Here is a 41,868-nt window from a genome sequence, read left to right as displayed (position 1 = left end):
ACAAGACGATTTGCAGTTTGCAAGTTGAGATGAGGAAAACCTCATTTTAACGTGTACTAAATCTTGACATAGGACCACCCCCCTCACGTGGTCGAGGCCTGCGAGGGCCTTGTGGATTGAAATTCTCTTTGATGCAGCTTGCATCCGCCACGTGTGGTGTCGAGGCCTACAAGGGCTTTGTGGATTGAAATGGTTACTGCCTTGCGGAACTCCCCATCTTTAAAGTCGAGGCCTGCGAGGGCCTTGTGGATTGAACTTACAATAAATTTACCTTTGAACTTTATCTATATTAAGTGCAGCATGCAAAGAGATATCACGCATACCATACTTACCAGCCCATGATTTTATAATGGGATTAGTTCAACGCTCTGGAAGTTCTTTGCATTTTTAACTCTTTCTCCATCCATTTCTACTGAATAATTTAATTCTCTAATAAAATATGCACATTTCTATTGTTTCCATCCAACCCCCCTTCTCAAAATCGGTCAGTCATAGTAGTATAGAGAAAACAGACCGAAACGGTCAGTGTACCGGAAGAACTGCATTATTTACACGAGAAGGAGTCATATGAACAGTGGATTTTTTACGCTGCCTCAGGAGAAGCAGCAGGCAGTTATAAATGCAGGATTTAAGATTTTTGCGCTGTATCCTTATAATAAGGCGCCGATGTCTGAGATAGCGGGTGCGGCAGGAATATCCAAATCTCTTTTGTTCTATCATTTTAAAAATAAAAAGGAATTATATATTTTCCTCTGGCAGAAGTCAGTAGAATTGATAAGGTGTGCTCTGCAGGAACAGGGAGTTCTGGAGACTGATGATTATTTTGAGATGCTCAGGCGCTCTCTGCGGGGAAAGTGCCGGTTGATGAAGAGCTATCCCTATGCTTCAGAATTCTCTATGAGGGCCTATTTTGAGGGAGAAGGAGAATTTTCAGAGGATATACGGCATTCTTTCTTCAAACTTGAGGCGGACAGCTGGAACAAGGTATGGCAAAGAATTGATAAATCAAAGCTGCGCGATGACATAGATCCATTATTAATGTACCGGGAGATGGTATGGGCATCGGATGGATTTATGCACCAGATGGTAAACAGCCGGAATATGGAGTTTGACAGGATAGAGAAGGAATTTGAAAAGCTGATTGACATGTGGGAGAAGGTTTATCAGAAAGCTGGTGCATAAAATGATAAAGAAATATATTGATAATGAGCGCGGCAGGATATTTTACTGGGACAGCGGACAGATGAGAGAGTGTACCATTATTTTCTTTCATGGTCTGACTGCAGACCATACATTATTTGACTGCCAGCTGGCGTTTTGGACAGAAAAATATAGAGTGATAACCTGGGATATGCCTCTGCATGGAGAGTCAAGACCGTACAGAGATTTCTCATTTGCTAATGCAGCGGAGGATCTGAGACAGATTATGGAAAAGGAAGAAATTACCCATGCTGTGCTGGCAGGGCAGTCAGCAGGGGGATATGTAGCCCAGGCGTTTGTACAGTATTATCCGGAGATGGCGGATGCGTTTATCTCCATTGATTCCACGCCGTTTGGCATGAAATATTATAAAAAGTCAGAATTGTTCTGGACTGACCATTACAGTGCCATAGCCCGGATATATCCTTATAAACTCTACTGCAGGGCGGCAGCCTCCTCATCATCCAGGACAGAGAAGGCAAGACAATCCTTTTATGAATCTCTGTGCAGGCTTGGGAAAAAGGGTATGATGGAAGCGGCAGACGCATATTATAAGGAGCTGCCAAACTGCAGTGAGGTTATATTTCCATGCCCTGTTCTTCTTATTCTGGGGGAATATGACAGGACTGGGTATGTGAGTAAATACACCCGTGCATGGTCACGGGAAACAGGTTATCCACTGCTGGTAATCCCGGATGCGGCACATAATTCAAATTATGATAATCCGGAATTCTTTAATCAAAAGACAGAAGAATTTATTGCAGCGGCATGTGGATTCAGCTGATTTTCAGTTCTTTTCTGATCCGCGCCCGTGAATGAAGGGTTTTGTCAATAGGCCAATATCTCATAGCCATTTTCTGTGACAAGGACCTGGATCTCCCACTGGGCGGAAGGCAGCCCGTCTTCCGTGTAGATGGTCCAGCCGTCATTATCATCCATATAGATTTCATCTGTTCCAAGATTTATCATAGGCTCTATGGTAAACACAAGACCTGGAACTAAGAGCATTTCTGTCCCCCGTTTTGAGACATAGCTGACCCACGGATCTTCGTGAAACTCAAGTCCTATACCATGCCCTCCTATGTCCCTGACAACTGAACAGCCATTTGAGACGGCATATTCATGGACGGCCTGACCCATGTCGCCCAGGAATCCCCAGGGTTTAACCTCTTTTAATCCGGCATCAATACATTGTCTGGCGACATCAACAAGGCGCTTCTTTTCTTCTGAGACATTGCCTATACAGAACATTCTGGAAGAATCTGAAAAATATCCTTTATAAATTGTTGAGATGTCTACATTTATGATGTCTCCATCTTTCAGAATTACATCTGAAGAAGGGATGCCGTGGCAGACCTGGTTATTTACAGAAGTACATACGCTTTTTGGGAAACCTTCATAATTCAAAGGCGCAGGAAAGGCGCCGTATGATAGCGTCTGGCTGTACACCCATTTATCAATTTCTTCTGTGGTAATGCCTGGTCCTATATGTGATGCCACATAATCCAGTACAGCTACATTTATTTTGGCACTTTCACGGATACCTTCAATCTGAGCGGGTGTTTTAATAATGGAATGAGTTGGTACAACGGCCCCTTTATGGCGGTATATTTCAATTTTGTCATCTATAGCCCCATGGCATTTTTTATATTTTTGCCCGCTGCCGCACCAGCATGGATCATTTCTTCCTATATTGTAGTTCATTTGAACTGCTCCTTTCATAGTACAGGAAATTAAATTCTGCCTTTGGATATAATATTATATTTGGTCTGTGAATTCTGTATTCACAGGGAGTGCATCCATATTCTTTTCTAAATGCTCTGGAAAATGCCTCATGTGAGGAAAAACCATATTTCATGGCAATATCCAGTATTCTGTGATCTGTCCCGGACAAATCGATAGCAGACAGGGCAAGTTTCCGTTTGAGCAGGTAATTCTTATAAGTCATCCCGGTAAACTCATGAAATTTTGCAGAACAGTAGAATTCTGAATATCCTACATATTCTGACATTTCAGCAAGAGTAGGATTCGAGGCAATATTATCTTCAACCCAGTCGACCATTGATATCACAGTTTTTATAGACATATTTAACTCCTTTTAGGAAACAGTATAACCGTTCAGACGAAAGTCCGCTTGATTTAACTTGTACATTTTAATCTGTTTTTCATTGTACTACAATTCATCAGAACAGACAATGGAAAGGAAAGGTGAAGGATTAAGATAAATTTGTATGTATATTGTCAGTTAAACTTATTTGACATATACTGTAAAATATAGTAATATAAAGTATAGAGTTGGTTTAGAACATTATTCATTAGCAAAGTTAATGTCAGTTATATGGTAACTATTTAGCAGGTCTGTGCATTTACTGCACAGACCGTAAGAAAATGATTCAAGGGTGAAAAAATAAGTTAGGAGAAAACGAGAATTGGACAGTCGGAAATACTGTTCATATATGAATGCCGGATATACGATACAAATACAAAATACAAGAAAATATATATAAAATACATATACAAAGGAGGATTTGAGAATGTTTGAATCAAGATGCGGAGTCTGTTGTGACTCCTGTGAAAGAAAAGAGAGTGTGAACTGCAGTGGGTGCCTGAACATGGAGAAGCCTTTCTGGGGCGGTGAATGCAGTGTTAAGACATGCTGTGAGGGGAAAAAGCTGAACCATTGCGGGGAATGTCCTGAGTTTCCATGTGAGATGCTTGCCACAATGGGGGTGGCGGAAGGCTTCGACCCCACACCCAAGCTGGAAAAATGCAGAGAGTGGGCAGCGGAATAAGTATTTAAATTATTTTATATTTTGTTTAAAGATAGGGATACTGCTGGTGCAGTGTCCCTTTTTCGTGGCTTGTAGATTTTAAAATTACTTTCAGCGATGGGATTTCTGTGCTCTTCGAATTTCAACAAAAAGAAGTTTTTCTGAGATTATACTGGGATAAGGTTTCGATGATGTATTTGGCGCCCGGGAAGAGCAGAGATATTCGGCAAAAGACATTGACAGAGCTTATGGTAACAACATTGTTGAAGGAGCTGGGGTTGACATTCTATGGTGTGGGATTTAAACTGAAACTATATTTTGTCGGATTGGGGAGTGTTATCTATATGGATGGTACAGGAATTAAACAGCAGGTAATTAGAGAAATCCAGGACTTAGCTGAGAGGCATAATATCAGCCGGGTCATTTTATTTGGTTCTCGTGCACGGGGAGACTTTAGAAGAACCAGCGATATAGACTTAGCAGTGGAAGGGGGAGATTTTGAACATTTTTCTCTGGATGTAAATGAAGATACATCTACACTTTTGGAATATGACATTGTTGATTTAAGCAGAGATGTGCAGCAGGAACTGTATGATTCTATCAAAAAGGAAGGAAAGGTGATTTATGAAAAAGTATGAAAATTTCTGTGCGTCCTTATCAAACATGAAAGAGATTTATAACTATAAAGAACCATTTGACAATGTTGCATTAACGGGCCTGGTAGGATTATATAAGATATGCTTTGAGCAGGCCTGGAGGATGATGAAGAATATATTAGAAATTCATGGGTATGAAGAAGGAGCAACCGGCTCACCTAAAATTATTTTGAAAACGGCCTATAAGGCAGGGATGATAAAAGATGAAGAGAAGTGGCTATAATATTGCCGCTTTTTCGGAGCTGCAGCTCTCGGGATTTTCGTGTATTATGTACGAAAACACTTCGCGGGACGGTGACGTGTGAATAGTAACCTGTACTGTACCACCAACATCAGCAATATTATAACCGCTCTTGATAAAGTATCTGTCTATATGATAATATAAAGAAACAAAGATAAAAACACAGTCCCGGTAGGTAGTCCGGGCGCAGTATACAATATTCGTGAAAATACTGTCAGTAACCCTCCTCCTTGGTCGTCCGTTCTTTGTGCATGATAATGTATACACCTGCGTGTTTTGTACGATAGGGTATAATTAAGGAGGAATCATTTTGGACAAAGAGACGGTAACACTGAAGGTATTTTTTGAGGAGCCGTTCTGGATCGGCATTGTAGAATGTACAGCCGATGGACAGATGGAGGTATGCAAAGTTACATTCGGAGCAGAGCCAAAGGATTATGAGGTTCACGCATGGCTTCTAAAAAATTATTACAGGCTGCGTTTCAGTCCGGCCGTGAGTGCTGAAGAACAGAAAGAACATAATAATCCTAAACGCAGGCAGCGGGAAGCAAGAAGACAGACCGCAGGCATGTGCGTAGGGACAAAATCACAGCAGGCGCTGAGCCTGCTGCGTGAGCAGTTTAAGGAAGAACGGAAACTCCGGACCCGTGAGGAAAAGGAAGCGGAAAAAGAGGCCAGATTCGAATTAAAACAGCAGAAGCGGAAGGAGAAGCACAGGGGCAGGTAATTCTGCCTCCTGTGCTTCTTCTGATAAAAGAAATGGGAGAACGGTATGGCAGCGACAGATATGACAAAAGGAAATATTACAAGGCATTTGATTGGATACTCAGTGCCGCTGGTTTTGGGAAATCTTTTCCAGCTTACTTATAATGCTGTGGATTCTATCATAGCAGGACGCTTTATCGGAAAGGAAGCTCTGGCGGCGGAAGGTATGGCAGCTCCGGTAATCAATATAGTTATACTTGGAATCTCAGGGATCTGCATGGGAGCCGGAGTACTTATGAGTGAGTTTTTCGGTGCACGCAAATATGGCGAGCTTAAGAAGGAAATGGCGACAACAGTGCTCTTTGGACTGTTTTTTTCTATAGCAGTTGTACTGACAGGGCTGGTATTCACGCCGGCTCTTCTTGAAGCACTGCATGTTCCCGGGGAATTGATGGATATGACTGCTGTATATCTGAGGATTATCTTTCTGGGTGCACCGTTTACATATTTTTATAATGCATTGGCTTCCTCACTGAAAAGTGTGGGAGATTCTAAAACACCGCTAAAGTTTCTTATGTTTTCAGCCGTGCTGAATGGAGTTTTGGACCTGATATTTATAGGGGGGCTGGGTTTTGGAATCGTCTGTTCGGCAGTTACGACCGTAGCCGCTGAGGCAGTGTCGGCTCTCCTTTCGATCATATATATTTACAGGAGGATTCCTCTTCTGCAGCTTAGAAAATCCGAATTATCAATAGATGGTCCGCTCCTGCGAAAAACTTTGTCTTATGGTTCAGTAACAGCGCTGCAGCAGGCCTGCCAGCCTATTGGAAAGCTGCTGATACAGGGGACTGTAAACTCTCTTGGCGTAGATATGATAGCTGCATTTAATGCTGTAAACCGTGTAGATGATTTCGCATTTACGCCGGAACAGAGTATTTCTCATGGAATCACTACATTTGCTGCCCAGAACAGGGGCGGTGGGAAAAAGGATAGGATTGCAAAGGGCTTAAGGAGAGGCCTGTTACTGGAATTTTTCTACTGGATTTTTATATGTCTGCTGATTTTATTGATCCGTGAACCGGTCATGGGACTTTTTGTGACGGGGGAGGGAGCAGGAGAAATTGTGGCTATCGGATGCCAGTATCTTGGAACAATGGCCTTCTTCTATCTGCTGCCTGCCTTCACGAATGGAATGCAGGGATTTTTCAGGGGTATGGGGTATATGAGAATGACCCTGCTGGGGACATTTATACAGACCAGCCTGCGGGTCCTGTTTACCTGGATACTTGCTCCTATGACAGGAATTTACGGCGTGGCATTTGCCTGTGCCATTGGATGGAGCGCTATGCTTCTTGTAGAAATACCGTACTATTTCCACATAAAGAATAAAACTTCTGTGAATGATAAATGATGGAATCATTGCAGTAATTATTTTTCTTGACAAGCTAGTGAATACTAGCTATACTGAAAATGAATAAGCTAGTAATCACTAGCTAAATTTGCTTTGAAGGGTTTTACGCAGGACAGACACGGAATCTCTAAAAGCGGCGGTGTCAGAGACATGTCATTTTCAGAAGGGAGAAACAATATGGAAGGTTTCAGGCTGGAGGAGTATTTGAGCAGAGGTACACAGCGCATAGTAAATGAAATTTTAAAGGCATCTATAGACAATCCTAAGCAGAGTATATTTATGCTGCAGTATGCAGGTGCAGCCAGAGCTGCAGAAAAATTGCGGAGAAAGGCAGAAGAAGAAGGAGAGCATATTCCTCCGTTTCTGATCGCCAGTATAGCCAGGGAATGTAATCTGCATTGTAAGGGCTGCTATGCGAGGGCAAATGAGTCATGCCCGGGAGAATGCGGCCAGGGTACACAAGATTTGAAAGCAGTCCAGCTTTCCCGGGAGCAGTGGGGGGATATCTTCAGGCAGGCCAGGGAGCTGGGGATTGGTTTTATACTGCTGGCAGGAGGAGAGCCGTTTACCAGGAGAGATATCCTGGAAGAAGCCGGAAAGCACAGGCAGATTCTTTTTCCTGTATTCACGAACGGTACCATGCTGGATACATATTTCCTGAAATTGCTTACAGACTGCAGGAATCTGATCCCTATACTTAGTATAGAGGGAAATCAGGGAACGACAGATGAGAGAAGAGGGAGAGGGGTATATCAGAGAATCATGGATTCAATGGAAGAACTGATGAAGAGAAAGCTGATGTTCGGAGCGTCAGTTACGGTTACAAAAAAGAATCTGAAAGAGGTGACCTCAGACAGCTTTCTGGACGGTTTATGTCAAAGAGGCTGCAGGGCTGTGATCTTTGTGGAATATGTCCCGGCAGACGGAAATTCATATCATCTGGCCCCTGATGAAGAAGACAGAACATTTATGGAAAAGCGGCTTGAGAAACTCAGAGAAGAGAGAGATGGCATGATCTATATATCTTTTCCGGGAGATGAGAAGTCCTCAGGCGGCTGTCTGGCTGCCGGACGTGGCTTCTTCCACATCAATGCGGCAGGAGGGGCTGAACCGTGTCCGTTTTCCCCATATTCAGATACGAGCCTTTTAAATACTACACTGCGTGAGGCACTGAAGTCTCCTTTATTTATGAGACTGAAGGAGGAAGGTATCCTGGATGGGGAGCATACAGGAGGCTGTGTTCTTTTTGGGCAGGAAAATAAGGTGCAGGCGTTGTTATAGTGCAGACGGCTGCCGAATGGCAGACGGCTGAACTGTAACGCTGTTCGTTACTGTTCGCACGTCACCATCTGGCGGTGGGGGATATATATTGACATACCAGGCAATTAATTAGATAATATCAGCATCAGTATAAGCCCATGCAATTACCGTATGATGTGCGCAGAACCATAATAGAGCCGGAAACAGGAGAGCAGTAGTTATGGATATTGGAAAATATATAGCAGAAAGTAAAGGTTCATTTGACTTACTGGGGGAATCGTCTAATTCTGTTTACAGGATCATGCTTGGAAATGAAAGCTGTATTTTGAAGAAGAACAGAATTTCGGTCGACAATCTGTCGCCTTTCTGGTACTCCATCAAGGAAGTATTTGGCTCGGATTTTAATACCCAGAGAAAAAATATATACAGCCTGACTTCGTTTTTGAATACAAATCCCCATATAAAAGTGGCGGAGCTGGTGGGCGTAAGTGATGAGTACTGCTGTCAGATTTTCCGGGAAGCGGGAGGAGTTAAATATAAACCAGATGAATTTCCGGATAAAGAGGAGATTGAGTATCAGTTAGGGCTGTATATTGGCTTTCTGCACAGCATTAGATTTGATACATTTGGAACATTTCCTCCTGAAAAAAAGATGGAAAAGCAAATAAAAGACGCCATGATCTGCTGCATGGAACAGGTTATAGATTTGTACTGGCAGAAGAATGAGGATGTTCAGAACACATTCAGGATTATCCGTGAGATGAAGATCTCACCAGAATCATACAGCTTGATAATGCCGGATATATCAGGAAATCAGTTTGTGTACTCTGACGGGCTTGATGCAGTCACTGCTGTAGTGGATCTTGATGCCTATGTCATCGGGCCGCGTGAATGGGAACTGGCAGTGGTGGAACAATGTCTGAGAAACGGGAGTGCTTTTGTGAAGGGATATGAGAGTTATCAGGAATTTCCGGATATTACGGAAAGCAGGAGCTTTTACAGATTTTTTTCCTATCTGTGTGATCCGTGGACGGAGAAGGATTTAAATACATTCATGACTGAACATATTCTGTTCTGAAAATATATGGAACAGCCGGAATAAAAGGAGATGCGGCATGACAACAAAAGAGAAGATAATAGACGAAGCTCTTACGCTGTTTTCGACAAAAGGCTATCAGGGAACAAGCGTTAAAAATATTGCAGATGCGGTGGGTATCAAAGACAGCTCACTGTACAAGCATTACAAAAGTAAAAAAGAGATATTTGACACTATTGTTCTGGAGATGTCCATGAGAATGGAGGGTATGTCCAGGGGGCTTGGGCTTCCCGGGGAAGAAAATATGGAGAAAGCAGCCTTTGGGTATGGGCAGCTGACAGCTGAAGGCCTTTGGGAATTAAGCAAGAATATTTATCTTTATTATCTGAGGGATGAATTTGCCGCCAGATTCAGGAGGATGCTCACAATAGAACAATTCCGGGACAGAGAAATCTATGAGGTGTACAGAAAGATTTTTATGGAGGACAGTATCACTTATCAGACGCAGCTGTTTGGAGAGATGATAAGGCAGAGTATCTTTATAGAAGCCAATCCGGCAGCTATGGCAGTTAATTTCTACGCGCCTGTATATTTCCTCCTGAATAAATATGACCAGGAATGGGGGCGGGAGGATGAAGCCCTGGCAGAGCTGAAGCAGCATGTTGAGGAATTTGGAAGGATATATCTGAAAAGGGACAGGGATGCCTGATTAGTAAGGAGCACTGCATATGATGAATTTGGCTGAGACTATAATAGAGGCGGCGAAGACTAGCTTAATAAGTAAATATATAGAATCCGACGGAAGCTGCAGGCCTGCTTTGCTGTACAATAATGTGCGGGATGGCAGGACAGTTCTGGCGGATATTGAACAAGAGCTTGAAGGATGTGAAACCTTCTGGTTTTCAGTGGCTTTTGTTACAAAAAGCGGACTGATTGTCTTAAAAGATACTTTAAAAAAGCTTGAGGATAAGGGAATAAAGGGGAAAATACTGACCACTGATTATCTGGAATTCAATGAGCCTGATGCACTTAGGGAACTGCTGGATTTCAAAAATATTGAGGTGCGGATATTCACTGAGGAGCATTTCCACACAAAAGGCTATATGTTTCAAAAGAAGGATAAAAGGACATTTATCGTGGGCAGTTCTAACATGACCCAGACTGCATTAAAATCTAATAAAGAATGGAATTTGAAGATCACATCTCTGGAGCAGGGCCAGCTGATACAGGAATCAGAAGATGAATTTTATGCTATGTGGAGCAGGGCGGCTGTCCTGACACGGGAGTGGATCAGAGATGTCTACGAGCCGGTTTACCGGGAGAAGAAGAAGGCCAGGGCAAAAGAGAAAATTGAGCGTATCCGCACTTATACTCTTACTCCGAACAGTATGCAGGTACAGGCAGTCAGGTCACTTGCCAGACTTCGGGAGGAGCACCAGAAGAAGGCGCTTCTCATAAGTGCCACAGGGACAGGAAAGACTTATCTGAGTGCATTTGATGTGCGCAATTTCAGACCCGGGAAAATGCTCTTTCTGGTCCACAGAGAACAGATATTAAAACAGGCAGCGGAGAGCTTCAGGGATGTTCTGGGAAGCAATATAAATGCAGGTATTCTTTCCGGAAATTCACAGGATTATGATGCTGATTATCTGTTTTCTACTGTTCAGACAATGTCTAAAACTGAGACAATGCACCGTTACCGGCCTGATTATTTTGACTATATCATTATAGATGAGACACATAAAGCAGGCGCTCAGAGTTATCAGCGGATCATGGAATATTTTAAACCAGAGTTTATGCTGGGGATGACAGCAAGTCCTGAACGGACGGATGGATATGATATATTCCAGCTGTTCGACCATAATATTGCTTATGAGATCAGGCTTCAGCAGGCAATGGAGGAAGATCTGCTGTGTCCATTTCATTACTTTGGAGTGACAGAGCTGTCTGTAGACGGCAAAATAATTGATGACAATACAGAATTTTGCTGTCTGGCCTCGGAGGAGAGGGCTGAGCATGTTTTAAAAAAGGCAGAGTTTTACGGGCACAGCGGAGACCGTGTGAAAGGGCTGGTCTTCTGCAGCAGAAATTCAGAGGCAGTTGAGCTTTCGGATATTTTTAATAAGAAGGGCTACAGAACATGTGCACTTTCAGGAGCAGACAGCCAGGAGGAGCGGGAGGCAGCTATTGAGAGACTGGAGCAGGACGGCCGTGAGGGCGGGCTGGATTACATATTTACTGTGGATATTTTCAATGAGGGTGTGGATATCCCTGAGGTAAATCAGGTGATCATGCTCAGACCCACACAGTCTGCAATTGTTTTTGTACAGCAGCTGGGACGGGGGCTTAGAAAAGCTCCGGGCAAAGAGTATCTGGTGGTTATTGATTTTATAGGAAATTATCAGAAGAATTTTCTGATTCCAATAGCGCTGTCAGGTGACAGGACTTACAATAAAGATACTATACGCAAATATGTGGCAGAAGGAAACAGGGTTATTCCAGGATGTTCTACAGTACATTTTGACGAGATCACCAGGAAGCAGATATATGCATCTATTGACAGTGCTAATTTTAATGATGTAAGACTGATAAAAGAGAGTTATCAGCAGCTCAAAAATAAACTGGGAAGAATTCCGGGCATGCGTGAATTTGATGAATACGGTGAAATGGACATGATGAGGATTATCGATAATAATTCTCTGGGGTCTTATTACAAATTTCTGGTAAAGTATGAAAAGGAGTATACGATACGGCTTACCAGCCAACAGGAAAAGTTCGTGGAATATATTTCAAGAAAATTTGCGTCAGGGAAGCGTGTCCATGAATTAGAATTACTGAACCAGGTACTGCGGTACAAGACGGGGATTTTTGCCAGACTCCAAAAGAGACTGGAGGATAAATATAAGATCAGCGTATCAGAGAAAACCAGGGTCAATATCAAAAATATTATGACTAACGAATTTACCTCCGGTTCGGGAAAAGGAACGTATTCAGAATGTATATTTATTGAGAAGGATGGAGAAGATTACAGGATATCTGAGACATTTGAAAAAGCCCTTGGGGATAATAATTTTTATCTTATCGTGAAAGAAATCATTGACTTTGGGCTGGACAGATATAAAAAGAATTATTCAAAACGATACATGGATACGAATCTTCAGCTATATCAGAAATATACTTATGAAGATGTATGCAGGCTCCTGGAGTGGGAAAAGGGTGAGGTAGCTTTAAATATCGGAGGTTACCGTTATGATAAGCGGACTAAAACGTACCCTGTCTTTATTAATTACCATAAAGACCAGGAAATACAGGATTCTATCCGTTACGAAGACCGCTTTATCAGGCAGGATATGCTGATAGCCATATCTAAATCAGGCCGCAGTCTGGAATCTGAGGATGTTTATACGGCACTTCATGCCCGGGAGCTGGGGGTTGATATGGAATTGTTTGTGCGTAAGAATAAAGATGACAAAATATCAAAAGAGTTTTATTATCTGGGCAAGATCATGGCTACAGGAGATGCTAATGAATTTATTATGGAGAATACCAGTAAGAAAGCAGTAGAGATCGTATATAAGCTTGTGACTCCCGTCAGGGAAGATCTGTATGAATATATTATCAGCTAGTAATCACCAATTTAATGAGTTTCAGAAAGGATGCAGCATGAAAAAAATAGAAGTTGTAGCAGCCATAATACAGGCTGGAGATAAGATATTTGCTACTCAGCGTGGATATGGTGAATTTAAAGATGGCTGGGAATTTCCCGGGGGCAAGATGGAGCCCGGAGAAACCAGGGAGGAGGCTCTGTGCAGAGAGATCCGGGAGGAACTGGATACGGAGATTGAAGTGATAAAGTATATTGATACGGTAGAATATGACTATCCGGGATTCCACCTGACTATGCATTGCTTTTTGTGCAGGGTTTTAAAAGGCAGTCTGACTCTGCTGGAGCATGAGGCCTGCAGATGGCTGGCAAAGAATGAACTGGACATGCTGGAATGGCTTCCTGCTGACCTGGATCTGATAGAAGAGATAAAGGAGATCCTGTAAATGACAATCACATATAATGACGTGAAGCTTACATACGACACAGATACCTTTGGGTTTTCTGTAACTGCCGGAAATGAGGTCAGATGGGCTTTGGACAGAACATTCAGGCCTTATTTTCTCACAGAGCAGGGAAGGACATATTTTGATGAAGCGCTGAAAATAGAGCATAAAAGTTTTCACAGCGGCATTGCTTCAGGCTTTTACAGCCGTTTTGAGAAGTTCTGCATAGGCGGAAAGGAGACGGCTGTCTCCTTTGAACTGTGTGTATGGATGGAGGAAGCCACGGGAGACATTATCTGCGAATGGATCCCTATTGAAGAGAGTGAGGCGGCTGTCTTAAAGGTTTATTGGCCTGCACCCATGGAGTTCACTTCTGAGAGTGAGAGGTGGTATTCTCTGATAAATCTGCGGCAGGGTATTTTAATACCCAATAACTGGAATGAAAAATTCGGCAAAGTTATTTTTGAAGGACGTTTTGGCACAGCGGGCAGTTATATGCCATGGTTTGCCCAGGTCAGGGAGAGAAGGGGATGCCTGACTATCTGTGAGACGCCATGGAATGCAGGATATTATCTGGACCAGCCTGACGGAACGAGCTATACACAGATAGGCGTATGGAATGACAGCAGCCTGGGCAGGATGGATCACCGCAGAATCATCCGGTATAAGTTTTTAGAAGACTGTGACTATAATGATATCTGTAAAGTGTACAGGCGCTATGCAAGTGAATGCGGAATGGTGAGGACACTTGAAGAAAAGGCGGTCAGACTTCCCAAGATAAGGCAGCTGACAGAGTGTTCCTTTATACATCAGGGGATCAAGACGTATGTGAATCCCGAATCTGACTTCTATGATGAGAAAGAACCTGCAAAAAATAATAAACTTACAACATTTGGCAGCAGAACAGAGGAAATTGTAAAATGGCATGAACAGGGGGCCGGACCTGTGTACATGCATCTGGATGGCTGGGCTGAGCCGGGATATGATAATAATCATCCTGATTATTATCCCGTGTGCAGGGAAGCCGGGGGAGCGGAGGAGATGAGGCAGCTGGAAGAGACACTTCACGCCCATGGGGATCTGTTCGGCATCCATGACCAGTACAGGGATTATTACAGGGCGGCAGAGAGCTTTAACGAAGAGGAAGCCTGCCGGCTGACAGACGGGAATATCCCGGAGCAGAGCTGCTGGGCCGGGGGACCCCAGTCTTATCTGTGTACATCCAGGGCGCCCTATTATGTGAAGAGAAACTTCCAGCGTCTCTTTGAACAGGGAATCAGGCCGGACTGTGCATATCTGGACGTATTTACCTGCAATGAGGGAGACGAGTGCAGTAATCAGCGTCACAGAATGACAAGAAGAGACAGCTATGATTACAGGCTGCGGTGTTTTAATTATCTGGAGTCCCAGAAAATACTGGCAAGTTCAGAGGAGGTAAATGACTGGGCTGTGCCGGGGCTGGTATTCTGCCACTATGCACCCTATGATTTTATGATGGGGAAGGAGGGAATTGAAAAGCGGGGGATCCCCGTGCCTCTGTTTGGGCTGGTCTATCATGACTGCCTCATCATACCGTGGATGATGGATAAAGTAACAGAAAAGAATGACTATATGCTCTATGCCCTCTTAAATGGAGGGGCGCCTTACCTGAAAAGAGATGGCGCCTATGCAAATATTGACGGGGCATTTGAGAACGAATGCCACATAAGTGAGAAAGAGCAGATAGAGAGGTGCAAAGTTGTGACAGGCCTGTATCATAAAATTGCCTTTGCAGAAATGGTAAGTCATGAGTTTATAGGCGGGAAAAAAGAAATACAGCGGACTTTATTCAGTGATGGAACAGCTGTCACTGTTGATCTGGGAAGGCAGGAATATAAGATCGAAAAAGTAAATTAGACGGGAAAACACAGGCAGGAGAAAAGCCAGAGATACTGCAGACGCAGCTCTCTGGCTTTTATAAATACTTTATTGGGTACGTTTTTGTTCCATGGTCTGCTGAACAATGCTTTCCATGATATCGGCTGTCAGTGTGCCTGTCACATAACCGAATACATTTCCGTCTTTATCTATCATAAAGGTGGTAGGAAATGCGCTTATATAGTAGGAGGAAAATACATCTCCAGTGGTATCCATGGCCACAGGATAAGTGTAGCCGTTATCCTCCAGGAACTTCTTCACAGATTCCTGATCAACGTCACTGTTCTGGGGACGGTCGTCGGTTTTAGGATTTGCGACACCGAGAACCACCAGATCCTCCTCATTCATACCATACTTTTCATACAGGGCCTGGATATCAGGCATTTCTTTCTGGCAGGGGCCGCACCATGTAGCCCAGAAGTTAAGAAATACAGTTTTGCCTTTGTAATCTGATAATGTGTGGGTGTCCCCGTTTTGGTCTACAAGCGTAAAATCAGGGGCAGGTGTAAGTGCTGCAGAGCTTTCCGTCTCTTTAGATGTTTCAGAAGCTGCAGTACCGGCTTCAGTGGATGGTGCCTCCGTCAAGGCTTCAGTTATTTCTTCAGTCATATTTTCAGTCATACGGGAGGTCTCTGTCTGGGTCTCAACAGGAGCTGAAGATCCGCCGCCTCCAAAGGATGACAGATATCCTGTAAGTCCGTTCATCCAGCCTGTCAGTGTCATAATACCCATTATGATCAGAAGCACGCCGCCGATCTTAACAGTATACTTGATAACCTTTTGATGCTTTTTAAAGAAATCTAATACAGTGCTTGTAAACAATCCGACTGCAAGGAAGGGCAGTACAAAACCGAGAAGGTAGACTCCGATCAATAAAAAGCCTTTTGCAGCCGAGCTGGCTGATGAAGCCATCAAAAGCACGCTGGCAAGGACAGGGCCTACACAGGGTGTCCATGCGAAGCTGAAGATAAAGCCAAGGATAAGGGCAGCTACTGGTCCCATGGTTCTTTTGTCTATGCTGAAAGGAAGCCTGTGTTCCTGCTCTATTTTATTAGATTTGCCCAGGATGCCTAACTGGTAGATACCAAACAGTATCATGATGATACCGCCTATCCTGACAAACCATATTTTATTGCCGCTGAAGAACTGGCCCAGCGCTGTAAAGCCAAGGCCAAGCACAACGAATGCGAAGCCTATGCCTATAATGAAGAAAAGTGTGTGCAGCATTACCTTTTTTCTGGGGTAATGGATCGTCCCATCTTCTGAAACTGTCTGCATGCCGCCTGCCAGATAACCGATGTACAGCGGTACCAGCGGCAGGATGCATGGTGAGAAGAAACTAAGTAATCCCTGAATAAATACTGTCAGGACGGGGACTCCGGTCTCGATTGTTAAATTCATAAATACCTCCTGGCTTTCTAAAGTCTATTCCCGGCGGGGAATCTGTCTTGTTGTAAAGTAATATTGCGCTTTGCATATTTTGCACATTAAAGTGTCAGAGAAGGTCATTTAATGCTTCTGCCATCGTAGGATGTGTAAATATCCCGTCTCTTAAAACAGTATAGGGAAGTCCTGCATCTATGACTACTTTTATTATATTTATAATTTCATGGGATTCAGCTCCGAAGAGGTGTGCTCCCAATATCTTATCTGTTTTGGTGTCTATGATGGCCTTGAATAATCCGTCAGTCTTTTTCAGAACCTTCGCTTTCGGTACGGCAGCGGCGGCAAGTCTGGTGACCTTCACATCGTAACCGGCTTCTCTTGCCTCTTTTTCTGTCATGCCGACTCTTGAAAATGGGGGATCAATAAAAATACTGTATGGAACAGCCCCTCTGTTGCCTGTTGTCCTGCTTCCGTCTCCTAAAAGCTGTGATTTAACGATCCTGGAATCATCAAGTGAGATATAAGTAAATTGCAGTCCGCCTGTTACATCTCCCATAGCCCATATATTTTCTGCTGTCGTTTTTAAATGTTCATCCACCATTACAGCTCCCCGTGATGTCAGAGAGACTCCCGCAGCTTCGGGGTGGAGTCCTTCCAGATTTGGCCTGCGGCCTGTAGCTGCCAGAACAGCGTCAGCATCTATGACAAGATCCTTTCCTTCAACAGACAGAGAAAGGGAAGCTTTGCCGTTTTCCTGCCCGATACCTTTGATCTGTGTATTTTTGAGTATGGTTATTCCATGGTTTTCCATACTCTTCATAGCGGCAGCTGCGACTTCTTCATCCTCCCGGGGCAGAAACTTATCGGAAGTCTGTATTATAGTAACAGAAGAACCAAAATTTGCATAGTAGGAAGCAAATTCCACACCAATATATCCGCCTCCGATAATAGCCAGCTTTTTGGGAAGCTGGTCCAGGTCCATGAGAGTTTCACTGGTGTATACATATGGATTGCCATTTATCCCCGGAATATCAGGTATAAAGGGACGGGCTCCTGTATTGATAAAAAATCTCGTGCCTTCCAGTTCCTCTGAAGTGCCGTCAGCATAGGTGACACGGACATGCCGGGCATCTAAAAATTCTGCTGAACCTGTAAGTACATCCGCTCCTGCGTCAATGGCAACCTTATCATAATTTTTCTGGCGGAGTGCCTTAGTCAGTTCACGTTTTTCATGGATTATATTCTTATAATATTTAGCCCTCTCCTCAAAATTATTCCCCAGAAAAGCAGCCTTCTGTGCTGAATTCTCAAGGAATTTAGAGGGGATGCAGGCCACATTGATACAGGTGCCTCCATACATATCAGGTGATTTCTCAATCAAAGCCGTTTTCTGCCCATTTTTGGCAAGTGCACCAGCTATAGTTTTCCCGCCTTTGCCAAAGCCTATAATAATATTATCATATTTCTTCATTCGAAAATCCTCCTTTTTATTCCCGCGAGCAATGAGCCAAGTGAACATGCTTGCACGTGCATTTGGCGAATGCCGCGAGGGTCAGATACCAGGCAGTTTGCTGCCGTGTATTGATTTAGATTGCAGCAACTGTAACTTAAAACATTACATTTATTACTGTAACTATAGCAGATACAGTTGCGGGTGTCAAGCACTTTTAAAATAAATTTTTGAAATTAATCCGGAGGCGGCAGAAGAGAAAAACAAGTAACTGTTCATACAGTCTGCGCATCTGCTGCACAGACTGTATGAACATGATGCAAGAATGCAGAAATCCCATGGCGGCGCCATGCAGATGATTTGGATCAGGAGCGCATATGTCCAAAGGTACCAGCCATTCCGGCTACAAAACCCCATTGGCGCTCCATATAATTCTTCAGGTCCAGAGTCAGGCGCTGATAGCTGCTGAGGATTCTGGAAAGGTCAGCATTAGAGGAAAAACCGGACTCACAGACGGCACGTGCTGCGGCATGGCCGCTCTCAAGCCCGCCTGAGATTCCTTCTCCCATCGGATTCAGGAAACCTGCAGCCTCACCTGCGAACAGGACTCTTCCTGAACCATATTCTATGGGACAGCCCGGCTGAATATGGGGCATGATCCATTTTTCAGAATTAACCTGTGCCTCTATCCGGGCGTTATGCTCATGTTCCATATAGGATATAAATTCTTTATAATAATGTTCAGTCAGAGAAGTATCGCTGACTGCCACACCAAAGATCAGATAATCATCTTTCACATTAAACCAGGCGTCATACTGAGACAGCCGGGGCTGCAGGTAAGCGTAAAAATAGTGTGGATCTAATGAAATACTGCCCCTGTTAAATGTCTGATAAGTAGTAATATAATTTTTGGACGCATTCCTGTATTTTCGTTTTAAAGAGCTGACAGCTCCCTCGCATATTATTACTATTTTAGCAGATTCTGTATAAGTGGCACAGTCCTTGAATGTGCAGCCTCCCTCGGATGTGCTGCTTTTAAATGTTACTGTAACAGAATCCTCTGATTCACTGTAAGCGACGGCAGCGGTACAGTCACGCAATATGGCCCCGGCATCTGCAGCCTTTTGGGCCAGCCAGCAGTCAAAGCTGCTCCGCCAGATATTTGCACCCGGCTGCTCAAACAGAAATTCTCTGCCTGTATCATTTGTAAATACCATTCCCCTGTTGTCTGCCGGAGAGCACTTAACAGAGGACGGCACCTGTTCACCGAAATACTGTGAAATCAGGTCCAGCGATTTTTTGATCAGGATCCCGGAACATGATTTATTTCTGGGAAGCTTAAACTTCTCTGCCAGCAGTACTTTATACCCGTTTGAAGCCAGCTCTTTTGCAGCGCTGCTTCCAGCCGGGCCGGCACCTATAATTATGACATCATACATGAATATTCTCCTTCATTTGTTTTAAATATAAACTGTTGCAAGGCTCTCCCCAGACCTTAAGCACAGATTTTGACATATCCGGGTATTTCTGATCAGCCTGGCATTTTTCTGCTGTATGGAAAGAGCATTGATACGGCAGCTTTATGATATCATATACAAAGCTTTTTTTAAACATCATAGGACATGTCACTGTATATTTTCCAGCTGGTCATAGACATGAATGGCATCGAGAATATTGAATTGGGCAGTAGTATGGGAACCATCGGCTCCGGCTGTTATTAAAATGTATTCTCTGCCGTTTATATTGGCCAGACTGGCCAGGCATAATCCTGCTTCATCTGTATATCCGGTCTTACCTCCCAGAATCCTTCCGCGGGAGGCCTCTGATGAGTCCAGATTAGTGAACAGTGTGCTTGAAAATGTAAATCCATCAGGATGGAGCTCAGACGGCTGTGTATGATGGGCCTGGCTTGTAAAGGCTGTCCTGAAATCATTATTTTTCAAAGCATACTCAAGGAGCACGGACAGATCCCGGACAGTAGTATAGTGGTCAGTATCATGCAGACCGGTAGTGTTAGTGAAGTGTGTATGCTCCATTCCAAGTTCTGCAGCTTTGGAGTTCATCATATCTGTGAAAGCAGATTCAGACCCGGCTATGTCCTGGGCAAAGGTGAGGCAGCATTCCGCACCCGACGGGAGAAGTATCCCGTAGAGAAGATCCCGGTAAGTGGCTGTTTCATCCGGCAGAAACCCGGCCATAGAAGCATCTTCCGCATAGAGTCCGGAGAATATCTCATAGGGAAGTACAGTGCTCCTGTCCAGGTCCGGTGTGTTTTCAATTGCCAGTATGGCAGTCATGATTTTTGTCAGTGAGGCAGGATAGATCTTGTCATCTTCACCGTGAGCGGAGATGACTTCACCTGACTGAAGTTTAACAAGAATGGCATTCGGACTGTAAAGAGACGACAGATCAATATCTTTTTCTGTGATTTTAATGTCTGCATCAGCCGGGGTAAGGCCGGCGTTTTGGACATTCTGGTTTGAAAAGCTGCCTTCCATGCCCGGGGACTGTTTTTTCGAAGTGATAAGATACATAAAGGCAATTAATATGCATACAAGGGCGATACTGATCAGTGAGCTGCAGACGCGGATTCTGAGCCGGCGGCGGCGCCTCCTCCTTGCATTTCTGGATCTGAAATCAGGCTGGTTAGTGTACAATTGGATCCCTTCCCTTCTTTTTCAGGGAGTATTTATATTTTTCGGTTTCTCTCCCCTGTTTAAGAATAGTTTAGCAGGATGAAAACAATTGTACTTTAATATCTGATTTCTAAAGCAGTAATTAAAAGTTAAGGAATTGTTGATATTTTGCTAAGATGGGTACAGGCTAAATACGGTCGATCTTGTAGCCGCATCCCCAGACAGTTTTTATATATTTGGGGCGTTCAAAAGAATCATTCATCTTTTCACGGAGATGGCGGATGTGGACAGTGATGCTGCGGTTATCCTTGCTGAACTGCTCATTGCCCCAGAGTTTGTGGAAAAGCTCTTCCGCGCTTACTACCCGGCCGTTGGCCTGGCAGAGGGTCTGCAGGATAGTAAACTCAGCGGGAGTGAGTATCAGTGGCTTTTCGTTTAAAGTACATTCATGCGTGAGGATGTTCATTGTCAGGGCAGCACAAGTAATGATGTCTTTTTCTTCAGGAGCTGAAGGGGTATTATACTGCTTATATCTGCGAAGCTGTGCCTTGACGCGCGCGACCAATTCTAATGGGCGGAAAGGCTTTGTGACGTAATCATCGGCCCCAAGGGTAAGCCCTGTGATCTTATCGATCTCCTCACCCTTGGCGGTGAGCATCAGTATTGGATATGTGCTTCGTTCACGTATCTTTTTACATATCTGGAAACCATCTGTGTCCGGGAGCATGACATCCAGGATCGCCAGGTCCAGATCCACCGAAGCGATACATTCCAGCGCCTCCGCGGCTGTATAAAATTTGTATACAGCAAATCCTTCATTTTCCAGGTACAGGGCGACAAGGTCAGAAATCTCTTTCTCATCGTCAACAACTAATATCTTTTCATTCATAGTGTTTCTCCCAATTCTTGCAATTACTGTAGGCAATGAGCTATAAGTGAATATGCCCGCCGCTGCCGTTTAGTTATAATTAAGATATATTAACAGAAATGCAGAGGGAAATCTTAACTATTTTCCTTATAAAAAATTAAGATATTCCTAAATCTATATCGTCAAATGCCTGCCCGGTCACCTTATCCAGCAGTCTTGCAGAGGTACGTTTCGCTTCCCTTGCAGGGCATGCCCAAACAGTATACAAAATCCTTTAACAGAGGCAGCCGATAGGCATAGAAAAAACGCCGGTATGGACAAATCCCACACCGCCGGCATACATATTTTATTACCTTATGTATTAACGACTTAGTATTTCACCAATCACTGACCCATTGGTCTCCTCTTCGATAATAACAGTAAATGACACGGTGCTACTCGGAAAGAAGTGATATTCAAAACTCTGTACCGTTGTATATTCAGTTGTATTACTTTCCTTGCAGCCCGTAAGCATAAAAAGCATACTTAGTGCAAGAAAAAGCGAGATTGTTCTTTGAGATAGCTTCATCACTCAAAATCCTCCCATCTTGAATTGTAATCAGTCGCTTCGCATATTCTGCAATTTTTCTATCGTGCGTAATAAGGATAATTGTTTTCCCTTCTGCGTTAAGATTGGTAAAAAGTTCCATTATTTCTTTTCCAGTTTTGCTATCCAATGCACCCGTCGGCTCGTCAGCAAGAATCACATCTGCACCACAAGCGATTGCTCTGGCAATCGCAACACGCTGTTTTTGTCCGCCTGAAATATGTGCTGCTTTCTTCTTAGAAAGAGATTTGATACCTACAGCCTCAAGTGCAGATTGTATTTTTTGCTGTCGCACCGTTTTTGAAACGGATTGCTTAATCAGCGGCATTTCAACATTTTCAAATATTGTATAGTCGCCGATCAAAGCAAAATGTTGGAACACAAAGGCAATTCTTTTTCCTCGTATTGCTGATAAATTATTTTCTTTTTCACGGCTTAAATCTTTTCCATCGAACAGATATGTACCTGCGGTGGGGGCATCCATACAACCCACAATGTTCAAAAGCGTTGTCTTGCCGGAACCAGACGCTCCCATAATTGATACAAATTCTCCCTGCTCGATTTTCAAATCAATGTTCGATAGAGCCGGTGTAACAATATTATCGGTCCGGTATTCTTTTGATATATGGTTTAATTCAATCATTGCCATTGGTATTTCCTCCTATTAAATCACCCGGTTGATATTGAAATAGCTTAAATGCCGGAAAAAGCGTTGCTAAAATCACAAGAATGACTGCGATAAGCAAGCAAACCGGCAGTGTATATTGAATATGCGCCGTCATTAGCGCCTCTCTAAACACGTCTGTATTATTACGAAATTCAACGAATTTGATAATCCAGGCAACCAGTGTTGAAGAGAAAACGATAATTGCTATTTCAGCTGCTATACAGAAAGCAATGTCTTTTTGCGTGAAGCCGTTAGCAATTAAAATGCCGTATTGCCTGCGTTTTAGCAGCGTATTTGTTGTAAAAACTGCGATAATTGAAGTAAGAGCCATCATAGAAATAAAAATCGCAATGATAATCTGTCGGGAGGTGAAAGTACCTGTTTCTGAACGATATATTTCATATTCTTCCGAAAGGGAAATCGCAGTTGCAGAAAAACCGTGTGAAAACGAGTAGCTGCATATTTCCTGCTCCAATATTTTCTCATCGGCAGTTTCAGAAAGCAGCACATAGGTGTTGTGTAAAGAAGATAATTGAGTCAAAATATCATTTCTCCCTTCATCTGAAAAAGGGGCGATAAACCAGCCATCCAACGAAACAAGCGGATAGCGGATCAAATCGTCTTCTTCAACCCATTGGCTTCCTTTTGAAAAATATCCGACCACTTCATACATTTCACCTGTCCGTTCATCTGTCAGAAAAGTGCCAACGGGTACGACATCCTTAAAAACTTCGCTGGCATATATGGGGAGGTTTGTGCTTTGGGTGCTCGCAAAAGCTGAAATTCCTCCTTTTACAAGGGGTAAAAGGGCCTCGTCAACATACAACACCTGAGATCTTTCGGGATAATCTTTATAAACTCCATTTTCAAGGATTTTTTGATTTATCTTGACATATTCTTCAGATGTTTTTAATTCGGAGAAGTTGATACCTGTTGCATCAAACTGTCCCACAGCGTTAACCCCGGGAAGCGTCTCTATGTAGTTTCTAAAATCTGCAAGTGCAGTTGTAAATTCAGCAGTTTCATCTGTTTGCAGATACTTTAGGTGTAGAATCTGACCAGCCTCAAGTCCTAAATTGCGATCAAATATTTTTTGCTGACAGATTGCACTTGTTGCATTAGTAATGGAAGTAAATACCGTAAGCGTAGCTATCAGACATACCACAAACATCAATATTGTGCGGACTCTCTTTTTTCGTATTTCTTTTAATGCCAGCTGCAGAATTGGCCTCATTATGAAATCACCTCCGCCGGATGAATTTTCAAAATCCGTATGATTGGGATCAACACGGACATAAATAGGGTGAATAACATTAACATCATTGAGCCTGATATGAAAAAAGGTGTCAGCTCTACAGAAAAAACAGCTGCATTTTGCGCGGCTAATACACTGAGAAAAATGATGCTTATAACAAGGCTGACGGTCAGCATCTTTGCCATTTGAAGAGTAATCATGCCGGTTAACTGCAAATTAGACCAACCGAACGCTTTGCGAATTGCCATATCCCGCTTCTGCGCAATCATCCAATAATTCGTTACTACAAGGCAATTAGCAACCGAAAAAATATATATGGCAGTAGCAAGAGAAAAGCCTGTATTCTGCATTGTTAAATAGATTGGTGTTTCACTACCCATTTCAGCCAATGAACTGATTACTGAATTGATGGCGCTAATGCCGATCAAAACAGAGGTTAGTGAAATGGCGAATCCTGCGATTAGAAGTATAGTAGTTGGCTTTAACCATCGTTTTATTTTGTATAACATAGTAATCCTCCATTCCTGTTTTCACCCCTATGACTATCAAAAATGGATTTCGTTACAAACAATTTCAAAAAAATATACCGTATCGGTTTTATATCCGATACGGCATTTCTGTATAGATTACTTTTCCCAAAGTAATTGGGAAGAAAGAATCGTGTTTTGAAATTCTGTTTCACTCATATTTTCCAAATTGGTGTAGTCGCCTGTGAAGTAGTAAACGGCACTTATATCATCTGATCCTTTGTCAGCAGCACAAAGTGTAAATTCTGAAAAAACTTTCTCACTGTTGATCAGCTCATTCCATTTAGTATCAGAGACATAGAATAAGAGGACATCTTTTTCTTCACCGACTACTGTAGTGGAAACTCTCTTGATTTTCAGGTAACTTACTTCACTCCCCCGTAATCGTCCAATCAAATCGCCGTCTGCTATAGAAACAGATATTTTATTGTATTCAACTACCTGTTGTGTGTTTTTTAAGATACCAATCGCTGCAAAGACAAGGATGGCTAAAGCAAAAACAGCTCCGACCGCAGCAAGCAACTGCTTACGGAATAGTTTTTTCTTGACAGATTGATACGATTCTGCTTTTTGGCGTTCCCGGTTGGCAAGAGAAGGTGTCAGCTCTATCTCATCTGAATCTCGCATTTCAGCATAAACTGCTCTACAGTCAGGACATTCAGACAAATGTTCTTCAACCGCTTTTTTACTCTCTTCGCTGCACACTTCATCAATATATAGGGGCAACAAGTCTTGTACTAATTCACAAGGATATTTCATTTGAGACCCTCCTTAATTTTTAATTTTGCACGGTGATAGGTAACTCTTGCCCAACTCTCTGTTTTGCCGAACATATCCGCAATATCTTTGAATGAAAGTTCTCCAAAAGTTCGCATCCAGAACACTTCTTTATATGGTTCGTCCAGCCGGTGAAGAATATTGTGAATTGTCAATGCTTCTTCTTTAATAAAAATACCTTGTTCAATGTCTTGAGTAGACGGTACCATTTCCAGTGGATACTCAACTTGTCGTCCACGCCGCTTTGCGTCTGTGTAAAATGTATTTTTAGCAATCTGGCATAACCATACACTCAGCTTGCATTCGCCTCGGAAAGTATCGATGTTTTTCAGTGCTTTGAAAAAAGCCTCTTGGGTGATTTCTTCTGCTTGTGCTTCATCTCCGCAGAGTGAAAGTACATAATGAAACACAATATCATAGTGTTCTGAATATATTTTTTCAAACTCTTTCACCCGAACACCTCACTTTCATATGAATATCAGGGTATTTTTAGTAATAGCAGCTTACCGCCGCTGCATACTGTTCTACCAGCCGAAAGAACATATCTTCCGCCTGTCGGTCAATGCCGGCAAGGAAGTAATAGTCTTCCCACAGTACGGACACTTTTCAACTCTGCGATGCGCCATTTTTTACCTCCTGATTTCTTCTGTAATTTAATAAATTAATTATAGCAAAATAATATTTTGTTTTCTACCAGCATTATTACTTGCAAACAATTAAAAACCACCGGCATCCCATACCAAGTCTTGCTTTTACCTCCGGAAAAAGCTATAGTATGATAAGGTACATAATTAACAGGAGGATATATAATGAAGGTTTTGGTAACGGGATTTGATCCGTTCGGCGGTGAGAAGGTCAATCCGGCCTATGAAGCTGTAAAGCTGCTGCCGGAGACCATATCAGGGGCAGATATTATTAAGCTGGAGATTCCTACTGTATTTTCTAAATGCGGACATATAGTGGAAGAGGCAGTCAAAGTATACAGTCCTGATGTAGTCATATGCGTGGGGCAGGCCGGAGGAAGGACAGGGATATCGATAGAAAAGACAGCTATCAATCTGGCAGAAGCCAGGATCCCTGATAATGAAGGGGCTCAGCCGATAGAGGAGAGTATCAGGGAAGATGGAGATACGGCTTACTTCTCTACGCTTCCTGTAAAGGCAATGGCTGAAAATATCAGGCGCCACGGCATACAGGCAGGAATATCTTATTCGGCCGGCACGTTTGTGTGCAATTATATCATGTATCAGGTCTTATACCTGGCGGATAAGAAATACAGAGGGATCAGGGCAGGATTTATCCATGTCCCGTATTCAACGGAGCAGGCGGCCCTGAAGCCCGAGGGGACGCCGGGAATGTCCCAGGAGGACATTGCGAGGGGACTGGAATATGCAATTGAAGCAGTGATTGAGGAAAAGAAATATAAGTGCTATAATATGCAGGATGGTAAGTTAAATTAAAGGTGACGAAAGGCTCCGCATGAAGCTCTGAAGATAGAAGGAGTATTCAGGGAGATTCCTGTATTTATGAAAATTAGACTTTTTCCCACTCTTAGAAACTATAAAAAGGAATATCTGCTCAGGGATATTTTTACGGGTATTATAATTGCTGCTGTCTCAATTCCCATAGCCATGGGGTATGCGGAGGTTTCGGGTCTCCCGGCAGTATATGGGCTGTATGGCTCAGTCTTTCCCATTCTGCTTTTTGCAATGCTCTCCACTTCGCCCCAGTTTATTCTGGGGGTTGATGCGGCTCCGGCAGCCATCGTGGGAGGCGCCCTGGCTACGCTGGGCATTCCTGCAGGGTCCTCACAGGCTCTTCAGTATGTTCCTATGATTGCATTATTTGCAGGACTCTGGCTTCTGCTTTTTTATTTTTTGAAGGCGGGGAAGATGGTGAATTTTATTTCAACCCCGGTCATGGGAGGATTTATCAGCGGGATCGCCCTGACTATCATTCTTATGCAGATACCAAAGATCCTGGGCAGCGGATCAGGGAGCGGCGAGCTTCTGGAGCTTTTGGGGGATATCGGAAGGGCATGCGGAAATATAAACTGGATCTCTGTACTCCTGGGCAGCGGAGCACTTATACTGATACGCCTGGCTAAGAAGTTTGCGCCAAGGTTTCCCATGGCGATCGTGATGATGGCCGTAGGGGTGGCGGCGGCAGTTCTGTTCCACGTAAATGAATACGGTGTAGTTCTGCTCTCTGCGGTAGAGCCGGGAATGCCCGGCTTGTTTATTCCGGATATAGGGAGCGTGGATCTGACCCATGCAGCCGGGAGAGGCCTTATGGTGGCTGTGGTTATAATGGCGGAGACACTTCTCTCAGAAAATAATTTTGCATTTAAGAATGGATATAAGGTTGATGACAACCGGGAGATCCTGGCCTGTGCGGCGGGCAATCTGGCAGCGGCGGCTGTGGGGTGCTGTCCTGTTAACGGCAGTATCTCCAGGACGTCTATGAGCGAACAGTATGGAGGAAAGACACAGGCAGTTTCTCTGGCAGCCGGGGTGACCATGGCGGCAGTTCTTGTCTCGGCTACAGGCTTTATCAGATTTCTTCCGGTACCTGTCCTTGCGGCTATTGTGATATCAGCACTTATGAATGTGGTGGAGGCCGGGCTGGCTAAGCGTCTCTTCAAAGTGAGCAGGAAGGAATTTTATATTTTTATAGCGGCATGTATGGGAGTTCTGTGCCTGGGGACTATATATGGAGTTATTATTGGAATCATGCTGTCATTTGTGGCTGTGATCATAAAGGCAACTAACCCTCCCAGGTCATTTTTAGGAATGATACCGGGCAGGGACGGCCTGTATGACCTGAAAAAGAATCATTATGCACATGCTGTGGAGAATACAGTGATCTACAGGTTCAGCGAGAGCCTCTTTTTTGCCAACATCAATATATTCCAGGATGACATAGAAAATAGTATAAAGGAAGATACAAAGTGCGTGATAGTAGACGCTGGTTCTGTGAACAGTATGGATATAACAGCGGCCGACCATATAGAAATGCTCTCTGAGAGTTTGAAGGAGAGAGGGATCAGGTTTTATCTGACGGAACACTCATCCAGGATAAATGAAGAGATGAGAAAGCTGGGAATAGGACATCTCATAGAAGAGGGCATGGTGAGAAGGACAGTACTGTCAGCTCTGCATGATGCAGGCATAGAGAAGCCCTTCCCCCTTGAAAATATGGAAAATAAAGAATATGAGCGAGTATGGCAGCTCAGGGCAGAGGAAGAGAATTCGCTGGAGGAATTCGCATGGGCATTTGGGGATGATACAGTTGGACAGGTTGAGAAGAGAGTACACCATATCATGGACCATATCCAGAACATGCCGGACGTGGAACGGCTGGCGGAAGAGGGCGTAGAGAGAAAAATGCCGTATTGGCACAACCTGGGAGCTATCGATGAGGATGAAATCCTGAGAAGGATTGAGCTTCATCTTGATGAACTTCCGCAGAACCTCAGTGAGCAGGAGAACAGAAAGAGAGTGCTCCAGCTGATTGAAAAGCGCCGCAGAAGGATCGTAGAAGAGCTGCAGAGAGAAAACCCTGAAGTTTTGAAAAAGCTGAAAAAGAGCCGTGAAAAGCTGGACAGGCGGCTGGAAAAACAAAATCCTGAGGCTGCCAGAAGGCTGCACGAGTGGGAAGACAGGATAAAGGGAGTGTAGGGTGCTTATGGATAAGACAGAGGGAAATACTGTTGCAAAGAGACGTTATTCCAAAAAGGTATTATCAGTCTGTGCGGTGATCATACTGATGATCGCAGGCTGTATCTGGCTGAATATGTATTATTATAATGAAGTACAGTCAAGCCTCATGCAGCAGACGTACAGCGACCTGAAAAAAGAGAATGAGAGGGCAGAATCTTATTTAAGCGGCAGGATAAAGGCCAAAATAGAATGGCTTGATATTATTGCGGCATTCTGTGATATGCCTGATGGTTCGGGAGATGAAAACTGGAGACAGATAATCGACAGATATAAAAATGAGAAATTTCAGTTTGGAATAGCTGATGCAAATGGTACCCTGTACTTTGCTGCCGGCAATACAGTTGATGTATCAGGCAAGGATTATTACCAGCGTGTAATGATGGGGGAGCGTGTCGTCTCACAGGTCCTGAAAAATGATTTCGGCAATCAGGACGGTGTGGTTATGGCAGTGCCGATCATCCGCAATGACGAGATCATAGGTGCAGTCTGTCTGGAATATACAACCCTGGAGCTTGGTGAGTATATTAATGATTCGAAGATGAGTGAGTCAGGCGCTAATCTTGTGTTTGACAAGAGCGGGGAAGTTACTGCCTCCTATCCCGGGATGGAAAGCTTCGATACTGTGTATGATATGCTGGCAAAGATGGATTATAAGGAAGAGGGAGTCCTGGAAAAGCTGAAAGAGGATGTGAAAGAGGGGCGTTCCGGGTATGCCGTGTATTATAATAACAATAAGATGCGTCTGATCTACTATGCGCCTGCTGATATAAAGGACTGGACCATATTGTCACTGGTGGTTACAGACAGTTATGAGACAACGATTGATGAAATACGTTTTCTCTCAGCGGCATCTCTGATAGGGACGATCATTATGCTGGCTGTAATAGCTGTACTGACTGTTTATGTGGTCGGGCAGCGCAGAAAGGAGATGCAGGTGGTGAGCACGGACGCCCTCACAGGTGTCCTGACAAGGGAGGCAGCCAGAAAGCTTGTTGAGCAGAAGCTGCGCAAAGGGTATGAGAAAGGGAACTATGCCTGTATCTTTATGGATATTGATGATTTCAAGAAGATCAACGACACATATGGTCATGACAGAGGAGACAGGGTGCTGATAGAGGCAGGAGAGATCCTGAAGCGCTGCATAAAGCGCAACGATATTGTGTGCAGATATGGGGGCGATGAGTTCTGCGTATGGGTGAACAGTGCCAGGACGCAGGAGGAGATAGAGGCTCTCGCCGAAGATATACTGGCAGCTTTCCGCGGGACAAAGCTTATCCATGTGTGCTTGGGAATAGCTCTGCGGGGGATGGGAGAGAAGAACTACGACCTGATAGTAAAGCGTGCGGATGAAGCACTCTACTGCGCAAAGAGACAGGGAAAAAACAGATATTGTATAAAGAAGTGACTATTTGGCAGGTCTGTGCATTTACTGCACAGACCGCAGGTAAATGATCCAAGAGTATAAAAATAGAAAAGAGGTAGTGATATGCTGGAGACAGGGAACAAGGCCCCGGAATTTACATTGCAGGACCAGGAGGGCCGTGAGGTATCCTTAAAGGATTTCAGAGGCAAAAAAGTGGTGCTGTATTTTTACAGCAAGGACAATACAGCAGGATGTACAAAACAGGCCTGCGCATTTGCAGAACATTATCCTGATTTTACGGAGAAGAATGCTGTAGTGATCGGGATAAGCAAGGATACAGTGGCATCCCACAAGAAATTTGCAGAGAAATACGGACTTCCGTTTATACTCCTGTCCGATACGCAGCTGGAGGCTGTACAGGCCTATGATGTGTGGAAGGAGAAGAATATGTATGGTAAAAAGGTAATGGGTGTGGTGAGGACCACATATCTGATTGATGAAAATGGAATGATCGAGAAAGCATTCACGAAGGTGAAGCCGGCTGAGAACGCGGGCCAGATGCTTGAAAGTATGGCCGGGGCATAATGCCGCCGGCCTGTTCTGAACAAAGGGATCAATGCTCAAAGCCATGTACCCAGTCAGCCTTCAGGAAATAGATCAGAAAGACAATGGAACTTAAGGTCCATGTCAATGGGTATGCCCAGAAGATGACGTTGATTACAGGTATGAAGTGTACGATGACTGTTATGTATGTAACGCGGATCACACACCAGCAGCACAGCATGACAAGCATGGGAACCGTGGATTTTCCGGCCCCGCGCAGTATGCCTGCGATGCAGTGGGAAAAGGCCAGCAGGAAGTAAAACAGGGTGACTGTACGGGCCTGGGCTGTTCCAAAGGCCACCACCTGTGGGTCATTATTAAATGCGGCGATCAGGGCAGGGGCAAATACATTGATGATAATGCCCACCAGCTCTGCCATGATGATTGAACAGAGGATACCGAAGCGGGCCCCTTTTTTCGCCCTTTCATACTGTTTCGCTCCCAGGTTCTGGCTGACAAAGGTAGTCAGGGACAGAGCAAAGCAGGTGATCGGCAGAAATCCGAATCCCTCTATTTTAGAGTAGGCTCCGCAGCCGGCCACGGCCATTTTGCCAAAGCTGTTGATATTTGACTGGACAACCACATTTGCAAACGCAATGATAGAGTTCTGTATGCCTGCCGGAAGACCATTTGAGATGATCTGGCGGAGCAGCGGGATATGGAAACGTATCTTTTTAATAGATACCCTGTAGTCTTCAGGTGCCCTGAGCAGATGCCTGAAACAGAGGAGAGCGCTCACAAACTGGGATATGATGGTAGCCAGGGCGGCAGCACCTACACCAAAGCGGAATACTGCTACAAGTAAAAGGTCCAGTACCACGTTGACTGCGGATGATATGATCAGATACATGAGCGGCCTTCTGCTGTCACCCACAGACTGGAGTATCCCCACGAATATATTGTAAAGGACAAAGGCGATGGAGCCGCAGAAATATATCCTGAAATAGACGACAGAATTAGGAAGAACATCCTCCGGTGTTCCCATCCACACAAGTATGATGGGAGCCATGACAACACCTATGACAGTAAGAAGGATACCGGCTGTGATACCAAAAGCAATAGTGGTATGCAAAGCCTTCTGCACGCGGTCAATATCTCTGGCGCCATAATACCGGGCGATGACTACGCCGGCGCCCATGGCGATCCCGTTAAAAAAACCTACCATGAGGAAGATAAGATTTCCCGAGGAACTGACGGCTGCCAGGGCATTGCTGCCAAGGAAGTTTCCTACTATCAGCGAATCGGCTGTATTGTAGAGCTGCTGAAAAAGGTTGCCGAGAAACAGCGGTATGGCAAAGGCTATGATCTTTTTCCATATACTTCCCTCTGTCATTAAGGTCTTGCTCTGTGTGTTACTCATGATGTGATCTCTCCCATTAAATAATTTTCTGAGGGGATTCTGCTTAAATCATAAACAGCATCTTCCCTGATACATTCTACTACAGCTGGAAAATAAATGAAAGAGGCATTAAGTATATAAAAAATAGAAAGAGGAGAGCAGGTGTAAAATGTACATAGCAGATTTACATATCCATTCCAGTTATTCCAGGGCCACCAGCAGGGAATGCACACCGGAACATCTTGATCTGTGGGCCAGGAGAAAGGGAATAAATATCCTGGGTACGGGTGATTTTACGCATCCGGCCTGGAGAGAAGAACTAAATGAAAAGCTGGAGGAGGCGGAGGAAGGCCTTTACACATTAAAAAAAGAATACAGAATAGAAGATAATTTGGCAGGCAGCTGTATGCAGCCCAGGTTTGTAATTTCAGGAGAAATAAGTTCGATTTACAAAAAGAACGGAAAAGTCCGCAAGGTGCACAGTCTGATACTGCTGCCGGGCCTTGAGGATGCCCAGAAGCTGTCAAAAAAGCTGGAGACCATCGGGAATATCCACTCGGACGGCCGCCCCATACTGGGGCTGGACTGCCGGGATCTTCTGGAAATCACGCTTGAGCTGTGCCCCAGGGTAATCTTTATACCGGCCCACATCTGGACTCCTCATTTTTCCCTCTTTGGCGCTTTCTCGGGTTTTGATACTGTGGAAGAGTGTTTTGAGGATCTGACGCCTTATATACATGCCATGGAGACAGGGCTGTCCTCAGACCCTGCCATGAACTGGAGGCTGTCTGCACTTGATGGATATAATCTTGTGTCCAATTCAGATGCCCATTCTCCCGCAAAGCTGGGAAGAGAGGCAAATCTGCTGGATATCCCGCTGTCTTATGAGGGATTGTACAGGGCAGTCCAGGAAGGAATGGGGCTTGCCGGGACTATTGAATTTTTTCCTGAGGAGGGTAAATACCATTTTGACGGGCACAGGAAATGCCATCTGTGCCTGAGCCCGCAGGAGGCAGAAGCATATGGGGGAATATGCCCCGTGTGCGGCAGGAAGATTACAATCGGCGTCTCACACCGGATCGATGCGCTCTCGGACAGGGCAGAAGGTTTTGTGCCTGACGGCGCCAGGCCCTATGAGAGCATAGTGCCGCTGCCGGAGGTGATAGCGGCATCTACAGGGCGTCCGTCTGCCAGTGTAAAGGTCACACAGCAGTATATGGAGATACTCCGCAAGCTGGGGCCGGAGTTTTATATATTGCGGGAAGCTCCGATAGAGGATATCCGCCATGCATCAGGATATCTTGTATCTGAGGGTGTGCGAAGACTGAGGGAGGGGAAGGTTCTGCTGTCTCCCGGTTTTGACGGCGAGTATGGGAAAGTCAGGCTTTTTAAGCAGACTGAGATCGATGGGCTGGAGGGACAGCTCTCTCTTTTCCCGGATATGCAGCAGGAGGCGGCTGCGTCAGAAGAAAAGATCCCTGACAATATATGTAAAAGAGAACAGGAGGAAGAAGAACGCAGGCTGCGGCGGACAGAGAAAGCAGCGGAGCCGGAGGTACAGGAGATTTCCCAGACAGCAGGAGCCAGAGTGGAATGCGGCCTTCTGGATCCCCTGAATGAGGAGCAGAGGACGGCAGTTGTGACTGCTGCCAGCGCTGTTGCTGTAATTGCAGGTCCGGGGACTGGAAAGACAAAGACATTGATCACAAGACTGCTCTACCTGCTGAAGGAGAGGGGAGTAAGCCCTTCAGAAATAACAGCAGTGACATTTACAAAAAAGGCCTCCCAGGAAATGAAGGACAGGCTGAATGAGGCCATGGGCAGCAAGAGGGCGTCAAGGGCGATGAATATCGGTACTTTCCACTCTATATGCAGCGAATTCCTGAAAAACCAGGGGCTGGATTTTAAGCTGGCAGATGAGATGGAGGCTCTGGAACTGGCTGAGGAGGCCATAAAGGAATGCGGGCTGAAGCTCACTCCGAAGAAATTTCTGGGGCTTGTATCATTAAAAAAGATGGAATATAATCCGCAGGCAGAGGCAGATATAGATGCCGCATTTAATTGCTACCAAAGGAAGCTGAGGGAGCAGAATATCCTGGATTTTGATGACCTGCTCACAGAGACGATAAGGATAATGAAGGAAAATGCAAAAGACAAGAAAAAGCACAGGGGATTTTCATACCTGCTTGTAGACGAATTTCAGGACGTGAATCCTATCCAGTATGAGCTGATAAGGGAATGGAACAGGGGAGGCAGAGAGCTTTTTGTGATTGGAGATCCTGACCAGTCTATCTATGGGTTCAGGGGATCAGATTCTAAATGTTTTGAAAGGCTGTCGGAGGATTATGAAAATTTAGTGTCGGTCAGTCTCAGGAAAAATTACCGTTCTGCTCCGCCGATCATACACAGCGCCTTGGCTGTCATTTCTGTAAATCCAGGCAAAGAGAGAGTATTGGAGCCATTCTGTACCGGGGGAGATCCTGTCAGGATCATTAAAGCCAAAAGTGACCTCTCAGAAGCTATTTTTGCTGCAAAGGAAATCAACAGGCTGATAGGCGGTATTGATATGCTGGATACCCAGAGCCATATGGAAAAGGAGAACAGGCGGGATGGAAAGGTAAGAAGCTTTTCAGACATTGCGCTGCTCTACAGGACACATCATCAGGCAGAACTGCTGGAAAAATGTCTTCAGAGAGAGGGGATACCCTATGTAGTCGCGGGAAGGGATGATTTCCTGAGTGAGAAGACAGTCAGGGGGACTGTGAGCTTCTTCAGGTCGATCGCAGATAAGGGAGACATACTGGCAAAGAAAACAGCCCTCAAACTGATGTGGGGACTGGGGGAAAATGAGATATCTGACAGTATATACAGCACTATGGAAGAAAAATACAGTCTGCAGCTGAAGAAAGGTAAGCCTCAGAAGATCCTGGAAGCCTGGATGGAAGATATGGATCTTTCAGAGGATAAGGCCCTTGGCAAGCTGGCCGGCATGTCTGTGTTCTATAAGAATATGGGAGAATTTCTGGAGGATCTGTCCTTTGCCCAGGAGGGAGATCTGAAGCGCTGCCAGGGAAGGCATTACGACTCTGATGCTGTGACACTCATGACTCTCCACGGCTCCAAGGGGCTGGAATTTCCCGCCGTTCTGCTGTGCGGCGTCAAGAAGGGCACGATTCCGCTGGAAAACGAAAAACATCCTGCGGACATGGAGGAAGAGCGCAGGTTGTTTTACGTGGGCATGACAAGGGCGAAGGAAGAGCTGATCCTGCTCACGCAGGAAGGGACTTCTGTATTTCTTGCTGATATTCCAGAGGAGTATGCAGTCAGAGAAGATGCAGAACAGCAGAAGGTAAAATCTGATATGGGACAGCTGAGCCTGTTTGATCTGTTCGAACCTGGATTATGAAATATAGAGGATTTTCATTCCCTTCAGCTTTTCATGGATGGCGTTTGTGAACCATTCTTCAGCCTCCCTGCGGACTTCAGGCCGGTAACAGTATTTCCCCATGCCCCGGCCTGTCATTTTTGAGGCATCGTACAGGTCGGCTGCGGCGGGAAACGCTTCTTCATTTATTTTGCGGTGAACGAAGCTGTAAGTCATGAGGATGAGCTCCAGAAAGGAATTTTCCCTTGATTTTGCTGACAGTTCGTCAGAGAGCTGATCCAGAAGTGTGCTGTAAAGTTCCTGGTAATTGTCTGTCAGGATGATAGGAGCGATCAGAATACCAGTGCGGTAGCCTGCGTCAGCCATCAGGTTAAGGGCGTGGATCCGTCTTTTTAAGCTGGCAGTGCCAAACTCAGCGCTTGATATAATGGGCTGGGGATTGACGCTCATCCTGAAGATAACGCGGCCTTTGTGCTCCAGCGGCAGCAGAGGCCCGACCATATCAAATTTTGTGGGGAAGGTCAGAAGGCCCTTCTGGGTACGGGCAAAGTTTGTTATGGTCCACTCCAGATTTCCGGTAATGGTATTTTCAAGTACCAGGTCACTGTTGCTGCCGATCTCAAAGGTCAGATCCTTGTGGGAGCGACCGGCGGTTCTGATAATTTTATCCAGCATCTCTTCACGGTTCACAAAGAGCCTCAGATAAGAGCATTTATTGTAATTGCAAACCAGGTAGCAGTACAGGCACATGGCTGTGCAGCCTGAAGAAGTGTAAGGGACCAGAAAGTCAGAGACCTTCTGGTTCGGTACATAGCGGTGGGTCTTCCTTGTGCCGATGATGAGGTGCTGCTTCATAGCTGGAAATGAGGAATTGGGGTTAGAACGTAGTTCCTCGATATTGTTATGGCTCTGGATGGGAATCCAGGGCTTTTCTTTATATTTTTCTTTCAGCTGCTGTCCCAGCGTGTAGTCCAGAATGCCGGGTTCATAATAGATTTTGTCAGGAAACATAAGACCTCCCAGGGAAACGTATCAGTAATATTTATAGTGTGCCCCGGAAAAGGCTGCTTATACTTATCACTCCTTTTAGATAAATCAAAGAGATGCTTGACATTAGTTCTAAATAATATATAATATATTTATATAAATGAGTTATATAAATATATTATATAAAATAACACTATATAAAGCGCACGGCCCTGAGAAAGGAAAACAGATATGCCAAAACAGAGAATCACAAAGGATATGGTCATAGAAGCTGCATTTGAACTTGCACGGGAAGGCGGCGGGGATCAGGTTATAGTAAAAAATATCGCCGGAAAGCTCGGCTGCTCTGTCCAGCCAATTTACAGCTACTGTTCTAATATGGAAACATTGAAGCAGGAGGTAGCGGAGAGAACAGGCAGGTTTTTTAAAGAGTATGTGGCGGAACATATGCAACCGTCAGATTATTTTAAGAGCATTGGACGTTCATATGTCAGCCTTGCCCGGGAGGAGCCCAATTTATTTAAGATGTACTTTATGAGAAGGAGAGAGGGAGCTGGCTCGCTGGAAGAGATATACAGGCAGGAGAGCAGCCCCCAGGTGGCAGAATTTCTGGCAGAGGAGCATCATATCAGTCTGGAAGCGGCCCGCCGCCTGCATTACCATATGATTACCTACACCATGGGTGTATCTTTTATTCTGGCTTCAGCAGGTCCGGAAATATCAGCAGGTCAGGTCATGGAGCAGATGGAGGAGGCGTATGAAGCGCTTGCGGCACGTATAAAAGGAGAGGCGAAAGAGACTGCGGAGTGACGAATACAGGCGGCTGTGCTGGCTGGAGTCAGTGCAGTGGAGTGGAAAATCAGGAGGGATAAAGAAATGAAAAAAGGAATAGTTATTTACAACAGCAAGACAGGTTTCACTGAGAGGTATGCCAAATGGATATGTGAGGAGCTGGGATATCAGATGATTCCCTATAAGGAGCGTGACAAGGCAGATCTGTCACAGTATGAGTGTGTTATTTTCGGGGGCTGGGCCCATGCAGGGAGTATTAAAGGGTTTAAGTGGTTTAAGGAGAAGCTGCCCGCGCTTGAGGGAAAACGCATTATTGTGTATGCCACAGGGGCTACCCCGCCTGATTCGCCTGAGGTTGAGAAAGCTATAGAAATGAATTTAAAGGATCTGACAGGGGCACAGAGGGAGAGGATAAGGGTCTTCTATTTCCATGGCGGACTTTCCTACGAGAAGATGGGGACTGTGGACAGAGTGCTGATGAGTCTGTTCAGGAAGATGCTGAAAAAGTCTGGGGGTGAGAGTGAGGCATACCGCATGGTATCGCATTCATTTGACTGCAGTTCAAAGGAGCAGACTGAACCTCTTCTTGAGTATGCCAGGGCGCTGTGAAAGGGGCGCCGGTGGGCACCCCTCTGATGAGGATTAAATATCTGTTATCCTGAAACCAGGAATATCGTATAAAGGGTGCTTTTCATAACACTGATACCCTTTTCTGTCAAGGAACCTGCAGACGGCTTCTTTTATCTGCCGTGACATATCCATATTCAGCATGGCGCCCAGCTTTGCGGAGGCCCTTGAAGGATAACCGATATGTCCTTCATCCCTGATGAGGGCGGCGGTCCTGACGGGATCCATCATATCTCTGCCGCTGAGGGAAATATCCGGCCTTGTATGATAGTCAGGGCTTACATATTCGGGTGCAATTTCCAGCATACATGAAGTCTCAATCCAGCCGGCGTGAAAGTCATTTGGATATTTCCGGGTATTCTCAGTAAGTTCTTCCGGCTGTTCGGAGACAATACCTTTTTGGTTGGCATTAAATATGGAGCCCATAGGGGCAAAGGCTGTTATGCCATTTTCTGTATTTATTTTTTCACAAGCCTGTTCTATGGCAATTGAGTGAAGAGGGTCAGCATGTCCTGAAATCACGATGATGTGTTTAACACCCCAATTTGCAACAGCCTTTACAGTTTCGTATATAACATCAAATATCAACTTTCTGCTTACATGGATATTGCCGGGAAACATGCCCATATCAGCGAACCCCAGAGGAATTACGGGAAGCGTCCCGTAGCAGTAATCCGGGTGTTCATTTTCCAGAAATCTGATGGCGCCGTCTATCCAGTATCTTGTCTCATAAAAATCTACTCCTGTGGGCAGATGCCTGCCATGTTCCTCAACAGGCGCTATACCCAGAAAGACAACAAGTTTTCCGGGAGCCTGCCGGGATATTTCTTCCCAGTTCAGTGTAAGTAAATCACAGATCATTTTTATATGCCTCCTTTGATTTTATTAAGTTATTCATCTTCCCAATTTTACAGCAGGATGTTATGATTGAATAATAAATTAAAATAAATACTCTATATATAGAGTAGTATATATACATAGCAATGTCAAGGAGGTATTTTATGTTTTCAAAGACAATGACAATACTTGTTGGAATCATAGAACAGCAGCCGGTGAATGCTTATGAGCTGAATAAATGGCTGACAACAATGAATGTCCGGGAGTGGTATAATATTGCCAGTTCGACCGTATATGCAACGCTCAAAGCGGCTGAAAAAAAGGGATATATTACCGGAAGCATTGAAAAATCCGGTAATATGCCGGATAAAACAGTCTACACAGTAACTGACAGGGGAAGGCAGGAGTTTATGGACACAATTACTGGCTATCTCTCAGATTTTGATTATGATATAACACCCTTTCATATAGGTATGTTTTTTATCAATGCCCTGGATAAACAGATGGCGGTTGACTTGTTAGGAGCACGTGTCAGACTGCTTCAAAAGTACAGCCTGGAAATAGAAAAACAGACCGGTAAGATGGAAGGAGGGCAAGTTCCTCAAATCTATGTGCTGAATACCAGGCAGAGCCTCTATATTGTACAGGCTCAGTTAAAAGGGGCGGAGGAGATTTTGGAAGAATTATCATATGAATTACAGAACGTTGCTGAATAGTAATACTCAGATGTGAGATCAGCCAAAAGGAAAGCATCTGCTTGAGGGCAGAATCAAAATACAGGAGGAAAAGAGACATGGAAAAAATTACAGAATATCTGGACTTTATCAGAGAGACGGAAAACCTGAAATCAACTCTGAGAACAGCGTGGACTGCCCGGGGCAGGCAGGAGAGCACAGCTGAGCATTCCTGGCGTCTGGCGCTTTTAGCAGGTGTATTTCTGGAGGAATATCCCTGCCTTGATGCGGTCAGAGTGTACCAGCTGTGTCTTGTGCATGACTTAGGAGAGATATACGACGGAGATATATCAGCTGCGCTCAGGCCTGATGAGGAGCTGAAGCATAAGAAGGAAAAGCAGTCTGTGGAAAAGGTGTTTTCACTTCTGCCGGGCAGTTCTGGGAAGAAGTGGCTCGATATCTGGCGGGAATATGACGAAAATCTGACGCCGGAAGCTCACCTTGTGAAGGCTCTGGACAAGGCCGAAACCATCATCCAGCATAATCAGGGAAGGAATCCGGAAGATTTTGACTATGAATTCAATCTGGAATATGGCAGGAAGTATTTTGAGGCAGATGAACTGCTCAGAGAACTTCGCAGAGAGCTGGATGCAGAGACCCGGCGTCATATCCCGCCGGAGAGCACAGAATAGACGGTACTGTCATGGGCAGGACCTTAAATGTGAATAAGCCTTTGGTGATACACCATAATACTTTTTAAAGCATTTGCTGAAATAACCGGAATCCTTGTAGCCCGTAAGGGATGCAATATAAGTAATATTTGTCTCTCCGTCTTCTAATAACTGCCTGGCATGCTCCATCCTTGTCGTAAGGATGAAGTTCGTTATAGTACATTTCATGTATTTATTGAATAGCTTGCGTATATAGCTGGAATCTAGAATAACATAGGCGGCGATATCCTCCACTGAGAGTGTATCCTCCATATAGTGTCCGGCCACATATTCCTGCACTTTCCGGATCACATCTAAGGAGCGGGTGGATTTTATGCTGGAGTATCTGGCGAGGACCTTCTCAAACAGAGAATATAAAAAGCGGCAGCTCTCACGGATGTCCGAACCGGCAAAGCAGGACTGGTAGCGGACAAAATCCTGGTCCAGTATATCCATAACATTTCCGTCCTTCTCCATGACAAAAGCAAGGCACAGGGAAAATATGGAGGTAAAAATAGTCTGAACGGTATCAGAATCGTAGTGTTTTGTCAGTATCTCCTTCTCAAGTCCTTCTAAGATTTCTGAGAGCTCAGAAAGGTTGTTTTGGCGCAGCGCAAACATGACCTGGTTGTGGAGTTCCAGATTGTAGAAACCTTTCGAGAACTGCAGATCTGTGTCTTTATGATAGAAAAGATTTCCTTCCTCTTTTGTGCTTCTGGCCTGCAGGGCGAGGAGCGCTTTTTTAAATGATACGGGAATAGAATCAATACCCTTTTCCAGCTCACCTATGCCTATGGACAGTGTGACAGAAAACCAGGAGCGGATCAGGTCCGCAGCCTTTTGCAGCCTGCTGTAGGGGTAGGTGGCAGCAGACGCATAGTCCTTAAAGTTAAAAAGGACTACGATCCTGTCACAGGGAATGTTAAATATAAATAATTTTCCCGGTACAGACAGCGTCTCCTCCAGGCAGTTCTGTATGGAAAACTTCCAGAGGGGAAGGTTTTCATGGCTGGATTCAATTACGCCCAGATAGCCGATTTCCACCACGGCGGCCATGAAATACTCAGAGATATTCCAGGGGGAGTCAGGGAAAAGTGATGGGGATGTAATGCCGGGACTCTGTTCGCAGAAGCCCAGCAGGGAATTAAAATATTGTTCCATCATCAGCTGGTTTGCCTGCCGTTCAGCCTTTTGGCGTGAGCGGAGCAGGGCGGTTTTCTGCTTCAGCTGCTTTAAGAGCTTTGTCAGGTCCTCAGGGGAAAAAGGTTTGAGCAGGTAATCTTCAATTTTCAGCTGGATGGCTTTCTGTGTATAAGTGAAGTCTGAGTAACCTGTAATAAATACGATCAGCGTATCAGGTGATTCACTTCGTATGCGGGATGCCACACTGATGCCGTCCGCATAAGGCATATTTATATCTAAGAAAGCAA

The 41,868-nt window shown here is 44.6% G+C and carries 37 protein-coding genes and 1 pseudogene (1 of these 38 cut by a window edge); 22 read left to right on the top strand and 16 right to left on the bottom strand.

Annotation, left to right across the window (positions count from 1 at the left end; all coding sequences use genetic code 11):
* Positions 1-567 precede the first annotated feature (567 nt).
* Positions 568-1,182, top strand: a complete 615-nt coding sequence (locus tag NSB28_RS22440; protein ID WP_109747891.1) for a TetR/AcrR family transcriptional regulator — start codon at positions 568-570, stop codon at positions 1,180-1,182.
* Between the two features lies 1 nt (position 1,183).
* A complete protein-coding gene (locus NSB28_RS22435; protein ID WP_109747890.1) occupies positions 1,184-1,984 on the top strand; it encodes an alpha/beta fold hydrolase in 801 nt (266 codons plus the stop codon).
* 44 nt (positions 1,985-2,028) lie between these two features.
* Here the strand turns inward: NSB28_RS22435 and NSB28_RS22430 are convergent, their stop codons facing one another.
* Positions 2,029-2,904, bottom strand: a complete 876-nt coding sequence (locus NSB28_RS22430; protein ID WP_109747889.1) for a methionyl aminopeptidase — start codon at positions 2,902-2,904, stop codon at positions 2,029-2,031.
* Positions 2,879-3,286 (bottom strand): helix-turn-helix transcriptional regulator, encoded by a 408-nt coding sequence (locus NSB28_RS22425; RefSeq protein WP_109747888.1) that lies wholly within the window; start codon positions 3,284-3,286, stop codon positions 2,879-2,881. The genes NSB28_RS22430 and NSB28_RS22425 overlap by 26 nt, the downstream gene beginning before the upstream one ends.
* Before the next feature lie 448 nt (positions 3,287-3,734).
* On the opposite strand from NSB28_RS22425, the gene NSB28_RS22420 reads away from it, so the two are divergent.
* The 11 genes and pseudogenes from NSB28_RS22420 to NSB28_RS22370 all read left to right on the top strand — a co-directional run bounded on the left by NSB28_RS22420 (position 3,735) and on the right by NSB28_RS22370 (position 15,226).
* Positions 3,735-3,992 (top strand): DUF3795 domain-containing protein, encoded by a 258-nt coding sequence (locus NSB28_RS22420; RefSeq protein WP_109747887.1) that lies wholly within the window; start codon positions 3,735-3,737, stop codon positions 3,990-3,992.
* Positions 3,993-4,315: 323 nt separating this feature from the next.
* Positions 4,316-4,609, top strand: coding sequence for a nucleotidyltransferase family protein (locus NSB28_RS22415; protein WP_109747900.1), 294 nt, complete (start codon positions 4,316-4,318; stop codon positions 4,607-4,609).
* Positions 4,596-4,847: pseudogene (locus NSB28_RS22410) on the top strand (nucleotidyltransferase substrate binding protein); the annotation flags it as partial. The gene NSB28_RS22415 and the pseudogene NSB28_RS22410, both read left to right, overlap by 14 nt.
* 331 nt (positions 4,848-5,178) lie before the next feature.
* A complete protein-coding gene (locus NSB28_RS22405) occupies positions 5,179-5,595 on the top strand; it encodes a YjdF family protein (RefSeq protein WP_109747885.1) in 417 nt (138 codons plus the stop codon).
* A 45-nt stretch (positions 5,596-5,640) separates the two neighbouring features.
* Positions 5,641-6,984, top strand: coding sequence for an MATE family efflux transporter (locus NSB28_RS22400; RefSeq protein ID WP_109747884.1), 1,344 nt, complete (start codon positions 5,641-5,643; stop codon positions 6,982-6,984).
* A gap of 177 nt (positions 6,985-7,161) precedes the next feature.
* Positions 7,162-8,265 (top strand): radical SAM/SPASM domain-containing protein, encoded by a 1,104-nt coding sequence (locus tag NSB28_RS22395; RefSeq protein ID WP_109747883.1) that lies wholly within the window; start codon positions 7,162-7,164, stop codon positions 8,263-8,265.
* A gap of 199 nt (positions 8,266-8,464) precedes the next feature.
* Complete coding sequence (locus NSB28_RS22390; protein WP_109747882.1) at positions 8,465-9,322, top strand: hypothetical protein; 858 nt, start codon at positions 8,465-8,467, stop codon at positions 9,320-9,322.
* Between the two features lie 37 nt (positions 9,323-9,359).
* A complete protein-coding gene (locus NSB28_RS22385; protein WP_109747881.1) occupies positions 9,360-9,989 on the top strand; it encodes a TetR/AcrR family transcriptional regulator in 630 nt (209 codons plus the stop codon).
* A gap of 19 nt (positions 9,990-10,008) precedes the next feature.
* Positions 10,009-12,906, top strand: a complete 2,898-nt coding sequence (locus NSB28_RS22380; RefSeq protein ID WP_109747880.1) for a DEAD/DEAH box helicase — start codon at positions 10,009-10,011, stop codon at positions 12,904-12,906.
* A gap of 37 nt (positions 12,907-12,943) precedes the next feature.
* The gene (locus NSB28_RS22375) at positions 12,944-13,330 is read left to right on the top strand and encodes a (deoxy)nucleoside triphosphate pyrophosphohydrolase (protein WP_109747899.1); all 387 of its coding nucleotides are present in this window, start codon (positions 12,944-12,946) and stop codon (positions 13,328-13,330) included.
* Positions 13,331-15,226: a DUF5696 domain-containing protein gene (locus NSB28_RS22370; RefSeq protein ID WP_109747879.1), complete on the top strand. Its 1,896-nt coding sequence runs from the start codon at positions 13,331-13,333 to the stop codon at positions 15,224-15,226. It begins immediately after the preceding gene.
* Positions 15,227-15,295: 69 nt separating this feature from the next.
* Here the strand turns inward: NSB28_RS22370 and NSB28_RS22365 are convergent, their stop codons facing one another.
* From NSB28_RS22365 to NSB28_RS22320, 10 genes are all read right to left on the bottom strand, one after another.
* Positions 15,296-16,648: a cytochrome c biogenesis protein/redoxin gene (locus NSB28_RS22365; protein ID WP_109747878.1), complete on the bottom strand. Its 1,353-nt coding sequence runs from the start codon at positions 16,646-16,648 to the stop codon at positions 15,296-15,298.
* A gap of 94 nt (positions 16,649-16,742) precedes the next feature.
* A complete protein-coding gene (locus NSB28_RS22360; RefSeq protein ID WP_109747877.1) occupies positions 16,743-18,104 on the bottom strand; it encodes an FAD-dependent oxidoreductase in 1,362 nt (453 codons plus the stop codon).
* Positions 18,105-18,448: 344 nt separating this feature from the next.
* Positions 18,449-19,522: an NAD(P)/FAD-dependent oxidoreductase gene (locus NSB28_RS22355; RefSeq protein ID WP_109747876.1), complete on the bottom strand. Its 1,074-nt coding sequence runs from the start codon at positions 19,520-19,522 to the stop codon at positions 18,449-18,451.
* Between the two features lie 186 nt (positions 19,523-19,708).
* The gene (locus tag NSB28_RS22350; protein WP_257497814.1) at positions 19,709-20,740 is read right to left on the bottom strand and encodes a D-alanyl-D-alanine carboxypeptidase family protein; all 1,032 of its coding nucleotides are present in this window, start codon (positions 20,738-20,740) and stop codon (positions 19,709-19,711) included.
* Positions 20,741-20,906: 166 nt separating this feature from the next.
* Positions 20,907-21,608, bottom strand: coding sequence for a VanR-ABDEGLN family response regulator transcription factor (gene vanR, locus NSB28_RS22345; protein WP_109747874.1), 702 nt, complete (start codon positions 21,606-21,608; stop codon positions 20,907-20,909).
* Between the two features lie 467 nt (positions 21,609-22,075).
* A complete protein-coding gene (locus tag NSB28_RS22340; protein WP_109747873.1) occupies positions 22,076-22,822 on the bottom strand; it encodes an ABC transporter ATP-binding protein in 747 nt (248 codons plus the stop codon).
* Positions 22,809-24,074, bottom strand: coding sequence for an ABC transporter permease (locus NSB28_RS22335; RefSeq protein ID WP_109747872.1), 1,266 nt, complete (start codon positions 24,072-24,074; stop codon positions 22,809-22,811). Before NSB28_RS22335 ends, NSB28_RS22340 begins: the two co-directional genes overlap by 14 nt.
* On the bottom strand, positions 24,074-24,604 hold the full coding sequence (locus NSB28_RS22330; RefSeq protein WP_109747871.1) for an FtsX-like permease family protein: 531 nt from the start codon (positions 24,602-24,604) through the stop codon (positions 24,074-24,076). The genes NSB28_RS22335 and NSB28_RS22330 overlap by 1 nt, the downstream gene beginning before the upstream one ends.
* A 117-nt stretch (positions 24,605-24,721) precedes the next feature.
* Complete coding sequence (locus NSB28_RS22325) at positions 24,722-25,381, bottom strand: zf-HC2 domain-containing protein (protein ID WP_109747870.1); 660 nt, start codon at positions 25,379-25,381, stop codon at positions 24,722-24,724.
* Positions 25,378-25,851, bottom strand: coding sequence for an RNA polymerase sigma factor (locus NSB28_RS22320; RefSeq protein WP_109747869.1), 474 nt, complete (start codon positions 25,849-25,851; stop codon positions 25,378-25,380). The genes NSB28_RS22325 and NSB28_RS22320 overlap by 4 nt, the downstream gene beginning before the upstream one ends.
* 357 nt (positions 25,852-26,208) lie before the next feature.
* Here NSB28_RS22320 and pcp point away from each other — a divergent pair, with 357 nt between their 5' ends.
* From pcp to bcp, 4 genes are all read left to right on the top strand, one after another.
* Entirely contained in the window at positions 26,209-26,859 is a 651-nt protein-coding gene (pcp, locus tag NSB28_RS22315; RefSeq protein WP_109747868.1) for a pyroglutamyl-peptidase I, read from the top strand.
* Positions 26,860-26,925: 66 nt separating this feature from the next.
* Entirely contained in the window at positions 26,926-29,079 is a 2,154-nt protein-coding gene (locus NSB28_RS22310) for a SulP family inorganic anion transporter (RefSeq protein ID WP_109747867.1), read from the top strand.
* A 7-nt stretch (positions 29,080-29,086) separates the two neighbouring features.
* Positions 29,087-30,526 (top strand): sensor domain-containing diguanylate cyclase, encoded by a 1,440-nt coding sequence (locus NSB28_RS22305; RefSeq protein ID WP_148409644.1) that lies wholly within the window; start codon positions 29,087-29,089, stop codon positions 30,524-30,526.
* A gap of 81 nt (positions 30,527-30,607) precedes the next feature.
* Positions 30,608-31,069: a thioredoxin-dependent thiol peroxidase gene (gene bcp / locus NSB28_RS22300; RefSeq protein ID WP_109747865.1), complete on the top strand. Its 462-nt coding sequence runs from the start codon at positions 30,608-30,610 to the stop codon at positions 31,067-31,069.
* 28 nt (positions 31,070-31,097) lie between these two features.
* On the opposite strand, the gene NSB28_RS22295 is transcribed toward bcp, so the two are convergent.
* On the bottom strand, positions 31,098-32,447 hold the full coding sequence (locus tag NSB28_RS22295) for an MATE family efflux transporter (protein WP_109747864.1): 1,350 nt from the start codon (positions 32,445-32,447) through the stop codon (positions 31,098-31,100).
* Positions 32,448-32,595: 148 nt separating this feature from the next.
* On the opposite strand from NSB28_RS22295, the gene NSB28_RS22290 reads away from it, so the two are divergent.
* Positions 32,596-35,832 (top strand): UvrD-helicase domain-containing protein, encoded by a 3,237-nt coding sequence (locus NSB28_RS22290; RefSeq protein WP_109747863.1) that lies wholly within the window; start codon positions 32,596-32,598, stop codon positions 35,830-35,832.
* Here the strand turns inward: NSB28_RS22290 and NSB28_RS22285 are convergent.
* The gene (locus tag NSB28_RS22285) at positions 35,827-36,822 is read right to left on the bottom strand and encodes an SPL family radical SAM protein (protein WP_109747862.1); all 996 of its coding nucleotides are present in this window, start codon (positions 36,820-36,822) and stop codon (positions 35,827-35,829) included. The two genes, NSB28_RS22290 and NSB28_RS22285, sit on opposite strands and share 6 nt — an antisense overlap.
* Before the next feature lie 207 nt (positions 36,823-37,029).
* Between NSB28_RS22285 and NSB28_RS22280 the strand changes: the two genes are divergently transcribed.
* Entirely contained in the window at positions 37,030-37,608 is a 579-nt protein-coding gene (locus NSB28_RS22280) for a TetR/AcrR family transcriptional regulator (RefSeq protein WP_109747861.1), read from the top strand.
* A 66-nt stretch (positions 37,609-37,674) separates the two neighbouring features.
* The gene (locus NSB28_RS22275) at positions 37,675-38,199 is read left to right on the top strand and encodes a flavodoxin domain-containing protein (RefSeq protein WP_109747860.1); all 525 of its coding nucleotides are present in this window, start codon (positions 37,675-37,677) and stop codon (positions 38,197-38,199) included.
* A gap of 33 nt (positions 38,200-38,232) precedes the next feature.
* On the opposite strand, the gene NSB28_RS22270 is transcribed toward NSB28_RS22275, so the two are convergent.
* Positions 38,233-39,078, bottom strand: coding sequence for a creatininase family protein (locus NSB28_RS22270; RefSeq protein WP_109747859.1), 846 nt, complete (start codon positions 39,076-39,078; stop codon positions 38,233-38,235).
* Positions 39,079-39,218: 140 nt separating this feature from the next.
* Here NSB28_RS22270 and NSB28_RS22265 point away from each other — a divergent pair, with 140 nt between their 5' ends.
* Both NSB28_RS22265 and NSB28_RS22260 read left to right on the top strand, forming a co-directional pair.
* Positions 39,219-39,770, top strand: a complete 552-nt coding sequence (locus NSB28_RS22265) for a PadR family transcriptional regulator (RefSeq protein WP_187374173.1) — start codon at positions 39,219-39,221, stop codon at positions 39,768-39,770.
* 77 nt (positions 39,771-39,847) lie between these two features.
* Positions 39,848-40,420, top strand: coding sequence for an HD domain-containing protein (locus NSB28_RS22260; protein WP_109747857.1), 573 nt, complete (start codon positions 39,848-39,850; stop codon positions 40,418-40,420).
* Between the two features lie 9 nt (positions 40,421-40,429).
* Here NSB28_RS22260 and NSB28_RS22255 read toward each other — a convergent pair whose 3' ends face one another.
* Positions 40,430-41,868: the 3' portion of a response regulator gene (locus NSB28_RS22255; protein ID WP_109747856.1), read on the bottom strand. Its footprint extends 151 nt past the window's final position; only the last 1,439 of its 1,590 coding nucleotides appear in the window; the start codon falls outside the window, past its right edge — the gene reads right to left on this strand; it ends in the stop codon at positions 40,430-40,432.

Origin of the sequence: Murimonas intestini (assembly GCF_024622195.1) — a bacterium.
GTDB lineage: Bacteria > Bacillota > Clostridia > Lachnospirales > Lachnospiraceae > Murimonas > Murimonas intestini.
This window is presented reverse-complemented; position numbering and strand designations above follow the sequence as displayed.

What these genes read in the sequence shown, in the direction of transcription:
- NSB28_RS22440 (WP_109747891.1), top strand. Translation starts at nt 568, where the DNA reads ATGAACAGTGGATTTTTTACGCTGCCTCAGGAGAAGCAGCAGGCAGTT.
- NSB28_RS22435 (WP_109747890.1), top strand. Translation starts at nt 1,184, where the DNA reads ATGATAAAGAAATATATTGATAATGAGCGCGGCAGGATATTTTACTGG.
- NSB28_RS22430 (WP_109747889.1), bottom strand. Translation starts at nt 2,904, where the DNA reads ATGAACTACAATATAGGAAGAAATGATCCATGCTGGTGCGGCAGCGGG.
- NSB28_RS22425 (WP_109747888.1), bottom strand. Translation starts at nt 3,286, where the DNA reads ATGTCTATAAAAACTGTGATATCAATGGTCGACTGGGTTGAAGATAAT.
- NSB28_RS22420 (WP_109747887.1), top strand. Translation starts at nt 3,735, where the DNA reads ATGTTTGAATCAAGATGCGGAGTCTGTTGTGACTCCTGTGAAAGAAAA.
- NSB28_RS22415 (WP_109747900.1), top strand. Translation starts at nt 4,316, where the DNA reads ATGGATGGTACAGGAATTAAACAGCAGGTAATTAGAGAAATCCAGGAC.
- NSB28_RS22400 (WP_109747884.1), top strand. Translation starts at nt 5,641, where the DNA reads ATGGCAGCGACAGATATGACAAAAGGAAATATTACAAGGCATTTGATT.
- NSB28_RS22395 (WP_109747883.1), top strand. Translation starts at nt 7,162, where the DNA reads ATGGAAGGTTTCAGGCTGGAGGAGTATTTGAGCAGAGGTACACAGCGC.
- NSB28_RS22390 (WP_109747882.1), top strand. Translation starts at nt 8,465, where the DNA reads ATGGATATTGGAAAATATATAGCAGAAAGTAAAGGTTCATTTGACTTA.
- NSB28_RS22385 (WP_109747881.1), top strand. Translation starts at nt 9,360, where the DNA reads ATGACAACAAAAGAGAAGATAATAGACGAAGCTCTTACGCTGTTTTCG.
- NSB28_RS22380 (WP_109747880.1), top strand. Translation starts at nt 10,009, where the DNA reads ATGATGAATTTGGCTGAGACTATAATAGAGGCGGCGAAGACTAGCTTA.
- NSB28_RS22375 (WP_109747899.1), top strand. Translation starts at nt 12,944, where the DNA reads ATGAAAAAAATAGAAGTTGTAGCAGCCATAATACAGGCTGGAGATAAG.
- NSB28_RS22370 (WP_109747879.1), top strand. Translation starts at nt 13,331, where the DNA reads ATGACAATCACATATAATGACGTGAAGCTTACATACGACACAGATACC.
- NSB28_RS22365 (WP_109747878.1), bottom strand. Translation starts at nt 16,648, where the DNA reads ATGAATTTAACAATCGAGACCGGAGTCCCCGTCCTGACAGTATTTATT.
- NSB28_RS22360 (WP_109747877.1), bottom strand. Translation starts at nt 18,104, where the DNA reads ATGAAGAAATATGATAATATTATTATAGGCTTTGGCAAAGGCGGGAAA.
- NSB28_RS22355 (WP_109747876.1), bottom strand. Translation starts at nt 19,522, where the DNA reads ATGTATGATGTCATAATTATAGGTGCCGGCCCGGCTGGAAGCAGCGCT.
- vanR (WP_109747874.1), bottom strand. Translation starts at nt 21,608, where the DNA reads ATGAATGAAAAGATATTAGTTGTTGACGATGAGAAAGAGATTTCTGAC.
- NSB28_RS22340 (WP_109747873.1), bottom strand. Translation starts at nt 22,822, where the DNA reads ATGGCAATGATTGAATTAAACCATATATCAAAAGAATACCGGACCGAT.
- NSB28_RS22335 (WP_109747872.1), bottom strand. Translation starts at nt 24,074, where the DNA reads ATGAGGCCAATTCTGCAGCTGGCATTAAAAGAAATACGAAAAAAGAGA.
- NSB28_RS22330 (WP_109747871.1), bottom strand. Translation starts at nt 24,604, where the DNA reads ATGTTATACAAAATAAAACGATGGTTAAAGCCAACTACTATACTTCTA.
- NSB28_RS22325 (WP_109747870.1), bottom strand. Translation starts at nt 25,381, where the DNA reads ATGAAATATCCTTGTGAATTAGTACAAGACTTGTTGCCCCTATATATT.
- pcp (WP_109747868.1), top strand. Translation starts at nt 26,209, where the DNA reads ATGAAGGTTTTGGTAACGGGATTTGATCCGTTCGGCGGTGAGAAGGTC.
- NSB28_RS22310 (WP_109747867.1), top strand. Translation starts at nt 26,926, where the DNA reads ATGAAAATTAGACTTTTTCCCACTCTTAGAAACTATAAAAAGGAATAT.
- NSB28_RS22305 (WP_148409644.1), top strand. Translation starts at nt 29,087, where the DNA reads ATGGATAAGACAGAGGGAAATACTGTTGCAAAGAGACGTTATTCCAAA.
- bcp (WP_109747865.1), top strand. Translation starts at nt 30,608, where the DNA reads ATGCTGGAGACAGGGAACAAGGCCCCGGAATTTACATTGCAGGACCAG.
- NSB28_RS22295 (WP_109747864.1), bottom strand. Translation starts at nt 32,447, where the DNA reads ATGAGTAACACACAGAGCAAGACCTTAATGACAGAGGGAAGTATATGG.
- NSB28_RS22290 (WP_109747863.1), top strand. Translation starts at nt 32,596, where the DNA reads ATGTACATAGCAGATTTACATATCCATTCCAGTTATTCCAGGGCCACC.
- NSB28_RS22285 (WP_109747862.1), bottom strand. Translation starts at nt 36,822, where the DNA reads ATGTTTCCTGACAAAATCTATTATGAACCCGGCATTCTGGACTACACG.
- NSB28_RS22280 (WP_109747861.1), top strand. Translation starts at nt 37,030, where the DNA reads ATGCCAAAACAGAGAATCACAAAGGATATGGTCATAGAAGCTGCATTT.
- NSB28_RS22275 (WP_109747860.1), top strand. Translation starts at nt 37,675, where the DNA reads ATGAAAAAAGGAATAGTTATTTACAACAGCAAGACAGGTTTCACTGAG.
- NSB28_RS22270 (WP_109747859.1), bottom strand. Translation starts at nt 39,078, where the DNA reads ATGATCTGTGATTTACTTACACTGAACTGGGAAGAAATATCCCGGCAG.
- NSB28_RS22265 (WP_187374173.1), top strand. Translation starts at nt 39,219, where the DNA reads ATGTTTTCAAAGACAATGACAATACTTGTTGGAATCATAGAACAGCAG.
- NSB28_RS22260 (WP_109747857.1), top strand. Translation starts at nt 39,848, where the DNA reads ATGGAAAAAATTACAGAATATCTGGACTTTATCAGAGAGACGGAAAAC.